The 57366-nt window shown below is 67.7% G+C and carries 47 protein-coding genes and 4 pseudogenes (1 of these 51 running past the window's edge); 27 read left to right on the top strand and 24 right to left on the bottom strand.

Annotation, left to right across the window (positions count from 1 at the left end):
• Nucleotides 1–81 carry the 3' portion of an NADP-dependent oxidoreductase gene (locus tag AWC19_RS23980; protein ID WP_085080572.1) on the top strand. The gene continues 873 nt to the left of window position 1, outside the view, so the window shows 81 of its 954 coding nt (coding positions 874–954); the start codon falls outside the window, past its left edge; the stop codon is at nt 79–81.
• A gap of 75 nt (nt 82–156) precedes the next feature.
• Nucleotides 157–816 (top strand): annotated as a pseudogene (locus tag AWC19_RS23975) (O-methyltransferase).
• Nucleotides 817–818: 2 nt separating this feature from the next.
• On the opposite strand, the gene AWC19_RS23970 reads toward AWC19_RS23975, so the two are convergent.
• Nucleotides 819–2912, bottom strand: coding sequence for an acyltransferase family protein (locus AWC19_RS23970; RefSeq protein ID WP_142281379.1), 2094 nt, complete (start codon nt 2910–2912; stop codon nt 819–821).
• A gap of 606 nt (nt 2913–3518) precedes the next feature.
• Between AWC19_RS23970 and AWC19_RS23965 the strand changes: the two genes are divergently transcribed.
• The 6 genes from AWC19_RS23965 (at nt 3519) to AWC19_RS23940 (ending at nt 9990) form a co-directional block, all read left to right on the top strand.
• Entirely contained in the window at nt 3519–4184 is a 666-nt protein-coding gene (locus AWC19_RS23965) for a helix-turn-helix domain-containing protein (RefSeq protein ID WP_245849289.1), read from the top strand.
• A 317-nt stretch (nt 4185–4501) separates the two neighbouring features.
• A complete protein-coding gene (gene glnT / locus AWC19_RS23960) occupies nt 4502–5848 on the top strand; it encodes a type III glutamate--ammonia ligase (protein WP_085080570.1) in 1347 nt (448 codons plus the stop codon).
• 33 nt (nt 5849–5881) lie between these two features.
• Nucleotides 5882–6778: a class II glutamine amidotransferase domain-containing protein gene (locus AWC19_RS23955; protein WP_085080569.1), complete on the top strand. Its 897-nt coding sequence runs from the start codon at nt 5882–5884 to the stop codon at nt 6776–6778.
• Nucleotides 6766–7452, top strand: coding sequence for a protein glxC (locus AWC19_RS23950; protein WP_085080568.1), 687 nt, complete (start codon nt 6766–6768; stop codon nt 7450–7452). The genes AWC19_RS23955 and AWC19_RS23950 overlap by 13 nt, the downstream gene beginning before the upstream one ends.
• A gap of 1 nt (nt 7453) precedes the next feature.
• Complete coding sequence (locus AWC19_RS23945; protein WP_085080567.1) at nt 7454–8806, top strand: FMN-binding glutamate synthase family protein; 1353 nt, start codon at nt 7454–7456, stop codon at nt 8804–8806.
• Nucleotides 8803–9990, top strand: coding sequence for an NAD(P)/FAD-dependent oxidoreductase (locus AWC19_RS23940; protein WP_085080566.1), 1188 nt, complete (start codon nt 8803–8805; stop codon nt 9988–9990). The genes AWC19_RS23945 and AWC19_RS23940 overlap by 4 nt, the downstream gene beginning before the upstream one ends.
• Nucleotides 9991–10118: 128 nt before the next feature.
• Here the strand turns inward: AWC19_RS23940 and AWC19_RS23935 are convergent, their stop codons facing one another.
• From AWC19_RS23935 to AWC19_RS23895, 10 genes are all read right to left on the bottom strand, one after another.
• Nucleotides 10119–10403, bottom strand: coding sequence for a WXG100 family type VII secretion target (locus tag AWC19_RS23935; protein WP_085080012.1), 285 nt, complete (start codon nt 10401–10403; stop codon nt 10119–10121).
• Nucleotides 10404–10438: 35 nt separating this feature from the next.
• Nucleotides 10439–10735, bottom strand: coding sequence for a WXG100 family type VII secretion target (locus AWC19_RS23930; protein WP_085080565.1), 297 nt, complete (start codon nt 10733–10735; stop codon nt 10439–10441).
• 65 nt (nt 10736–10800) lie between these two features.
• Nucleotides 10801–11100, bottom strand: a complete 300-nt coding sequence (locus AWC19_RS23925) for a PE family protein (RefSeq protein ID WP_085080564.1) — start codon at nt 11098–11100, stop codon at nt 10801–10803.
• A 151-nt stretch (nt 11101–11251) separates the two neighbouring features.
• The gene (locus AWC19_RS31315; protein ID WP_085080682.1) at nt 11252–12646 is read right to left on the bottom strand and encodes a PPE family protein, SVP subgroup; all 1395 of its coding nucleotides are present in this window, start codon (nt 12644–12646) and stop codon (nt 11252–11254) included.
• A 583-nt stretch (nt 12647–13229) separates the two neighbouring features.
• Nucleotides 13230–14636, bottom strand: a complete 1407-nt coding sequence (locus AWC19_RS23915; RefSeq protein ID WP_085080563.1) for an aldehyde dehydrogenase family protein — start codon at nt 14634–14636, stop codon at nt 13230–13232.
• Nucleotides 14633–16282 (bottom strand): amidohydrolase, encoded by a 1650-nt coding sequence (locus tag AWC19_RS23910; RefSeq protein ID WP_245849287.1) that lies wholly within the window; start codon nt 16280–16282, stop codon nt 14633–14635. The genes AWC19_RS23915 and AWC19_RS23910 overlap by 4 nt, the downstream gene beginning before the upstream one ends.
• The gene (locus AWC19_RS23905) at nt 16272–16571 is read right to left on the bottom strand and encodes an EthD family reductase (RefSeq protein ID WP_158090934.1); all 300 of its coding nucleotides are present in this window, start codon (nt 16569–16571) and stop codon (nt 16272–16274) included. Before AWC19_RS23905 ends, AWC19_RS23910 begins: the two co-directional genes overlap by 11 nt.
• Before the next feature lie 44 nt (nt 16572–16615).
• Nucleotides 16616–18076 carry a cytosine permease gene (locus AWC19_RS23900; protein ID WP_158090933.1) on the bottom strand — a complete coding sequence of 487 codons (1461 nt, stop codon included), beginning with the start codon at nt 18074–18076 and terminating at the stop codon, nt 16616–16618.
• A gap of 14 nt (nt 18077–18090) precedes the next feature.
• Nucleotides 18091–18249: a hypothetical protein gene (locus AWC19_RS29745; protein WP_158090932.1), complete on the bottom strand. Its 159-nt coding sequence runs from the start codon at nt 18247–18249 to the stop codon at nt 18091–18093.
• A 39-nt stretch (nt 18250–18288) separates the two neighbouring features.
• Nucleotides 18289–19353 (bottom strand): LLM class flavin-dependent oxidoreductase, encoded by a 1065-nt coding sequence (locus tag AWC19_RS23895; protein WP_085080559.1) that lies wholly within the window; start codon nt 19351–19353, stop codon nt 18289–18291.
• A gap of 83 nt (nt 19354–19436) precedes the next feature.
• On the opposite strand from AWC19_RS23895, the gene AWC19_RS23890 reads away from it, so the two are divergent.
• Entirely contained in the window at nt 19437–20465 is a 1029-nt protein-coding gene (locus AWC19_RS23890; protein WP_085080558.1) for an Lrp/AsnC family transcriptional regulator, read from the top strand.
• Here AWC19_RS23890 and AWC19_RS23885 read toward each other — a convergent pair.
• Nucleotides 20438–21898, bottom strand: coding sequence for an aldehyde dehydrogenase family protein (locus tag AWC19_RS23885; RefSeq protein ID WP_085080557.1), 1461 nt, complete (start codon nt 21896–21898; stop codon nt 20438–20440). The genes AWC19_RS23890 and AWC19_RS23885 overlap by 28 nt on opposite strands.
• 209 nt (nt 21899–22107) lie before the next feature.
• Between AWC19_RS23885 and AWC19_RS23880 the strand changes: the two genes are divergently transcribed.
• A complete protein-coding gene (locus AWC19_RS23880) occupies nt 22108–22722 on the top strand; it encodes a 3,4-dihydroxy-2-butanone-4-phosphate synthase (protein WP_085080556.1) in 615 nt (204 codons plus the stop codon).
• A gap of 134 nt (nt 22723–22856) precedes the next feature.
• Nucleotides 22857–23345 (top strand): annotated as a pseudogene (locus AWC19_RS23875) (flavin reductase family protein).
• A gap of 86 nt (nt 23346–23431) precedes the next feature.
• Here AWC19_RS23875 and AWC19_RS23870 read toward each other — a convergent pair.
• Nucleotides 23432–24004 carry a helix-turn-helix domain-containing protein gene (locus AWC19_RS23870; protein WP_085080555.1) on the bottom strand — a complete coding sequence of 191 codons (573 nt, stop codon included), beginning with the start codon at nt 24002–24004 and terminating at the stop codon, nt 23432–23434.
• A gap of 138 nt (nt 24005–24142) precedes the next feature.
• On the opposite strand from AWC19_RS23870, the gene AWC19_RS23865 reads away from it, so the two are divergent.
• Both AWC19_RS23865 and AWC19_RS23860 read left to right on the top strand, forming a co-directional pair.
• Entirely contained in the window at nt 24143–25333 is a 1191-nt protein-coding gene (locus tag AWC19_RS23865; RefSeq protein ID WP_085080554.1) for an FAD-dependent monooxygenase, read from the top strand.
• Nucleotides 25323–26759, top strand: coding sequence for a purine-cytosine permease family protein (locus AWC19_RS23860; RefSeq protein WP_085080553.1), 1437 nt, complete (start codon nt 25323–25325; stop codon nt 26757–26759). The genes AWC19_RS23865 and AWC19_RS23860 overlap by 11 nt, the downstream gene beginning before the upstream one ends.
• Nucleotides 26760–26765: 6 nt before the next feature.
• Here AWC19_RS23860 and AWC19_RS23855 read toward each other — a convergent pair whose 3' ends face one another.
• The 4 genes from AWC19_RS23855 to AWC19_RS23840 are packed head-to-tail and all read right to left on the bottom strand — an operon-like array spanning nt 26766 to nt 31515.
• Nucleotides 26766–27560 (bottom strand): SDR family NAD(P)-dependent oxidoreductase, encoded by a 795-nt coding sequence (locus AWC19_RS23855; protein WP_211284985.1) that lies wholly within the window; start codon nt 27558–27560, stop codon nt 26766–26768.
• A complete protein-coding gene (locus AWC19_RS23850; protein WP_142281378.1) occupies nt 27553–29151 on the bottom strand; it encodes an AMP-binding protein in 1599 nt (532 codons plus the stop codon). The genes AWC19_RS23855 and AWC19_RS23850 overlap by 8 nt, the downstream gene beginning before the upstream one ends.
• 13 nt (nt 29152–29164) lie before the next feature.
• Entirely contained in the window at nt 29165–29905 is a 741-nt protein-coding gene (locus AWC19_RS23845; protein WP_085080550.1) for a GntR family transcriptional regulator, read from the bottom strand.
• Nucleotides 29905–31515: an SMP-30/gluconolactonase/LRE family protein gene (locus AWC19_RS23840; RefSeq protein WP_085080549.1), complete on the bottom strand. Its 1611-nt coding sequence runs from the start codon at nt 31513–31515 to the stop codon at nt 29905–29907. Before AWC19_RS23840 ends, AWC19_RS23845 begins: the two co-directional genes overlap by 1 nt.
• Before the next feature lie 187 nt (nt 31516–31702).
• On the opposite strand from AWC19_RS23840, the gene AWC19_RS23835 reads away from it, so the two are divergent.
• The 8 genes from AWC19_RS23835 to AWC19_RS23800 are packed head-to-tail and all read left to right on the top strand — an operon-like array spanning nt 31703 to nt 42211.
• Entirely contained in the window at nt 31703–32548 is an 846-nt protein-coding gene (locus AWC19_RS23835) for an SDR family NAD(P)-dependent oxidoreductase (protein WP_085080548.1), read from the top strand.
• The gene (locus AWC19_RS23830; protein WP_085080547.1) at nt 32548–33924 is read left to right on the top strand and encodes an aromatic ring-hydroxylating oxygenase subunit alpha; all 1377 of its coding nucleotides are present in this window, start codon (nt 32548–32550) and stop codon (nt 33922–33924) included. The genes AWC19_RS23835 and AWC19_RS23830 overlap by 1 nt, the downstream gene beginning before the upstream one ends.
• Nucleotides 33921–35768 carry a flavin-containing monooxygenase gene (locus AWC19_RS23825; protein WP_085080546.1) on the top strand — a complete coding sequence of 616 codons (1848 nt, stop codon included), beginning with the start codon at nt 33921–33923 and terminating at the stop codon, nt 35766–35768. The genes AWC19_RS23830 and AWC19_RS23825 overlap by 4 nt, the downstream gene beginning before the upstream one ends.
• Nucleotides 35769–36704, top strand: a complete 936-nt coding sequence (locus tag AWC19_RS23820) for an SDR family NAD(P)-dependent oxidoreductase (protein ID WP_085080545.1) — start codon at nt 35769–35771, stop codon at nt 36702–36704.
• 19 nt (nt 36705–36723) lie between these two features.
• Nucleotides 36724–37869, top strand: coding sequence for a CaiB/BaiF CoA transferase family protein (locus AWC19_RS23815; protein ID WP_085080681.1), 1146 nt, complete (start codon nt 36724–36726; stop codon nt 37867–37869).
• A 2-nt stretch (nt 37870–37871) separates the two neighbouring features.
• Nucleotides 37872–39584: a thiamine pyrophosphate-binding protein gene (locus tag AWC19_RS23810; RefSeq protein WP_085080544.1), complete on the top strand. Its 1713-nt coding sequence runs from the start codon at nt 37872–37874 to the stop codon at nt 39582–39584.
• Between the two features lie 15 nt (nt 39585–39599).
• Nucleotides 39600–41021, top strand: a complete 1422-nt coding sequence (locus tag AWC19_RS23805) for an aldehyde dehydrogenase family protein (protein WP_085080543.1) — start codon at nt 39600–39602, stop codon at nt 41019–41021.
• Between the two features lie 47 nt (nt 41022–41068).
• Nucleotides 41069–42211, top strand: a complete 1143-nt coding sequence (locus tag AWC19_RS23800) for an NDMA-dependent alcohol dehydrogenase (protein ID WP_085080542.1) — start codon at nt 41069–41071, stop codon at nt 42209–42211.
• Nucleotides 42212–42232: 21 nt separating this feature from the next.
• Here AWC19_RS23800 and AWC19_RS23795 read toward each other — a convergent pair whose 3' ends face one another.
• Together AWC19_RS23795 and AWC19_RS23790 are read right to left on the bottom strand one after the other, a co-directional pair.
• Nucleotides 42233–42694, bottom strand: a complete 462-nt coding sequence (locus AWC19_RS23795) for an SRPBCC family protein (protein WP_085080541.1) — start codon at nt 42692–42694, stop codon at nt 42233–42235.
• Nucleotides 42691–43557, bottom strand: a complete 867-nt coding sequence (locus AWC19_RS23790; RefSeq protein WP_085080540.1) for a rhomboid family intramembrane serine protease — start codon at nt 43555–43557, stop codon at nt 42691–42693. Before AWC19_RS23790 ends, AWC19_RS23795 begins: the two co-directional genes overlap by 4 nt.
• Before the next feature lie 44 nt (nt 43558–43601).
• Here AWC19_RS23790 and AWC19_RS23785 point away from each other — a divergent pair, with 44 nt between their 5' ends.
• From AWC19_RS23785 to AWC19_RS23775, 3 genes are all read left to right on the top strand, one after another.
• Entirely contained in the window at nt 43602–44009 is a 408-nt protein-coding gene (locus tag AWC19_RS23785) for a nuclear transport factor 2 family protein (protein ID WP_245849285.1), read from the top strand.
• A gap of 52 nt (nt 44010–44061) precedes the next feature.
• On the top strand, nt 44062–44286 hold the full coding sequence (locus AWC19_RS23780) for a hypothetical protein (RefSeq protein WP_085080539.1): 225 nt from the start codon (nt 44062–44064) through the stop codon (nt 44284–44286).
• Between the two features lie 309 nt (nt 44287–44595).
• Nucleotides 44596–49422 carry a cation-translocating P-type ATPase gene (locus AWC19_RS23775; protein ID WP_085080538.1) on the top strand — a complete coding sequence of 1609 codons (4827 nt, stop codon included), beginning with the start codon at nt 44596–44598 and terminating at the stop codon, nt 49420–49422.
• A 5-nt stretch (nt 49423–49427) separates the two neighbouring features.
• On the opposite strand, the gene AWC19_RS23770 is transcribed toward AWC19_RS23775, so the two are convergent.
• Complete coding sequence (locus AWC19_RS23770) at nt 49428–51017, bottom strand: AMP-binding protein (protein WP_085080537.1); 1590 nt, start codon at nt 51015–51017, stop codon at nt 49428–49430.
• Nucleotides 51014–51862 (bottom strand): SDR family NAD(P)-dependent oxidoreductase, encoded by an 849-nt coding sequence (locus AWC19_RS23765; RefSeq protein WP_085080679.1) that lies wholly within the window; start codon nt 51860–51862, stop codon nt 51014–51016. Before AWC19_RS23765 ends, AWC19_RS23770 begins: the two co-directional genes overlap by 4 nt.
• 322 nt (nt 51863–52184) lie before the next feature.
• Between AWC19_RS23765 and AWC19_RS23760 the strand changes: the two genes are divergently transcribed.
• Nucleotides 52185–52949: a cutinase family protein gene (locus AWC19_RS23760; RefSeq protein WP_085080536.1), complete on the top strand. Its 765-nt coding sequence runs from the start codon at nt 52185–52187 to the stop codon at nt 52947–52949.
• A 36-nt stretch (nt 52950–52985) separates the two neighbouring features.
• Here the strand turns inward: AWC19_RS23760 and AWC19_RS23755 are convergent, their stop codons facing one another.
• On the bottom strand, nt 52986–54347 hold the full coding sequence (locus AWC19_RS23755; protein ID WP_169718150.1) for an aldehyde dehydrogenase family protein: 1362 nt from the start codon (nt 54345–54347) through the stop codon (nt 52986–52988).
• A gap of 35 nt (nt 54348–54382) precedes the next feature.
• A complete protein-coding gene (locus AWC19_RS23750) occupies nt 54383–55471 on the bottom strand; it encodes an AMP-binding protein (protein WP_085080534.1) in 1089 nt (362 codons plus the stop codon).
• Between AWC19_RS23750 and AWC19_RS31455 the strand changes: the two are divergent.
• Both AWC19_RS31455 and AWC19_RS30150 read left to right on the top strand, forming a co-directional pair.
• Nucleotides 55385–56053, top strand: a pseudogene (locus AWC19_RS31455) (amidohydrolase family protein); the annotation flags it as partial. The gene AWC19_RS23750 and the pseudogene AWC19_RS31455 sit on opposite strands and share 87 nt — an antisense overlap.
• Before the next feature lie 120 nt (nt 56054–56173).
• A pseudogene (locus tag AWC19_RS30150) lies at nt 56174–56345 on the top strand (amidohydrolase family protein); the annotation flags it as partial.
• Here the strand turns inward: AWC19_RS30150 and AWC19_RS23735 are convergent.
• Nucleotides 56342–57271, bottom strand: a complete 930-nt coding sequence (locus AWC19_RS23735; RefSeq protein WP_085080532.1) for an oxygenase MpaB family protein — start codon at nt 57269–57271, stop codon at nt 56342–56344. The pseudogene AWC19_RS30150 and the gene AWC19_RS23735 overlap by 4 nt on opposite strands.
• Nucleotides 57272–57366 lie beyond the last annotated feature (95 nt).

The following is a 57366-nucleotide window of genomic DNA, read 5'->3' as shown; positions in this document are numbered from 1 at the left end:
CGGGTCGCCGACGCCTTCGAAGAACTCGAAAAGCGGCACACCCGCGGCAAGATCGTGCTGCTGCCGCACGGTTCACGGTGACCGGCCGGCCCGGCTACGCGAGTCATCCTCAAACCCATTCCGACCGACTCCACGCGAGGGCCTACTCTCGAGTGCATGGCCATAACGCTGCAGGACCCCAAGGTCTCGACCGTCCTCGACCGGATGTACGACGAAGCCAAGAACCAGATGTCGCGGCTGCGCGACATGCGCGGCGACCTCGACCGCCCGATGACCGCGCAGGAGCGCGCCGACGCGATGAGCGAGTTCTACATCCCGGTTACCCCCGAGGCCGGACGCCTGCTGTATTCGCTGGTGCGCGCGACCCGACCGACCACGGTCGTGGAGTTCGGGATGTCGTTCGGCATCTCGGCCGTTTACCTCGCGGCCGCGGTGCGTGACAACGGCGCCGGTCGCGTGGTGACCACGGAACTGAACGCCACCAAGATCGCGGCGGCCAAGCAAACATTCGCCGACACCGGGCTGGCCGACGTGATCACCGTCCTGGAAGGGGACGCCTTGTCCACGCTGGCCGGCCTCGACGGACCGGTCGAGTTCGTCCTGCTCGACGGCTGGAAGGATCTGTACCTGCCGGTGATCGAGCTGCTCGAACCGCGCATGTCGACCGGGGCGCTGGTGGTCGCCGACAACACCAGCGCCGCGGACACCTAGCCCTACCTCGACCGGGTGCGCAATCCCGATAACGGCTACGTCAGCTTCAACTTCCAGGTCCGCGACAGCGACAGCATGGAAATCAGCTGTCGCACGGGCGATTAGCTTTACCTCAGCGACTCCTCGAGCCACGGCGTCAGCCACTTCACGCCCTCGGGCGTGAGGTGGACGCCGTCGCTGCGCACCTTGATGCCGTCCACCTTGGCGGTGTAAACGCCGTCCGGGCAGAGCTTTTTGTTCAGGTCGAGGATCTGTACGTTCGGGTGGTGGGCAACGGTTTTGCGCAGCATCGCGTTCCAGAGGTTGACACGGTCGGGCTGGTCCTCGGGGTATAAGCGCCCGTCCGGCTTTTCGCCGCCCCGGCTGTAGGGCACGGTGGCGACGACGACCCGAACACCGTTGGAGCCCACGATGTTTAGCGCTCGCTCGAGTTCGCCGTTGAGGTAGGCGTCGAAGGTCGGGTCGCCGATGTGGGTCCACTGGCCCTCGTTGACGCGATCCACCGTCTCCCAGCGGCCGATGATGAGCAGCGCGACGTCCGGCCGGTCCTGGTTCATCTGCGCCGACCACCTGATGGGCCAACCGTCGCATTCGGACCGCTGCTCAAGCGTTTGGCCGATGTAGCGGTACGGGGTGCCGCGGACCAGGCTGCAACCGATGACCGTGTGGTCGACGAACGCGAATCCCGGCGTCGGAGGGAGGTAGTGCATCCAGGTCCACCCGATCGAGTCGCCGAACACCGAAACGGTGAACGGCCGGTTGGGATCCCGGGGTCCGGGGTGGTTGACCTGCGGCGGTGACGCGGACACCGCGGCGACCGCCGAGACGCCGGGCGGCAGGTTCGGCTCGCGCAGGGCCGGACCGGTTCCGACGGGAACCACCAGCAGGGTCACCGCCGCGGCGGTGGCCACGGTGGCCGCGGCCAGCGGCAACAGCGGCACCCGCGCGGGCCGCCAGCGCCGGATGGGCTGTTCGATCAGCCACCATGACGCGCCGGCCGCCGCCACCGTCGCGCCGCACCGGGCGGCGAACAGCGGCAGCCCGGACCATCCCGTGCGTTCGCCGTTGAGCGCCAAGAAGATCGGCCAGTGCCACAGGTACACGCCGTAGGAGATGGTGCCGAGCCACACCAAGGGAGGCAGTGCCAGGATGCGCGCGACCGCGCCGCGCTGCTCGAGCGCCACGGGGGCCACCACGAGGACCGACGCGATCGCGACGCCGATCAGCAGGCCGTGGCGGAATTCGCTTGCGCCGCCCGTCGCATAGTGCGTCGCCGCGGCCAGCCCGGCCAGCCCGAGCAGCGGCAGCACGCGCGCGGTGCGTCGCGCCCACCGGGTCCGGATCAGGCACCAGCCGCGATTCAGCGACGGCCAATCCCGCACCAGCAGGGCGGCTGCCGCCGAGCCGGTCAACAACGCCTGCGCGCGGGTGTCGGTGCCGAAATAGATCCGGTCCCGCGTGGCCTCCGACGCGACGACGACGGCGAGCGCGGCCGACGCCAGCGCGCCGAGGGTCGCGATCACGAACGTGGCGAACCGCACATCCCCCACGGTGGCCCGCCGGAAGCAGCGCCTGGCGCGCGCGGCCAGCAGCAGGGTCACTGCGATCAGCAGCACCGGCCAGACGAAGTAATACTGCTCCTCCACCCCGAGCGACCAGGTGTGCTGGAGCGGCGACGGCGGCGCGCCCTGCGTGAAGTAATCGGTCTTTTGGGCCACGAACCGCCAGTTGGCCACCCAGAGGAACGCCGCGATCGCGTCGTTGCGCAACCCGCCGAGGGCCTGACTGGGAAGAAGTTGGCGAGCCGCGGCCACCGTGAGCACCATCAACACCAGACCCGGCAGCAGCCGTCGCGCCCGCCGGATCCAAAAGCCGGTCAGCTCAATGCGACCGGTGCGCCGCAGCTCGTCGAGCAGCAGCGACGTGATCAAAAACCCGCTGAGCACAAAGAAGACGTCGACGCCGATGAAGCCGCCGGTCACGCCCGGGATCCCGCCGTGGCCGACGAGCACCAGCGCGACGGCCACCGCGCGCAGCCCGTCGAGCGCGGGAATGCCGCTGCGGCGCTCCGGTTGGTCCCAGATCGCCAGCCGGCCGGCCCGCCGCACGGGCGCGACCCACCGCGGCCGCCGAGCCGAAGACGCCGGCGCGGGATGGCTCCCGCCCGGCTCAATGTCCGCCGTTAACGCGTCCTGGCCCATGCCGATACGTCGCTGCCCCTCCTCGTGATCGCAGCAAGCCTAATTGCGACACAGCCCGGACACCCGAAAGACACGCGCGCCCGCGGCGGGTATCAGAGCGGAAATCGGTTCGGGACACGACTCGCTCGGTTTCCGGCGGCAACGCGTGGGCGAGCACGGCGAACTCGACGAGCCTCCGCCATCGCCCTTCCAAGAACCGCAAGCACGCCAACCCGCGCTGTCCGGCGCCAGCCCGGCCAGGCGGGCGACCTGTCCGACGCAACCGAGGAATATGGTGTGTACCAACGGCTTTCGGGCGGCTTCGATCAGAACGACATCAACCCGGCCCGATGTCGGTGCTATCGGCGCCGATTGTTCGACGACTCGGATCGCATTATTCTCATAGGCGTTGCCAAGCCACCTTGCCCGCGGCACGCGGTGACGGCACGAAGATCGATCATCTGGTCACCAGCGGGCGAAGACTGGGATCGACGTCGGGACCCGACCGCGGCACCTCGGCGCCCGGCTGGGCGCACCGTGGTGGTGGCGGGACAGCGACAAGCCAAACCTCGAACGTCGCGGTAGCGGTGAGGGCGGCGAGAGCCCATCCCCCGCTAAACTTGCGACGTGAAGGCCAGCGGTCCGGAGGCCGTGCGCGACACCGGTGATCCGGCGCCCGTGCAGCGGGAGGTATTCCGTGACGCGGCGACGGGCAACGATCTCGAGGCAGCGATTGCCCGACAGGTCCGCACCCTGCGGCGCTCCGCTGGACTGTCTGTCGTCGAGCTGGCGGACAGGGTGGGGATTTCCAAGGCGATGCTGTCCAAGATCGAGAACTCCCAAACCTCGTGCAGCTTGTCCACTCTCGCGAGATTGGCTCGGGGCCTCGACGTACCGGTAACAGCGTTGTTCCGCGGCGCCGACACCAGTCATGACGCCGTCTACACCGAGAGCGGCAAGGGTTCGGAGATCGTAGGACGCGGTACCCGTGTCGGACACCACTACCAGTTACTGGGCGCTTTGCGCGGTGGGCATAAGCGCCTGGAGCCGGTGCTGGTCACACTCACCGAGGCCAGCGAGGTCTTTCCGCAGTTCCAGCATCCCGGCACCGAGGTGCTCTACATGCTCGAAGGCGTCATGGTCTACGGCCACGGTGACGCCGAGTACACGCTGCGCCCCGGGGACACGCTGCTGTTCGACGGGGAGACGATGCATGGCCCGCATCAACTGGTGCGGTTACCCATTCGCTTCCTGGCGATCACCGCCTATCCGGACGCCCGCGGCGACAGCTAGCGCGAGCCCGCGCGGATGTCATATCGCGCAACAGCCCGGCAATCGGCATGTAACCGCTGTTTGGTTTCATACCAGTAGACATAGTCATCTGCTAGAAGAACGCGCTCTTGCCGGTCGCCGCGCCGGACGACGCCGACAGCCGAGATGATCTCGACGCGCCCGCGTCGTATGCGCTCGGGGATCTCGAGGCCCAAGCCCGTGACGAGGCACGGGTTTTCTGCAGGTCAAAAAGAGCTGCGCCACCTTCGAGCGACCGGCTACTGTTTCCACAGAGATGAAACTATAATCACTGACAGTGAACACAAGGAGCGACTGCCATGACGGTATCCAGGGACCTGGAGAACTTGTGCGAAGACACGAACACGACGTTTGTGCTGGCTTTGTTCGTGGATCTGCTCGGCAAACCCTGCGCCAAGCTGGTTCCCGCATCGGCCGTGCGTCGACTGACCACCGAGGGCGCCGGTTTCGCCGGCTACGCGGTCGGCGCCATGGGTCAAACTCCGAAAGATCCCGACTTGATCGCGATTCCGGATCCGGCGTCTTTTACCCCCATCCCTTTTGCCAAGCCGGGGTTGGCGCTGGTGCACTGCGACCTCTACGTCGCCGGCAAGCCGTGGCCGTTTGCACCCCGCAACATTCTCAGGGTGGTCCTCGATCAGGCGGCGGAAGCCGGATTCGAAGCGTCTGTGGGCGCCGAGGTCGAGTACTTCCTGCTCACCCGCAACCCGGACGGCAGCCTGGCCCCCGCCGATCGCGCCGATACCGCCTCGCGGCCGTGTTATGACGCGCGCGGGGTAACACGGATGTATGACCATCTGACGGCGATCTCGACCGCGATGAACACCCTCGGCTGGTCGAATTACGCCAACGACCACGAGGATGGTAACGGTCAGTTCGAGCAGAACTTCGAACACGCCGACGCGATCACCACCGCCGACCGCGTCATCACACTGCGGTACCTGCTGTCCGTCATCGCCGCCGAGCGCGGCATGATCGCCACGTTCATGCCCAAGCCGTTCACCGATCGCACCGGCAGCGGGTTGCACCTGCATCTCTCACTGACCCGCGGCGGTGCACCGGTTTTTCCCGCTGTCGACAACGACGATCGGGGACTCGGCTTATCGCCGACGGCATATTCGTTCATCGCCGGCATCCTCGATCATGCCTGCGCGTTGCAGGCCATAATCGCGCCAACTGTCAACTCCTACAAACGAACCGGCGCCCACACGACCGCGTCGGGTGCCACGTGGGCGCCCCGGACGCCGACCTATGGCGGCAACGACCGGACCCATTACATCCGCGTTCCGGACGAGCAACGGATCGAACTTCGCGGCGCCGACGGATCGGCCAATCCCTACCTGGCGATCGCCGCGGCCCTGGGCGCCGGGCTCGACGGCATCAAGCACAGCTCCGACCCGGGAGAAATCGCCGCCCTGAGCCCCGACCGGCCGACATTCCCGGTGACCCTGCTGCACGCGGTCGAACACTTCCAAAGCGATCCCGTGGTCACATCAGTTCTCGATGCCGCCAGCCTCGAGACACAAGACCCGGCGACGACCTCACGCGTGTCGGCGTACTACGCGCACCTCAAGCGCGAGGAATTCTTCGCCTGGCACTCGACGGTGAGTCCGTGGGAAGTCGACTCGTACCTGACCGCCTTCTGAACCCGCCCGAGCCCCGAACAGGAGTACATGTATATGTGCGGAATCGTCGGGTTGCACCTGCGCAGCCCCAAACTCGTACCACACCTGGGTCGGTTACTGACCGGCATGCTCTGCGAGATGGCCGATCGCGGCGCCGATTCTGCCGGTGTCGCAATCTATGGTGACCCGACCTGGTCGCCCGTCGGGTACGGATGCATCTCCTTGTTGGCGACCGCAATGTCGAAGGATCAAGTGGCCTCGAAAGTCAGCTCCCGGTTGGGCAGCGCCGTCACCGTCACGCAGATCGGCGAGACCTACCAGCTCTGCGCGCCGGTGGCCAGCCACATCCTGCTGGCCGGCGTACGCGAAGCGTGCCCCGATGCGCTGGTGGCCGGATTCGGCGCGGACCTCACGGTGCTCAAAGGCGTCGGCCACCCACGGCAGCTTACCGAGGCGTGGGGGTTGTCCGGTGTGACCGGTTGGCAGGGCGTCGGCCACACTCGGATGGCCACCGAATCAGCGGTCAGCCCGGCCGGTGCCCACCCCTACGCCGTCGGACCGGCACAGTGCATGGTGCACAACGGATCTTTCGCCAATCACGCCACAATCCGCCGCGAGTTGATCGCGCATGGCGTCCGGTTCGACAGCGACAACGACACCGAGGTCGGCGCACGCTTCGTCGCACAGCAATTGGCACAAGGCCACGGCGTCGAAACAGCGTTGAAGGAGCTCTGCGCCAGGTTCGACGGCTTTTACACGCTGCTGGTGTCCGACCATGACTCTTTCGCCGTGGTGCGTGACGCCATCGCATGCAAACCCGCGGTCCTCGCCGAGACGCCCAAGTGGGTCGCCATCGCCAGCGAGTACCGCGCACTGACGGGTCTGCCGGGCGTCGAGCGCGCCGAGATCTGGGAACCCGAACCCGAGGTGGTGTACGCGTGGACACGATAACGATTTTTGATCTGAAAACCCTTCCCCTGCGCGAGGTCAACTCGGCGCTGCACTCTCCGGATCTGTCGAATGACTGCGTGATTCGCCACCCCGATGGAGCGCACAATGTCGCGGTAGGCATCAACGCGCCGGTGAAGGTGACCGTCGAGGGACACGTCGGCTATTACGCCGCGGGAATGAATCAACTCGCCGAAGTGGTCATCAATGGCAACGCCGGCACCGGAGTCGCAGAGAACATGATGAGCGGCAGCGTGTGGGTCAAGGGCAACGCGTCGCAGTCGGCCGGCGCCACCGCCCACGGTGGCCTGCTCGTCATCGAAGGCAACGCCGCCGCGCGGTGCGGTATCTCGATGAAGGGCGTCGACATCGTCGTGGGCGGCAACGTCGGGCACATGAGTGCGTTCATGGCCCAGAGCGGCAGACTCGTGGTGCGCGGTGACGCAGGCGAAGCGCTCGGCGACTCGATCTATGAGGCCCGAATCTACGTGCGCGGCAACGTCGCATCCCTTGGCGCCGACTGTGTGGCCAAGGAGATGCGCGACGAGCACCATCAAGAACTCGCCACGCTGCTCAAAGCCGCCGGGTTCGAGGACGACGATCCCGGTGCCTATACCCGATACGGCTCGGCTCGCTCTCTCTACCACTTTCGTGTCGACAATGCGGGTGCGTACTGAGATGAACGATTCTTTCTTGGATGCCGATGCGCGGGCCACGCTCGGCCTGCGCGAGTCCGCCACTTTCGACCGGCCGACCATCGCGGCCATTCAGCGTGCGGCCAGGACCGGGATCTATGACATCCGCGGCTGGGGCGCCAAGCGTCCACTGCCACACTTCGACGACCTATTGTTCCTCGGCGCCTCGATGTCGCGGTATCCGTTGGAGGGCTACCGCGAACGCTGCGGCACCGACGTGGTGCTCGGCGACCGCCATGCCAAACATCCGCTGCACCTCGCTATTCCGGTCACGATCGCCGGCATGAGCTTCGGCGCCCTGTCCGGCCAGGCCAAGGAAGCACTCGGGCGCGGGGCCAGCGAGGTCGGCACCTCGACCACCACCGGTGACGGCGGCATGACGCCCGAAGAACGCACTCAGAGCAAGCACCTGGTTTATCAGTATCTTCCCTCGCGCTATGGCATGAATCCCGACGACCTGCGCAGGGCCGACGCCATCGAGGTGGTGCTGGGTCAAGGCGCCAAACCAGGCGGGGGCGGAATGCTGTTGGGCCAGAAGATTTCCGAGCGTGTCGCACGCATGCGCACGCTGCCCCAGGGCATCGACCAACGCAGCGCATGCCGGCACCCGGATTGGACCGGGCCCGACGACCTGACCATCAAGATCAACGAATTGCGCGAAATCACGGACTGGGAAAAGCCCATCTACGTCAAGGTCGGCGCCACACGCACCTACTACGACGTGAAGCTCGCCGTCCACGCCGGGGCCGACGTCGTCGTCGTCGACGGGATGCAGGGCGGTACCGCAGCCACTCAGGAGGTGTTCATCGAACATGTCGGCATTCCCACGCTTGCCGCCATCCCGCAAGCCGTGCAAGCACTGCGTGAACTCGGTTTGCACCGCAAGGTTCAACTGATCGTTTCCGGCGGTATCCGCAGTGGCGCCGACGTGGCGAAGGCGTTGGCGCTCGGGGCCGACGCCGTGGCCATTGGCACTGCCGCGCTGATCGCCCTTGGCGATAACGATCCGCGTTACGCGCGCGAATACGAGGAGCTGGGCAGCGCGGCGGGTTTCTACGACGACTTCCAGGACGGCCGCGATCCCGCCGGCATCAACACTCAAGTTCCGGAGCTGGCCGCACGGCTCGATCCTGTGCTGGCAGGCCGACGGCTGGCAAACTATCTGAGGGTGCTGACCATGGAAACCCAGATCATCGCCCGCGCCTGCGGCAAAGCGCATGTGCTGCACCTGGAACCGGAAGATCTGGTCGCGGTCACTATTGAAGCCGCGGCCATGGCCCGGGTTCCCCTGGCCGGTACCGATTGGATCCCCGGGCAGCACGGGGCGGCGTTATGAGTGAGACGGCCGACGTCGTGATTGTCGGCGGTGGGCTGGAGGGCGCCGCCGCGGCGTGGTGCCTATCTCAGCGCGATGTCACCAATGTCGTTGTGGCCGAGCGCAACACCGTTGGATCCGGGATGACGGGCAAGTCCAGCGGCATCGTGCGATGCCACTATGGTGTCAGTTCGCTGGCAGCAATGGCGGCGGACGGCCTGGAGGTGTTCGAGAATGCCGAGGAGATCTTCGGAACCGATATCGGATTCCGCCAGACCGGCTACGTCGTGGGCGTCGGTCACGACAATGCCGAAAATTTGCGGAAATCGCTGGCCGCCCAACGTGCCGTCGGTGTGCAGACCGAGGAGGTCGATAGCTCCGAGGTGGCCAAACTGTGGCCCTGGGCAGACCTAGAGCCGTTCGGCGCGTTCGGCTGGGAGGCGCGAGGTGGTTACGGCGACGCGTACCAAACGGCCCAAGCCTTCGCCACGGCGGCGCGATCGGCGGGCGTACGTCTTAGGCAGCGCACCCTGGTGACCGCCTTGCTTCTCGACGGTGACCGGGTGACGGGTGTGCGGACCGCCGACGGCACCGAAATCTCCGCGGGAACCGTCGTGGTGGCCACCGGAGTGTGGACCCGCCCCTTCCTGTCGCCGTACGGGATTGACGTTCCGATCAGTGTGCACCGTGAACAGATCGTGATGATCTCACCTGGATTGGAAGTCGGGCCGGTGCCGGTCTTCTCCGACCTCGTCTCCCTGCAATACGTTCGCCCGGACGTCAATTCCGAGATTCTCTTCGGCAATTCCGACCTTGCGGAGTTGGAGATCGTCGACGCCGATCACTACCTCAACCGGGCTGACGAGGCATTCATCGATCTGACCGCCGAGAAGATCGGCACCCGGTTCCCGGGTTTCACCGATGCCGCGATCGTCTCCAGTTATGCCGGGTGCTACGACGTGACGCCCGATTGGAATCCCGTGATTTCGCGGACGGGTATCGACGGCCTGGTGGTGGCGGCGGGGTTCAGCGGCCACGGCTTCAAAATCGCGCCGGCAGTCGGGCGGCTGATCGCCGAATTGGTGGTCGACGGCCGCAGTGGTGACCCGCGTATTCCGGAGGCGGACTTCCGCTTGTCCCGCTTCGCCGACGGCGAACTGCTGACCACCCGGTTCCCCTACATCGGTGCCGGCCAGATGCGCTGAGCGCAAGCGCCTTTCGGTCGGCGTTGCTGGTGGTATCAGGCCACTCTCGGCGGTGGCCGGGTGGCGCGGCCGGACAAGACGAGGGGCCGCACACCCAACGGTGTGCGGCCCCGGTTGGCAGCTGCGTGTCAGGCCCAGCTGGAGCCGACGGCGCTGTCGGTGCTGGCCATGTTGCTGCCGGCCGTCTGCACCTTCTGGCCGTGGGCGTTGGCCTGCTCGTAGATCACCTGAAAGTTGCGACCCAACTGGGTGATGAACTCCTGGCAGGCCACCGAACCGGCGCCACCCCAAAAGTCACCAGCGGCCAGCACATCGCGAACGATGGCCTGGTGCTCGGCCTCCAGCGCCGCAGCCTGAGCGCGAATCGTGGCGCCATGGGCGTCCACATCGCCAAAGGAGTAATTGATCGTCATCGTGATGTCCTTTCGAATCGAAAGCGTTGCGTCGGCTAGCTGCCGAGGATCTGCTGGGAAGCCTGCTCTTGCTGCTCGTAGTTGTTGGCGTCGCGGATCAGCCCGTCACGCACCCCGTGCAGCATGTTCACGATGTTGGCGAACGCCTGATTCATCTGACCCATGGTGTCGTAGGAGGTCGCCTGCGCCTGGCCGCTCCAGCCCGCACCGGCAATGTTCATCGACGACGCCCACATCTTGCGGGCCTCGTCCTCAACAGTCTGAGCGTGGACCTCAAAACGGCCCGCCATCGCCCGCATCTCGTGCGGGTCAGTCATAAAACGTGTTGCCATGTCGCCTTTCTCCTTACTCAGTCAGTCGAAATACGTTGTTGCCAGCTTGGACGTTCGGAGCCGATTCACCTCGCGGCGATCGCATTGGCCGCCTCGGTGGCCGCGTACGAGCCTGAGCTGGTCGCCAGAGTGTTCACGAATTGCTCGTGAATCGAGGCAGCCTGGGCACTAACCGTCTGGTACATCTGTGCGTACGCGGCGAATTGGGCCGCCGTCAGCACCGAAACTTCATCGGCGGCCGCGGGTAGCACCCCTGTCGTAGGGCCCGCCGACGCGGCGTTTTGCGCGCCCATAGCCAAGCCGACGCCCGCAAGGCTTGCGGCGGCCGTGGCCAATGCCTCTGGCTGCGTGGTTACGAACGACATACTCAGTCCTCCTGTTCTCGCTCAATCTTTGCGGTAACCCAGCTCGGCGCTGGTGACCTGAAAATAGTGGTGGCTCTTGCCGTTATGACATTTGTTCGCGCTCGAAGCCGCGTGCTTGTGCGCGCGTGAGAGCCCGCCTGGTGATCGGGTTCTAGGATTTGCCGTTCATCGCCTCCTTGACCAACAGCGCCGCCGAGCGCTTGAGCACATCGCGCTCGCGGGCCATCGCCGCGATGCCCTTGCGTAGTCTGTTGAGTTCCTCGCGCTCGCTCCAGGAGTCCCGGTCATCTGGCGCGTTCGGATCGGGCTGCGCCCACTCGGACAGGGTGTCGCCATAGAGGCGCGAACTGCCCGCCTGTGGTGTCGCCTCCTCGGCGGCGACCACGCGGGATCGCGTCTCGCCGCGGCGCGGGGCGTTAACGACACTGGCCACTGGCGCCATGCCACCGAACCAACCGGGCGATCCAGCCATCGCCGCCGCCGGCAACGCGTCGACACCCGCAGCGGATAACGGCAATGCCGTTGAGGCGAGCCGAATTTGGGGTGCTGCCGAGGCCCAGGACTGCGGCACCGAAAGATCGCCGACCAGGCCCGCTTCGCCCAGTCCCGCCGACACCGCACCGCCACTCAGCCCACCGGCGGTCGACGCACCCGAACCCGCCAGCGCGGCTGCCGCCTCCTCCGGCGCCGCCACCGCATCCGCTGCCGCCGGCGCGGCTGGCAATGCCAGCGCCATCAATGGGCTGGTGAGGAAAGGAGGGACGCTACCGGCGTAGGCAACCCCGCTTAGCGTGCTCACTTGCCCGCCGACGTCCAGGAGGAAAGTGTTCAAGGCGGAAGATGTGGGAGAACTTAACAGCTCCTCCAGCCACTGGAACGGGTCGGCGGACGCTCCCGAGGAGAGTTGTTGTAGCGCGTTGGGCACGGTGGCCAGGACGTCTGAGACCGTATTGGAGGCTTGGCCCGCCGACGTGCCGGTCGCCTGGCTGACGGCGTCGGCTTGAGAACTCGTACCGGCCGCATTGGTGGTTTGCGGTGCCGAGCTAAACGGACTCAATTGCGTCGCGGCCGCAGAAGAGCCGGCATAGCCATACATCGCCGCGGCATCCTGGGCCCACATCTCCGAATACTGAGCCTCGGTCGCCGCGATCGCCGGCGTGTTTTGGCCAAGAACATTCGTGGCAACCAATAGCGCCAACAACGCCCGGTTCTCGGCGATCAGCGGCGGCGGCACCGTCGCGATAAACGCCGCCTCATAAGCTGCCGCGGCCGCCCGGGCCTGGGTTGCGGCCATCGCGGCCTGAGCCGCGGTGTCACTCATCCAGGTGATGTACGGGCTAACCGCCGCGGCCATCGTCATCGACGCCGGACCCAGCCACGACCCGCCGGTGAGCTCTGAAACCACTCCCTGGTATTCAGTGGCCGTCGAACTCAACTGCGCGGACAACCCGTCCCACGCCGCCGCAGCCGCCAACAACGGCCCCGCACCCGCACCCGCATACATCCGACCGGAATTGACCTCCGGCGGCAACGCCGCAAAATCGATCATTATCGTGTCCTACTTAGCCGGCCGCGACTCTTTTGAAGCCACAGATTGTCTTGTTTCATTGACCACCATTTACTTCCCCGTCCCGAGTCCGTCTTCACCGCCAACACTGGCCTGGAGCGAATTGATGCAGAACACAACTCCACGACGCTGTCGAGCATGCCGATAATCAACTCGATCCACTTGCCGGGTCGGGATACGTTCCGCTCCGTATACCATTCTCGCTTCTATCTGGTCGTCCATTTACTTTGATCTGCAGGGCTCGGTGAAGTCAAGGTGAACGAGTTAGTTTTACCCACACGTAATAATTTTCGCTGGTTCATTTTTGCTGCACGCACGGCGAATCTCCTGCATAACAATTGGAGTACTACAGCGACTTTATGATGCTTACATCGACTGTTCAGATCGCACAGCGCAAAGGCCCGCAGCCAGGCTGTGTGCCTGCGGTAGCTTATCGGCGCCGGGTTTCCGGCATTATTGCGAAGCCGTCAGCTACGGCACCCCTCGTATTTCTCCATGGGAAGTTTCCTAGCAAATCGTATTTTCCGCTTAATGCCTCCCACTTGATTCGCTCGTTATGGCTTCACGGGCGGTCATGCACTGGTAAATAATCGTCGCTCCACACCGTTTTGATATTGGTGAATTCGTGCACTCCGAAATGTGACAGCTCGCGCCCGTACCCACTTTTCTTTACTCCTCCAATCGGGGCCCGAGGATCCGACACCGATATCTTGTTGATGAACACCCCGCCGACCACGAGCTGCCTGGCGATCTCGCGGGCGCGATCCATGTCGCCCGTCCAGATGGAAGCGCTCAGGCCGAAAGTCGAATCGTTGGCGAGTCGGACCGCGCCGTCGACGTCGGGCGCGGTGGACAGCGCGGCGACCGGACCGAAGATCTCCTCGGTATAGGCGGCCATACCTGGGCGGGCTCCCGCCAAAACCGTCGGTTGGTAGAAGTTGCCGGGCCGATCGAGCGCGCAACCGCCCGCTAGGAGGGTGGCGCCCTGTGACAGCGACCGCCGCACCTGGGCGGCGACCTCTTCGCGGATATCAGGCCGTGCCAACGGCCCGACATCGGTCGACGCATCCGCCGGATCGCCCACGTGCAGCGCGGCGACCTTGGCCACGAACCGCTCGGTGAACTCCTCCGCGACGGACCTGTCGACGATGATGCGCTTGGCCGCGATGCAGACCTGGCCGTTGTTTTGGAACCGGCCCGTCACGGCCGCGTCCACGGCCGCGTCCAGGTCGGCATCCGCGAGCACGATGAACGGGTCGCTGCCGCCGAGCTCCAGCACGCTCTTCTTCACATGCTTGCCCGCCAGGGAAGCCACCGCGGCACCCGCGCCAACGCTGCCGGTCACGGTGACCGCGGCGACGGCGGGGTCCGCGACCGCCAAGGCCACCTGCGCGGGCTCGGCGTTGAGCACGGTGAACACACCAGTCGGCAGCCCCGCTTCGTCCCACAACCGCTCCAGCGCCAGGGCACACCCCACCACATTGGGTGCCGGCTTGAGGATGTAGCTGTTGCCGGCCAGCAGAATCGCCATCGCCGCGCGCATCGGTTGCCAGATGGGGAAATTCCACGGCTGCACCGACAGGACCGGGCCCAGCGGCTCGTACCGCACGACGGTTCCCGGACCCACGCTGGTTGGCTCCTCGGCCAGCATCGCCGGACCGTGCTGTGCATACCACCGCAGCGCCGCTGCGGTCTTGGTGACCTCGGTGCGGGCCTGGACGATCGGCTTGCCCATCTCCCGAGTGGCAAGCGCCGCGAGCGCGTCGCAGTCGCGCTCCAGCAGCGCCGCCACGCGTTCCAGCGCGCCGCACCGTTCGGGCAGCGTGCTGGATCGCCAAAAACCGTATCCCGTAACCGATCTGGCGAGCAGGTCCGCCACCTCGCCGTCGTCGACGAAGGGATACGTCGCTATCAGCTCACCCGTTGACGGGTTCACAGACCGCGCGCAGGGCACGGTGGGCGCACTCACCGCGCCGCCTTGCTGTGCACCAGGTTGCCTGCGACGAACACGTCTTCCACCGTGATGTCGAGCAATTCGGCGGCCGGCACGGCAAGTGGGTTGCGGTCAAGCGCAACGATGTCGGCGAATTTGCCGGGTTCCAGCGTGCCGCGTGTGCTCTCCTCGCCGAGCGCGTAGGCGCCACCGATCGTGTGCATCCGCAATGCCTCGTAGACACTGACCCGCTGATCGGTGTCGAGCACATGCTGGTGGAAGGTGCGGCGGTTGACCGCACTTGCGATGCTCAAGAATGGGTTCGTTTGCCCGATCTCGGACCCCACCCACACGTCGGAGCTGCCAGACACGGACCACCCGTCGTCGATCATGCGGCGCAGCGGGAATTGGCAGTCGCGGGCATACTCACCGACGTAGCCCGGGATGAACTCCGCGAAGTTGTAAATAAACACCGGCTGGGGAACAGGTACGATGCCGGCCGCGCGCCATGCTCCGCTCAGCTTGGGGTAGTCGGGAACGAAGTTTCCCGCGTGCTCGATCCGAATGCGCGGCGCCCCTGGGCCGTTTCGGGGCACCGTAGCGAGCGCCTCGCAGACTTCCAGCTGTGCACGGTCGCCGTTGGCGTGAACCGCCAGCTGAAGACCGGCCTTTTGGGTGCGCTCCGCGAGTTGGACGATCTCTTCGGCCGAGAGCGCGACTTCGCCGCAGTTGTGACCGTCCCCATGAACGTAGGGCCGCGTCAACGCGGCTCGCGCAGCCGAGTAGCCGCCGTCGGCAAATGCCTTGACGCCCTGGATTTTCAACATCGAGGGCGGGCTCGACAGTTTCGCCCACTCGCGGTGATGGCAGGCCCGATCGAGGGTCACGGTGCCCGGTGTCCACAGATACACGTGTATCCGCGCGGCGATACGCCCCGACGCGACTGCCGCATCGTAAGCCAGCAGTCCCTCGAGCGACTCGGAGATCTCGCCGATCGTGGTCACCCCGTTCGCGGTGAAAAGCGCAGGGATTTCGGTCTCCAGGGCGGTCTGGGCGATCCCGTTGTCCGGTTGCGGCAACGGCAACAGCTTGTCCATCTCGGTGACCACACCCGTCGGGGCACCCGCTGTGTCCCGGTGCACCAGCGGTTTGCCTGTCACGCTGTAGTCGACCGCGTGGTAGCGCTCATCGATGCCCGCCAGGGATAGCGCCCGGCTGTTCAAAATGCTCAGGTGGCCGCCGGCGCGGATGGCGATCGCGACATCGGTGCTGACCGTGTCGAGTTCAGCTCGCGTCGGGAAGCGCCGGTCCACCAGTTTCTGGTCGAAGAACAGATTGGCCTGGGCGACCAGCCAGCCGCGGCAGGTCTGGTCCAGGTTGGCCCGCAGCCGATCCAGAACTGCGGCCACGGTGGGACATCCCGGGGCCCGCACGTCGACCATCGTGTAGGAGGCCTTGGCGGCGACTTCGGCGTGCGCGTGCGGATCGACGAATCCGGGCATCAGGGTGCGGTCGCCGAGGTCGATGGTCTTCGATCGTTCGACCGTATCCAGTCGGGCGTCCGGCAGAACAGCACGGATGATGCCACCGCTCACGACGACACCACCTGGGCCGTCAAAGGCGTTGTCGCCCAACGTCAGGACGGTTCCGGCACGAATGACGGTCACATCGTTATCGGGCATCATCGCGCCTGACCTGTAGGATCTTGACACCGGCCCCCGCGAAATTTTCAAGGTCGGCGACGGCGGCCCTGCCCTGCGGTGAGGCCATCGACTCGGCTGCCGCGTCAGCGTCGACGTATGTCATTCGGGCCACCACGTAGCAGTCCTCGGTACCGTCGACCGCATGGCCCCAGCAAAACTCTTGCAGCGATGGGAGCTTTTCCACGAGCCCGATGTGGGTGTTGCGGTAGTGCGCATCGAACTGCTGCGGATCATCCGGCCGCGAATACAACACGATGATGTCGTGCATGCGATCCATCCTTGAAGTCAGTGATGTACAGACGAATTGCGTTCTCAGGCAATGGAAGCGGCATCATCCTGGTGGATTGCGGACTCCTCTTGCCGAGCAACCGCGGCGCCGTATCCGCCGATTCCCCTCCCGCGATAGCAGGCCAGCACACCGGCGACGTAGCAGACAGCCGCAACGATCGCCGCGGGGAAGGACGCACCCACGTATTCAAACGGCGATCGATACACGTAGCTCCTGGGATCCAATAGGTAAATGTATGTGGCCACGCCGGCGACGAAGGCGAGGAAACCAACCGGATTGAAGCCGGCGACGTAGAAGTACCGAGACTCCCTGCCCGGCAGGTACAGCGACACCACGTCGTATCGCTGGCGGCGCAGCAAATACCAATCGGCAACCTGGATCCCGCACAATGGCGCGAACGCGACACCGAGGAAGGCGAGGAAGGCCGAGAAGAACGACTCGGCCGAACCGGCGAACAGCCCGACGACCGCCATCGCCGGCAGTGAAACCACGAAGATGGTCCACCTCCAGGAAAGCTTCTCGGCTTTGGGCAGTTGACGGAGCGCCAGGCTGGCGGCGTAGATGCCCATCATCGCCGTGCCCACGTTGGCGACCAGCAGGAAACCCAGCATGATCAGGCCCACCACGACACCGCCTTGGTCGACCAGAAATGCGGTCGGGTCGCCCGCGGAGTTGGGCACCACCAGGCCGGTGTAGAGGCCTACCAGTGAGCCGATCCCCACACCAAGCCCGAACCCAATGACGACCGGCCACAACGACTGTCGCGCGCTGGGACTCGTGCGGACGATCGTGCCGATGTAGGCCCACCAGGACAGGTTGACCGCCACCATCACTTCGATCGAACTCGACCAGTTGCCAAATGCCTTGGCGTAGGGCGTGACTGCGGCGGCATGGAGCAAACCGGTCACGCCGACGCGCTGGACGAGCAGAACCAGCACCACCAGGCTCATGACCGCGACGACCACTGCGATCAAGGGTCCGCGGCTGCGCACGTACTCCGGTCCTTTGCGGATCAGCTCGAGCACGATGAAGATCGCGAGCACGCCGACGATGGACACGCAGAGATTCCAATATTTGCGGTCCATGACGCCGAACACGACTAGCAGTTCGGCGATCGCACGCCCCTTGTAGATGAAGAGGATGATGTTCCAGCCCATCGTCGAGCAGTAGACCAGCAGCAGCGACAGATAGGAGCCGCGGATGCCCAGCTGCGCACGGCTGCCCACTACCGAGTCGATGCCGTATTTCGAGCACATCGGTACGGTCGCCAACGTGACCATCAGGATGCCGACAAGTGAGCCGGCCAACACCGCGAAGGTGCCCGAAACCGCGTTCAGGTAGTAGGCGACGAAGCCGCCGATGGTGAAGCACCAGGTAGCCATCGCCGCCGAGAAGGCGGCGAGGAAGATCGCCATCTTGCCAAACCCGCGCTCGCCGCGCATCAGCGGCCAGCCGTTCTCTTCGGCGAGCTTCGTACTGCCCAAACGACTTACGTAGTTCATAACAGCACCCCCAGGATCACGAGCATGATGGGCACCGCGACCGTGGCCACCCAAAACCACGCGTAGTCGGCCTTCGTCAGAGCAACGCCCTGGGCGTCGGGTTGGTCAATCGTCGCGCAGCGATTGAGCAGTTCGGGGGGAAGAAGATGTGACATGAAATTCGCTCCTTCTTTTACTTCCAAGCCGGGATGCGGTCAGGCGGCGCTTGGATCGACGACGGGAATAACTTCGTGCCCGATGAGCTCCAAAGCCTTGCAGATGTTTTGGTGGCCGACGCCGTCGATGCGCAAGAGCACCTCGTCGACGCCCATCGCCTCCAAGCGCCGGATCCGTTCGATGAAGTCATCCGGGGTGCCGATCATCACCGACGGGGTGTATTCGCACAGCCAGTCCAGGTCGTCCCGATGCTCGATGAGCTGTTCGATGGTGTCGAGGTAGGTGTAGCCCGGGTTCTTCGACAGCGGGGCGTAGAGATTCAGAATGAACTGGAAATAGTCCATCGCGACACCGCGGGCCACCGATCTCGCTTCGTCACGGTCCTCGGCGCAGTAGGCGGTCGCGACATAGAGGCCGCGGTAGTCGTTGGGTGAGACGACTGCCGAGTGGTCGGTCTCGTCGAATGCGCTCCGGTAGGCGTCGAGGCACTCCTGCAGGTAGTCAAACCCGAAGTAGTTGTCGAAGGTGATGGAGCCGATACCGCGAGTGCCGGCGTTGACGTGCGTTTGGGCGCTGGAGGCCGCGACCGTCACCTTCGGGTGGGGCTTGGTGTACGGCTTGGGCACCACCTCGACCGACGGGATCTGCCAGATGGGCCCGTTGTGTTCGAGCTTCTCGGCGGTCATCGCCTTCATCAGGACGTCCATACCGTCTTCCCATTGGTCGCGGGTCTCGGAGGGATCGACGTCGAAGGCAGCCAGGGTGGTCAGGTTATTCGACCGCGCAGTGCACACCTCAGCGCGTCCGCGCGACACGATGTCGAGGGTGGCCAGCCGCTCGGCCACCAGGATGGGGTGATTCCACTTGAGCATCACCGAAGCCATCGTGCGCAGTTTGATTTTGTTGGTGCGCATCGCGATGGCCGCGTAGAGGACTTCGGGTGCCGCGATCGAGAAGCTGGGCGGGCTGAAGTGCTGCTCGGACGTCCCCCAGGTGGAAAATCCGAGACTGTCAGCCAGCACGACTTCGTCGATCAGCTGGTGGTAGCGCTCGTAGGGGGTGGTGCCCGTCAGGTCGCCTTCTTGCAGTAGTCCTACGCGCATAGTGAATGCTCCTTTAGATCACATTTGCCGGCAGTGAAGAGATTCCTGAATTGGCTAGTGCCCGGGAGCGGTAGCCTCTGGGCATGCCCCCAGCCGATTCGAACCGCGAGGTTGCCCGAACGCTGCAGTCCGGCCTCGGTCCCGCGGACCTTGACGCACTGGATCTGCAGCTGATTGACGAACTGCAAGTCGACGGACGTATCCCCTACACCGAGTTGGCGCGTCGGGTCGACGTGACCGAAAAGACTGTGCGGCGTCGGGTTTCGCGGCTGCTCGAAGAGCGCTACATAACCCTCACCGCCGTCACCGATCCAAGCGCGCTCGGATTCGCCTCCATGGCATTGGCTTTGATCACGTTGGACGGAACACGAACGCCGATCGAAACCGCCGACGAGCTGGCGCTGCTGCCTTCCACCGATTACGTCACGGTGACCACCGGACCATTCGCGGTCCAGGTGGAGCTGGTGTGCACCGACGCCCGCGAGCTGCACGACGTCGCATTCAACGTGATCCGGCGCGTCGCCGGCGTCCGCTCCGTCGAGCTGCTGCCCTACCTGCGACTGCATTACCAGCAAGCCAGGTTCTCCGGCGTGCGTACCGAGAAGGACGGGATCCGGCCACGCCAGCTCGATGAGCTCGACCGCGACATCATCTCCTATCTGGCTGCCGACGGGCGGGCGGCGTTCCGGGATTTCGCTTCCGCACTGGGTGTTTCGGAGACCACGATCCGGTTCCGCTACGCCAGGCTGGTGGAGTCCGGCGCGGTGCGGGTGATGTGCATCGTCAATCCCCTGCGGCTCGGATACCGCGCTACCAGCTGGGTTGCCATCCGGGTGGGCCGGCATGGCCGCGCGCAGGACGTGGGCGAGGCACTGACTCGGCTGACGCCGGTGTCCTATGTGGCGTTGACGGCGGGCCGCTTCGATGTGATAGCCGAAGTCGCCACTGCCAGCGGCGAGAGCCTGCTCGGTGTGCTCGACAACGACATCCGCGGTATCGCTGGTGTGGCGAGCATCGAATCGTGGCTCTACGTCGCCTTGCATTACAAGGCCATTCGCCCCAAGGGCTTCAATGGGTTGCGGCTTCACGAAAGCGACATCCAAATGGTTTGAGTCTGTAGGTATTTGTCGATGCCTTCGGGGCCGCAGTCCTTCCCGAGGCCGGAATTCTTGAATCCGCCGAATGGGGCGGCCGCGTTGTAGTCCGCATAGGTGTTGACCCATACCAATCCCGCCTGCAGACGCTGCGCGACCGCATGCGCCTTGCGCACATCGCTGGTCCACACCCCGCCGGTCAGCCCGTACCGACTGTCGTTGGCCCGCCTGATGACCTCTTCCATCGAGTCGAATGGCTGGACCACGAGCACCGGGCCGAAGATCTCGTCGGTGACCACCGCGTCGCTGTCCCCAGGATCGACCACGGCGGCCGGCTCGAGGAAATAGCCGTTGCCGGGGATGCGCGAACCGCCGAAAGCGACCCGCCCACCCGTGCCGGTCACGGTGTCCAAATATCGCTCAACCTTGTCCCGGTGCGATTCAGACGCCAGGGGACCCATAGTCGACGCCCGATCAAGACCGTGGCCGATAACCAGCGTTCGAGCGTGCCGCTGGACCACCTCGAGGACTTCGTCGACGGCCGGACGTTCAACGAGCAGCCGGGAACCGCTGAAACAAACCTGACCCGAATAGAAGTAGGCCGTCGTGGCGGCCGCCGCAGCGGCCTTGGGGATGTCCGCGTCGGCGAACACGACGTTGGGGTTCTTGCCGCCAAGTTCCAAAGAGACGTGCTTGAGCGCCGCGCCTGCCAGGGCACCGAGATCGCGGCCCACCCGCTCCGAGCCGGTGAACGAGATCTTCGCGACCTGCGGGTGAGAGACGAGGGCGTGGCCGCTGGTGGCGCCGGTTCCCGTGACGACATTGACGGTGCCAGGCGGCAGTCCGGCTTCGATCGCCAGTTCGGCGAGGCGCAGTGTCGATAGCGACGTGAGTTCGGACGGTTTGAGCACCACCGTGTTGCCGGCGGCCAGCGCGGGCGCCATCTTGATCGCGGCCTGGCACAGCGGAAAGTTCCACGGCGTCACGGCGGCGACCACGCCGAGCGGGATGCGACGCGTATATACGTGAGAGTCCGGAGTGTCGACGGGCACCACCGCGCCGGCTAGTTTCGTCGGCCAACCGGCGAAATACCGAAACTGCTCGATCGCCAGGGGCAGGTCAACCGCTTCGACGAAGCTGACCGGCTTACCGCCTTCCAGCGCGTCATATTGCGCGAGTTCGCCGGCGTGGGACTCGATCAGATCGGCAAATCGGTGCAGCGCGGCTTCCCGCTCCCCCGGTAGCAGCCGCCCCCAGCTCGTCTCGAATGCGTCGGCTGCGGAGCCGACGGCCGCATCGACGGTGCGGTCGTCGCTGTCGGCGATGTGTCCGATCTGCGCGCCCGTGGACGGGTCGATGTTGGCCACGACGTCGGCGCCGGGGGGGACGTGCGCCCCGGAGATGTACGCGCCGTGGTCGACCGCGGCGAAGGCGCGCGCGGGCGCGGTCATCAACGTAGCTACGGCATCTGTGACTGCCGTCATAACGGATGCTCCCTTGTGGAGTAGGCGACAAGCCCTGCGGCGTGGCATACACTATGCGTGATAAATCGGCTCGTCAATACTGTATATCGCAAAATCTGCGGCTTAGATGACCGCATTACGCGGAATTAACAATTTCGGTGCAGTCCGCGTAACTCGCCAGGAAGGGGATCGAGCCCATGAAGAGCGCCCTCGCCACCGCAGCGCTTGGACGGCGTCGCCAGGAGCACACTCGCGCCGCCGACCACCTTCGCGACGCATTCGCACGCGGCGGGGCGGGCCTGCTTGTCGACCGACTGGGGGCCGTCCTGGCCTTCCCTGCTGCCACCGCGACCACGGCTCAATTGCACTTCGCGACCCGGCATTCGGCGGGGCTCATCCACGTCGCCATGCCCAGCGCCCGGCTCGACGAGTTGCGCATCCCAGACCAGTCGGTGCTGCCGGCCGAGGACAGCGGATTGAGCTACACCGTCGCCGTCGATGCGGCCACCGGCATCGGCACCGGGATATCCGCATCCGATCGAGCCCGCACGGTCCGGGTGCTGGCCGACCCGCGCAGCGCGGCGCACGACCTCGTCCGTCCCGGTCACATTCTGCCCATTCGGTGCGCCGACGGGGGTTTCGCCGAACGCGACAGAATCTGGGAACTGGCCTGCGACCTGGTCCGCGACAGCGGCCTCGCCCCGGTTGCGGTCGTCTGCAGGTTGACCAACGACGAAGGAGATCTGGTCGACGGGGCGGCGGAGGCTTTCGCGGGTGCGCACCGCCTGCCGGTGTTGCGAGTACTGCCATGACCCGACACCGACCGCTGGCACTACGTGCAAGAGCACGGGTGCGGCCGCAACGCCCGGAAGAGCAGATTGCGGCTCGTCCGGATGTGGCCGCGGCGCAGCAATATTCGGCAAAACGCCTAGGAAGCGGATAAGGGGTGGCCGTGCACAACAAGCTGACAGCGTCGTCACTGCGTGAGGCCTTCGGTCATTTCCCGTCCAAAGTGGTAGCCATCGCCGCCGAGGTGAAAGGAACCCGGGAAGGTCTGGCGGCAAGTACCTTTGTCCCCGTCTCGCTGGACCCGCCGCCGGTGTCGTTCTGCGTGCAGAACACTTCGACGACATGACCCAAGCTCAAGGACCTGCCGATGCTGGGCATCAGCGTGCTCGGCGAGGCCCACGACGAGGCCGCGCGCAAGCTGGCCGCCAAGACCGGCGACCGGTTCGCCAGATTGCAGACGGTTTCCCGCTCCACGGGTGCGGTGTTCATCGAGGGCACCGCCCTCTGGCTGGAAAGCCCGATCGAGCAGCTGATTCCGGCCGGCGATCACACCATCGTGGTGCTGCGGGTCAACGAGGTAACGGTGGACGCCGACGTGGCGCCCATCGTGTTCCATCGGAGCGCTCTTCGCCGGCTCGGCGCGTAAACCCGCCGCCAGTTTCATGATTCAAGGAGGAGGTAGGCGTTGGTCGCTGGCATGCCGATCGGGCCGGGGCCCGACCGGGGGTCCGCTCAGTACACGGGCGGCGCGGTCACCCACAGGGAGGTCGTGGTGCCCGGGCCCGGATTGCGGTAGGAGTGCGGTGATTTGGGATCGAAGGTCAGCGCGTCGCCAGTATGAAGCAGGTGCAGCTGGTCATCGACGCCGACTTCGAGCTGTCCGCTGATGACGACCACGCATTCTTCCTCGGCGCCGTGCGCGTAAGGTTCGCTTCCCGATCCTTCTCCTTCGGCGACGACGGAGTAGATGATCTGCATCGTCTTGGCGCTCTCCGGTGTGAGCAGATAGTCCTCGACCGTACCCGCTGGATGAGCCATGCGTTTGCGTGCTCCGGCGCGTACGACGCCGCCGGTGGATTCCACTCCCACAAACAACGACGACAGGCTTGTGTTCAACGCTTCGGCGATACGACTCAAAGTCGCCATCGAAGGGTTGGCCACACCTCTTTCGACTTGCGAGACAAAGCTTTCCGACACTCCGGCCGCGGCCGCGAGCTCACGCAGCGTGACATTGCGGCGCCGGCGCAATTGCTTGATCCGCCCACCCATACCGCCCGGCTGCGCAGGGCGCGCTTGTTCGACCATGACGACGACCTCCGCATCACAACCTATAGCCCGCTCCCTCCACGAGTTGCCCCGACCGCCATCATGGCCTACATTTCTCCATGCTGAAGTATCACTTCAGTTTCTGTACCTACAGTGGCTACAACTCCGGGAGGTCTAATGCCAGCCAAAGGTCATGTCGAGATCGCCGGTGCCGGCCTTGCCGGTTTGACCGCAGCCGCCGCATTGGCCAGTCGGGGGTGGTCGGTTCGCGTGCACGAGCGGGGTCGGGAGCTACGCGAGATCGGGGCGGGCATCTACCTCTGGGAGAACGCACTTCGAGCCCTCGAAGCGGTGGGCGCCTACGACGAAGTCCTCAGCGGTGGCGAACGCATCAGCAGTCCCGAACTGCGCGATCATCGGCACCGGTTGTTACAGCGGGAATGGTTGCGACACGGTCGACTGATCACCATTCCGCGGCGAGCCCTCCACGCGGCCCTGGTAAACGCCGCTCGCCGCGCCGGCGCGCACATCGAGACGAATTCGCCAGTGGCGGGGGCACATCCGTTCGGTGCCCTCGAGCTGACCGACGGAACGCTGCTGCCCGCCGACGTGGTGATCGGGGCCGACGGTGTGCACTCCCGCGTCCGCGAGAGCCTGGGCCTCACCCGGAAGATCGTGAACCTGGGGGACGGGTGCGGGCGGCACCTGATTCCCCGTACGCCCGAAGATCCCGTCAACGTGGTCATGGAGCAATGGAACGGAGCTCGGCGCATCGGTGTGGTGCCTTCGTCTCCGGAGTGGACCTACGTCTTCCTGTGCGGCCCCGAACGCGACACCGCCTGCACCGAACAACAGCCATTCAATCGCGAGACCTGGATTCGGTCCTTCCCCCACTTTCGATCTCAGCTCGAGCGGATCCCCGACGTGCCCGAGGGCCGGTGGGCCGCGTTCTACGACGTGACGACGACCGGCTGGCGGAAGGGGCGCGCGGTGATCATCGGCGATGCGGCACACGCGATGTCACCGAACATCGGGCAGGCGGCGTGCATGGCGATGGTCAACAGCGTCGCACTCGCACAGGCGCTGGATCGTTACGAACCCGACGACGCTCTCGCGCTGTGGGAGCGCGTGGAGCGACCGGTGACCGCGCGGGTGCAGCGTTACTCGCGACTCTACGGCAGGGTCGGTACGCAATGGCCCGACCGACTGTTGGACCTTCGGTCGGCGCTGATCTGGTCGCTGGGCAAGGCCAGGCCCGTTCAGCGTCGAATTCAGTTCGCGGCTGGCTACTTTCCTGCGCTCGACACCGGGCCCCGGCTCGATGCACTTTCCGGACAGGAAGTTGAGGTGCAATGCCATGAGCTCTGAGCCCGTGCGCGCAGATGCCATCGTCGGCATCGAGACCCGATCCATCGATTGGGTCCCTCTCGACGAGCGCCACGGACGCGCTTGGCACCAGGGCCCCTTCTGGTTCAACGGGGGCTTCATCCTGCCCTCCATGCTCATCGGTTTCATCGGGCCCGGCTTAGGACTGAGCCTGGGCTGGACGCTGTTGGCCGTCGTCACCGGCATGGCGTTCGGCACCACCTTCATGGCGTTGCACGCCAACCAGGGTCCCCGGCTGGGGCTGCCGCAGATGATCCAGTCGCGCGCACAATTCGGCGCTCGGGGAGCCATCTTCCCAATGCTCGTGGCGCTGCTCATCTACATCGGCTACAACGTTTTTCAGTTCATTCTCGCCGGGGAGGCGATCGCGGTAGTCGCCCCGGGACACACGGTCTGGTACGTGGTGTGTGCGGTGCTCTCGACCGTGATCGCCATCGTGGGCCACGACTTGCTGCACACGGTGCAAAGGTGGTCAAGCTATGTGATTTTCGCGGTGTTCACCGTCTTCACCATCGTTGCCAGCATTCACCTGCCGCACACCGGCCAAGCGCATGGGAACTTCACGTTCACCGCGTTTCTCGCCCAGTTCGCCGCCGCCGGCGGTTACCAGATCAGTTACGCGATCTATGTCTCGGACTACTCGAGATACCTGCCCCAGAGCATTTCCGACCGCGGTCTCATCGGATGGACGTTTGTCGGCGGTACGGCCGGCGCGGCGTGGCTGGGTTGCCTTGGCGCTCTGCTGAGCTCGTACATACCGAACGCGGACCCGATCGCGGCTATTCACAGTACCGGCAACGAATGGTTCGCCGGATTCGGTGCCGTGTGCGCTCTGCTCACCCTGCCCCCGCTGATCGGCACCAGTGCGGTCAATGCGTACGGGGCCATGCTCACCGGCGCCACGATTGTCGACGGGATCCGCCATGTGCAACCCGGTAAGCGCTTGCGCATCATCGGCGTCCTCATCGTGGGCGCGGCGGCTCTCGCCCTGGCCGTCTTGATGCCGGCTGACTACCTCGACGCCTTCACCCAATTCATCAACGTGATGGTGTACTGCCTGGTGCCATGGACGGCGGTGAACCTGATGGACTTCTACGTCGTGCGCCGCGGCCACTACAGCATCTCGGACATCCTGGATCCCGCGGGCCGTTACGGGCAGTGGGCGTCGCGGGGCCTGATCGCCTACTTCGCCGGTTTCGCGGCCATGGTCCCGTTCTTCTCCCTGAGCTTCTACCAAGGCCCTGTTACCAGAGCGCTCGGTGGCGCAGACTTGTCATTCGTTGTCGGACTTGTGGTTTCAGGACTGACGTACTATTTCCTGAATGCCCCGGCGCGCAATTCGGCCGCAGCGGAGCCAATACCATCCGCACCCCGTCAAGCGTCGCGCGCGGGAACGCGGCGGGGGTAACGCGCATCAACGATCCGCGCCCCGCGCGATCCACTGCGACGTCAGCGCGAAGTCCGACATGTACCTGGTCGAGCTCCAGCCGCCGTCGACCACGATCGTCTGCCCGTTGATGAAACTGGCGCCCGGCGAGCACAGGAACGCGACGGTGCTCGCGACGTCGTCGACGGTGCCCAGCCGCTGGTGCGGCGTCAGCTCGGTGTTGATCTTGCGGAACCGCTCGTCCTCCAAGCGCTTTTCGACCATCGGGGTTACCGTGACGCCGGGCGCGACGGCGTTGCAGCGGATGCCCGAGGCGCCGTATTGGCAGGCGATGTGGGTGGTCAGCGCGCTCAGCCCGCCCTTGGCCGCGGAGTAGGCGCCGCCGCGCAGCCCGCCGACGACGGCGAACGTCGACGTGATGTTGATGATCGCCGAGCCGGGCCGCATGTGCGGCAGCGCCTCGCGCGCGAGCCGAAACGGCGCCCGCAGCATCAAACCCAGAAAGTAGTCCAGCGTTTCGTCGTCCGTTTCGTGCAGCGGCTTGGGGTTGCCGACGCCGGCGTTGTTGACCAGGAAATCGACGCGGCCCCAGCGGTTTACGGCGCGGTCCACGATGCGTCGCGGCGCATCGTCATCGGTCAGGTCGACGGCCACCGTCGCCACCCGCTCGGGGTCGTCGATAAGGCGTTGCAGCTCGGCCAGCCGGTCCTCGTCGCGGGCGGCGCCCAAAACGGCCATGCCCGCCGCGGCGAGTTTCTTTGCGCATCCCAGGCCGATGCCGCTGCTTGCGCCCGTGACGATTGCGACCTGCATGTCAGCCATCCTCTGTCAAAACCGCTCTGATCCGATGTTTGAGGATCTTGCCCGCGTCGTTCTTGGGCAGGGCATCCCAGAGCACCACCTGTTCGGGCGCCTTGAATTTCGCGACGCCCTTGCTTTCCAGCAGCGCCAGCAGGCTGGCGACGTCGGGCGCTGGTACGTCCGGCCCGCCCGCGGGCACGATCACCGCACACGCCCGCTCTCCGGTGCGGTCGTCGGGCAGCCCGACGACCGCGATTTCGGCGACGCCGGGGTGGTCGGCCAGCAGGTCCTCGACTTCCTTGGCGGAGATGTTCTCGCCGTTGCGGATGATGACGTCCTTGGCCCGGCCGGTCACGACGAGGTACCGGTCCTGGGGGTATTGGACCCAGCGCCCAAGATCCCCGGTGCGGAAGAACCCGTCGGCGTCGAAGGAATCGGCGTCGTCGCCGAAGTGTCGATAGCCCAGCAGCATCTGCGGGCCGCGGACGCAGATCTCGCCGTCGCCGTCGGGGGCGGCCGGGTGGGCGACGAGCTTGATCTCGGCGATCGCGGGCCGTCCGTCGGTGCAGGCGGCGGCGTCGGCTTCGTCCGGCTGGGGTGCGCCGACCGTGGCGACGGGCACCTCCGTGCAGCCGTACACGCGGGTGACGATCGCCCGGTCGAAATACCCGGCGGCGCGCCGGATCAGCGACGGCGCCACCGAGGCCCCGCCGCAGATGAAGACCTTCAGGTCGGGCAGGCGACTGCCGGCGCGTTCGGCCGCGGCCAGCAGTTGTTGCAGAAACGGTGTCGCCCCGGCCATGTGGGTGCACCGTTCGGTGTTCATCAAAGCCACCGCCGTCGACGGATCCCACCGGTCCATGAGGATCGCGGTGGTGCCCAGCAGCAGTGGGCATTCGAACGCGTAGATCGACCCGCCGATGTGGGCGATGGGCGAGGGAACCAGGAAGGTGTCGCCCGGCTCGACGTTCCACTGGTCGCGGACCTGGCAGATCAGGGCGTGCAGCGAATTGTGGCTGTGCAGCACGCCTTTCGGCCGGCCGGTGGTGCCCGACGTGTACAGCACCATCCGCACCGCGTCGGGGTCCAGTGCGGGCAGCTTCGTGGGCCGCGGCCGATCTTCTAGCAGCGCGGGGTACGGCGTGTGTGCGCCGGCCTCGCCGCGCACCACCACCACTTCGGGGGCGCGGCGCACCGCGGCGGTCACCCGGTCGAGCATCGCCGCGTAGTCGTGGCCGCCGAACCGATGCGGGATGAAGATGGCCGCGGTCTCGGCGTCGTCGAGGATGAAGCGCAGGTCGTGGTCGCGCAGCGACGGCAGGATCGGGTTCACCACCATCCCGGCCAGCGTCGCAGCGAGGTAGATGACGGCGGCCTCGTGCCAGTTCGGCAGCATGAACGACACGACGCTGCCGGTGGGCATGCGCGCCAGCAGGGCGTTCGCCAGCCCGGTGGCCTGGGCATCGAGCGTGGCGCAGTCCAGCCGAGTTTCCTTGTCCACCAACACGATTCGCCGCGGTGAGTCCTTCGCGGCCGAGCGCAGCGCGTCGGCCAGCGTGGTGGGGACCCACAACCCGCGCCGGTAGGCGTCGGCCGCGCATGCCGTGTCCATGGCTGCGCTCGGCCTATTCATTCACGCGGCGCATCGTCATCGCATACCGAAAGCTCGACGACAGGTGGGTGTTGACCGTCACCTGCGCGATCTCGCCATCGGAGGTTTTGTAGGTGCGCCGCATCTGCAACGCCGCCGTGCCCGCCGCGACCCCGAGGCCGTCGGCCAGCTGGGGCGGCAGCAGCACCGCGGCGATCTCCTGGCGCAACTCGGCGATGCTCACCCCGAACAGGTCCTCGATCAACGGAAAGATCGGGCCGGTGTGGCGTTGCAGCAGCCGGCCGACCGCGGCGAAATCGCGGTTTATGTAGTACTCCGTTTGGCACAGCGGCACCGACGCGCCCTCGGCCTGCCGATAGCCGCGCACCGAGAGCCACTGCCCGCCGACCTGCAGCCCGGTGCGCGCGGCGAGGTCGTCGTCGATGGCCACCATCTCGTTGGACTCGATGGTCAGCCGCGCGCCGGCCGCGAACGCGAGCAGATCCTCGATCGACATCGTCTCCTGCGCATAGGAACTCGACGCCGGCCGGGGCACCACGCGGGTGCCCGCCCGGGGGCGTGACGCGACGAGGTTGTCCTCGCGCAGCCGGCGCAGCGCTTCGCGGACGGTGTAGCGGCTGACCGCGAATCGCTCGCACAGTTGGTGTTCGGTCGGAAGCTGCGAGCCCACCGGGTACACGCCGTCGACGATCTCCTTGCGCAGCGTGCGCGCGATCTGCAGGTACCGGTGCTCGCTCGAGATGGCCTGAGACATCAATGGCCGTCCCGCGATTGGCGCAATGCCAGGACGCTGCCGTCGCCGTCGGCCGAGACGTAGAGCGTTCCGTCGGACGCGGCGGCGATGCCGGCGAACGGGCCCTGCGGACCCGAAAACGGCGGCATGCCTTTCAGCGGCTTGGGCACCACGCCGGGCGGGGGGCCGACCGGTAATCCGGATGCGATGGTCCGCCGAACCTTGGTGTCCATGTCGAAGGCTATCAACTCCTTGGCGCCGGCGTCGACGATGTAGAGCACCCCGTCGTGCACGCAAACGCCCTGCGGGCGTTGCAGATCGGCGACCACGGTGTCCATCCGCGACCCGCGCAGCTCGACCACCCGCCCGGCGCCGGCCAGCGCCACCAGCCACGCCCCGGCCGCGGCCGCCGCGACGCCGACCGGCTCGCGCAGGCCGGTGGCCAGCACGTCGACGCCGCCCGACCGCACCGACAGCAGCCGCCCGGTGCCCAATTCGGCAACGACGATTCCGGTGGGCCCTACCGCGACGCCGTAGAGCTGGTCGAATCCGTCCGCCAGCACCTCGGTTTCGCACGCGGCCGGGCGGTACCGGCTGACCTGTCCGCCCGAGGTCGTCACGACGAATTCGCCGGGTCCGGTCGACGCGACCCCGCGCAAAAATCCGGGATACCCGGGGCTGAACAACATCCCCACGGTTTGCAAAGACCCGTCGGCCAGCGCGACATAGAAATACGTGCCGTCGGCGACGTAGAGCCGCCCGTCATGGCCGACGGCCAGGTCCAGCGGCCAGTTCAGGCCGCCGGGCAGCGCCGTGCGCGTCGCGCCGTCCGGCGCGATCTCGGTGATCTCGCCGGTGAAGTTGGACACCAGCACCCGGTCGCCGACGAAGGTGCAGTTGTCCAGCCCCGGGCTCAGCTGGGCCAGCAGCCACCGCTCGCCGCCGCGCGGGTCGATGCGCAGCACCTGCCCGCTCGCCACCTGCGTCGAGACCAGGCGGCCCTGCCGGTCGAACTTGACCGAGTCGGGCACACCGAGATCGCGCGCCACGCACTGTGGTTCGCCGCCGTCGGGATCGACGCGCCAAATCTCGTTGGCGCCCATCACCGGGAAATACAGCAGGCCGTCCGGGCCCACTTCCATCGCATTCGGTGACGGCACGTTCTCCAAGATCACCCGCGGCGGCCCACCGGCCAGGTCGAGCTCGAGCAGGCGCCCGCCCTCACGGCATTCGCCGACGAACAGCCGGCCCCGATGGAAGGTGATGCCGTTGGCGGACGGAACGTCGTCGCGCAGCACTCTGGTCCGGCCGGCGGCGTCGCGGACGCTGACCCGGCCGTCCATCACCTCCGTCGCGTACAGGTTGCCGCTCGCGTCGAACGCGACGTCGTCGGGCGCCACGATCTCACCCCCCTTGGGGCTGAACGTGTCCAGGCGCCCGGTACCGGGATCCAGCGCGCTGATCTGACTGCCGGTGACCTGTGCGATGTACACGCGCCCGTCCGGGCCGGTGCGCAGGCCGTTCGCGCCGAACAGGCGGCTGGGAGCGGTGACCCGCTCCAGTCGCCAGCCGGTCGCGACCTCGACCGGGTGCGGTGATGCGTATCGCGATGGCTGCGCCGCGAGCGTCATGGTCTCGCCGAGATCCTTCCGTCGGCCGTCAGGGCTGGACGTTATCAACTCGATCTAGTCCAGACAATAGCCGTTCAAAACCACGCGACCGACCTTGACAGCCCAGTCGCCAAATGGGAATAGTGTTCTCCAATAGATAGAACGTGATAGCTTGTCCGGACAATGGTGCCGGCGGGGAAAGCAGGTCATGGCGGATCTTCTCGGGCTCGGCGGTCGCGTCGTGGTTGTCTCCGGTGCAGGCGGAGGCGGCATTGGCACAACCGTCACCGCGATGGCCGCTCGGGCCGGTGCCACCGTGATCGCGGTGAGCCGATCGAAGGAAAACCTCGACGAACACATCGCGCCGCTCGCGCAACGGGGCCTGGCGGTGCTCCCCGTCGCGGCCGACGCGTCGACCGACGAGGGCATCGCCACCGTGATCGACCACGCGCGGCGCGCCGAGGGGCGCCTCTATGGCCTGGTCAACGTCGCGGGCGGCGCCGAACCCTCGACATGGATGCCGTCGACCCGGGTGACACGCGCCGATTGGCGCAAGATCTTCACGGACAACCTCGAGACGGCGTTTTTCATGAGCCGGGCCGTGGCGGCCGAACTCGTCGCCCGGCAACAACCGGGGTCGATCGTGTCCATCTCCTCGATCAGCGGCATGAACAGCGCGCCGTTTCACATCGCCTACGGGACCGCCAAGGCCGCGATCGCGGCGATGACCCGCACCATGGCGCTGGAGTTGGCGCTCGCGGGGGTTCGGGTGAATGCCGTGGCGCCCGGCGTCACCGAGACGGCGGCCTCGCGCACCTATGTCGACGAGGACCCGGATCGGGATCGGCGGGCGATCGCGATGGGCCGGCGCGGGCGGCCCGAGGAACAGGCCGGCGCCATCCTTTTCTTGCTTTCGGACCTGTCGAGCTACATCACGGGCCAGACGCTGCTGGTCGACGGCGGGCTCGACCTGAAGTGGAGCCATCTGGGCGACGACAACACCCCATTGTTCCTCAAAGACGAATCCTTCCGCGCCGAGATGAGGAGGATGTGATGACGGATCTGGCCCCTGACGTGAATACCGCGGCGCCCGAGGAGCTTTCGAAGCCGATGACGATCGGCGTCGAGGCTTACATCAGCGAACAGTACGCCCGCGCCGAGCGCGACAGGCTGTGGCGCAAAGTCTGGCAACAGGTCGGCCGCGTCGAAGAGCTGCCCGAGGTCGGCAGTTACCTGACCTACGACATCCTCGACGACTCGATCATCGTGGTGCGCACCGGGCACAACGACTTTCGCGCGCACCACAACGTCTGCATGCATCGCGGCCGCCGCCTGATCGACACCCCCGAGGGTGCGAAGAACGCGCGCGGGCGGGCCCGGAAGTCGTTCGTCTGTGGCTTCCACGGCTGGGCCTACGGCCTGGACGGCGCGTGCACGCACATCCGCGAGCAACAGGACTGGCAGGGCGCGTTGACGCCGCAGAACACCAGCCTGCGGCCGGTCAAGGTCGACACGTGGGGCGGTTGGTTGTGGATCAACATGGACCCGGACTGCGAGCCGCTGGCCGACTACCTGTTTCCCGCCGCGAAGATCCTCGAACCGTTCGGCCTGGAGAACATGCGCTACAAGTGGCGCAAGTGGTTGTACTTCGACTGCAACTGGAAGGTCGCGCTGGAGGCCTTCAACGAGACCTATCACGTCTACACCACCCATCCCGAGTTCAACAAGTTCGGCGAGTTCAAGGGCTGGGCCAAGGCGCAGGGCAAGCACAGCAACATCGGCTACGACGCGCCCGACGACATGGCGGCCACCAAGTCCAAGATCCGGCTGGGCACCGGCGACCCGCGAATTTCCACCGCGGAGATGCAGGTGTACACGATGGAGGAGACCAACACCTCCACCACCGAGACGCTGGTGAACGCCGCCAAACGGTTGGTGGACGAACTGCCCGAGGGCACGCCTCCCGACAAGGTGCTCGAGCACTGGCTGTCCTCGGCGCGCCGCGACGACGCGGCCCGCGGCGTGATCTGGCCGACGATTCCGGCCGACATTCTCGGGCAGGCGGGTACGGCCTGGCAGATCTTCCCGAACTTCCAGATCGGCCAGGGCCTGACCGTCGCGCTGTGCTACAGCGCGCGCCCCCATCCCAGCTACGACCCGAACAAGTGCATCTTCGAGGTGTCGGTCTTCGAGTTGTACCCGAAGGGCCAAGAGCCGCAAACCGAATGGGAGTACACACCGGTGGGCGATCCGCGCTGGCTTTCGGTCCTGCCCCAGGACTTCTCCAACATGGCCGCCGTGCAACAGGGCATGAAATCGCTCGGTTTCCCCGGCACCAAACCCAACCCGTACCGCGAGCGCAGCACCGTCAACCTGCACTACCAATTGTCGAAGTACATGGGCACCGGAGAGCCGAAAGACCTTCAATGACGAATTCCGACGGCTGCGGGCCGACCGACGTCCCCGAAGACATCGACATCGAGGCGCTTCGCGAGAAGTATCTGCAAGAGCGCGACAAGCGGTTGCGCCCCGAAGGATCCAAGCAATACCTGGAACTCGCGGGCGATTTCGCCGAGTTCGCCGAGGTCGATCCCCACACGCCGGTGACCCCGCGCGCGCCGATCGCCGAGGACATCGAGGTCGCGGTCCTCGGCGGCGGCATCGCCGGCCTGCTGGCGGGCGTTTACCTGAAGAAGTCCGGCGTCGACGACGTGCACATCATCGAGATGGGCGGCGACGTCGGCGGCGTCTGGTATTGGAACCGCTTTCCCGGAATCCAGTGCGACAACGACGCGTACTGCTACATCCCGCTGCTCGAAGAGCTCGACTTCATGCCCAGCAAGAAGTACGCCGACGGGGCGGAGATCTACGAGCATTGCCGCCGCATCGCCAAGCATTTCGGGCTTTACGACGGCGCGATCTTCTCCACCCAGGTGCGCACGGTGCGCTGGGACGACTCGATCAGCCGCTGGCGGCTGCAGACCAATCGCGGCGACGACATCCGCTCGCGCTTCGTGGTGATGACGCAGGGCTCGTACAACCGGCCGAAGCTGCCCAACATCCCCGGGCTCAAGGACTTCAAGGGTCACGTCTTTCACTCGGCGCGCTGGGACTACGACTACACCGGCGGCGACGCCAGCGGTGGGCTGCACAAGCTCGCCGACAAGCGGGTCGCCCTCGTCGGCACCGGGGCGACGGGTGTCCAGCTGGTTCCCCACCTGGGTCGGGACGCTCAGCACCTCTACGTGTTCCAGCGGACGCCGTCGTCGGTGGACGAGCGCGGGAACGAGCCCACGGATCCGGACTGGGCGAAGTCGTTGCAGCCCGGGTGGCAGGCGGAACGCAAGCGCAATTTCCATCGGTGGTCGCCGTTCGAGGGCGTGGTGTTCGATGCGGCGGACCAGGTTTGCGACTTCTGGACGGAGCTGGGACGCAACATGACCGCCCGGATCGCCGCCAGCGGCGACCCGGCGTCGCTTAGCATCGAGCAGATCATGGCGATTCGCGAGGAGGAAGACTACAAGATCATGGAGCGGCTGCGGCGCCGTATCGCCGACATCGTCAAGGACCCCGAAACCGCCGAAGCGCTCAAGCCGTACTATCGGTTCCTCTGCAAGCGGCCCTGCTCGAGTGACGACTACCTGCCGACCTTCAACAACCCGAATGTCACGCTGGTCGACGTGTCGCAGTCCAAGGGGGTCGAAAGGCTCACGGAGAACGGCATAGTCGCCAACGGCGTCGAGTACGAGGTCGATTGCGTGATCTTCGCGAGCGGCTTCGAGATCTCCACCGAGATCAGCCGCCGCTACGCGATCGAAGCGATCCAGGGCCGCGACGGCCTTTCGCTCTTCGATCACTGGCGCGACAGCTACAAGACGCTGCACGGCATGACCACCCGCGGCTTTCCCAACCAGTTCCACACCGGTTTCCTGCAGGGCGGCGTCTCGGCCAACACCACCGCGATGTTCGAGCAGCAGGCCGAGCACATCGCCTACATCATTTCCGAAGCCATCAAGCGCGGCGCCACCACCGTCGAACCCAGTCAAGAGGCTCAGGACAACTGGGTCGCCACGATCCGGGAACTCGCCGTCGACAACTCGGCATTCGAAGTCACCTGCACGCCCGGCTATTACAACAACGAGGGCGGCGGCGGCGGGGAGGGCATCCGCTCGTTTCTGGGGGAGCCCTACTCGCCCGGTTTCTACGCGTTCGACGACCTGCTGAGGCAATGGCGCGCCGCGGGTGATCTGAACGGCCTGGTGCTCGGAACTTAGATGGCGGAGCTCAGATTCGACGGGCGCGTCGCCGTCATCACCGGAGCCGCCAGGGGACTCGGTCGCTGCTACGCCCTGCTGCTGGCGTCCCGGGGCGCCAACGTGGTCGTCAACGATCCAGGCGGTGACCTCGAGGGCGAGGGCAGCGACGCCGGCCCGGCCGAGGCGGTGGTTCGTGAGATCGCCGCCGCCGGTGGCCAGGCCGTCGCCAGCACCGACTCGGTGGCCACCGCGGAAGGCGGCAAGGCGATCATCGACATGGCGCTCGAAACCTACGGCCGCGTCGACGTTCTCATCCACAACGCCGGGATCGTCCGCCGAGCGCCCCTGAGAAAGATGAGCTACGAGGACTTCGACGCGGTGCTGGATGTGCACCTGCGCGGCGCATTCCATGTGGTGCGGCCCGCGTTCCCGGTCATGTGCGACGCCGGCTACGGCCGCATCGTGTTGACGTCGTCGATCGGCGGACTGTACGGCAACCACGGCGTCGCCAACTATGCGGCCGCCAAGGCCGGCGTGATCGGGCTGGCCAACGTGGCGGCCCTCGAGGGCGCCGCCGACGGCGTGGCCTGCAACGTGATCGTGCCGGCCGCGGTGACGCGGATGGCCGCCGGGATCGACACCTCGGCCTACCCCCCGATGGACCCGGAACTGGTTGCGCCCGTGGTGGGTTGGCTCTCGCACGAAACCTGTTCGGTGACCGGCGAGGTGTTCATCGCGCTCGCGGGCCGGGTGGCCCGGGCGGTCGTCGCCGAAGGCCCCGGCGTGCATCGGCCGGTGTGGACGGTCGAGGGCGTCGGCGAGCACCTCGACGCGATTCGAAACGTCGACGCTCCGCTGGTGTTCCCGGTGGTACCCGACGGTCACGGCGAGCACCTCCGCTACAGCTTCGAACTCGCGCACCGTTCCAACGACCGGGGCGTACTCCATGGCTAGCCGGGCGCGGACGGGACCGATGGCCGGGGTGCGCGTGATCGACCTCACCGGAATGGTCATGGGGCCGTATTGCACGCAAATCATGGCCGACATGGGTGCCGACGTGATCAAAGTCGAACCGCCACAGGGTGATACCACCCGCTACGTCTCGGTGGGGCCGGCGCCGGGCATGAGCGGGGTGTTCGTCAACGTCAACCGCGGCAAGCGCAGCGTGGTGCTCGACCTGCACACCGACGCCGGCACGCACGCATTGCGCGCGCTGGTCGAGACGGCCGACGTGTTCATCCACTCGATGCGCGCCAAGGCAATCGCCAAGCTCGGCTTCGCCTACGACGACGTCGCCGCGATCAACCCGGCGATCGTCTACACGAATTGCTACGGGTACGGGCGACGCGGACCCGATCACGACCGGCCCGCCTACGACGACACCATCCAGGCCGAATGCGGCCTGCCCGCGGTGCAACAGCAATTGACCGGCGAATTCGATTACGTCGGAAGCATCATGGCCGACAAGGTCGCCGGGCTGACCGCACTCTACGCGACGATGATGGCGCTGTTTCACCGCGAACGGACCGGCGAGGGCCAGGAAGTCGAGGTCGCCATGTTCGAAACGATGGCGTCGTTCATGCTCGTCGAGCACGCCAACGGCGCAATGTTCGACCCGCCCCTGGGTCCCGCGGTGTATCCGCGCACCGTGGCGCGCAACCGACGGCCGTACCGCACCAGCGACGGCTACATCGCCGCGCTGATCTACAACGACAAGCACTGGAACGCCTTCATGAATGCCGTGCGGCCACCGTGGGCCAGCGAGCTGTATTCGACGTTGGAACAGCGCGTCGGCCAGATCGACACCATCTACGGGCTGGTGGCCGAGACGATGAAAGAGCGCTCCACCGCCGAATGGCTAGCGCTGCTGCGAGAACTCGAGATCCCGGCGGCGCCGCTGAACACGCCTGACGCGCTCTTCGACGATCCGCATCTCAACGCCGTCGGCATGTTCGAGACGGTGGACACCCCGCACGGACCGGTGCGCTTCCCGGGCGTACCCACCTGGTTCTCCCGCACCCCCGGTCGGGTTGCCGGGCCGGCACCGGAGCTCGGCGCAGACACCGAAGACGTGCTGGCCGAACTCGGCGTGTCCGTTCGCGACGGAAAGGAATTCTGACCATGGCCGTGCCCGTCTACAAACGCATCCTCGACCTGTTCGAGGCCGAGGGCGTCAACACGTTGTTCGGCATCCCCGACCCGAACTTCGTGCACATGTTCCTCGAGGCGGAATCGCGTGGCTGGTCGGTGGTCGCGCCGCACCACGAGCTGAGCGCGGGCTTCATGGCCGAGGCGGCGTCGCGCATGACGGGCAGACCGGGGCTGTGCATCGGCACGCTCGGCCCGGGCATGGCCAACATCGCCGGGGCGATCCAGTGCGCGCTCGTGGAGAACTCGCCGGTGATCTTCCTCGGCGGGCAGCGCGCCCGCATCACCGAGCGCAGGGTCCGGCGAGGACGCATCCAATTCGTCCGCCAGGAGCCACTTTTCGCGTCGTCGGTCAAGTACAGCGCGTCCATCGAGTACGCCGACCAGACCGACGAGATCGTCCACGAGGCGATCCGGCAGGCGATGTCGGGCCGGCCCGGCCCGGCCTATGTCGAGTACCCGTCGCACGTCATCCTCGCCGAGCTCGACGCCGCCGATCCGCTGCCGCCGCACCGGTATCGGCTGGTCAACCAGGGCGCGGGCACCCGCGAGGTGGCCGAGGCCGTCACGCTGATCCGCGAGGCCGAGAACCCGATCCTGCTGGTCGGCCACGCCGTGCACACCTCCCGCACCCAACAGCCGGTCCGGGAGCTGGCCGAGCTGATGGCCTGCCCGGTGATCCAGACATCCGGCGGCACCTCGTACATCCCGGGGCTGCAGGAGCGGACGTTCCCCTACCTGTTCTCCCCGGCCGCCAACGAGGCCGTCGAACAATCCGACCTGTGCGTCGCGCTGGGCACCGAACTCGGCGAGCCGATGCACTACGGCCGGACCCAGCACTGGGCCGGCAACGACGCGAACCGCAAATGGGTGGTCGTGGAGCAGGACCCGACCGCCATCGGCGTCAACCGCCAGGTCGACGTGGCGCTGGTCGGCGACCTGCGCGGCGTGGTCCCGCAGCTGGTCGAGGCGCTCAGGGACGCGCCGCGGAAACCGGCGCCGGCGCTGCAGACCCTGATCGACAAAGATGCGAAAGAGCTTGCGGACATGGCGGAATCGGCGCCATCCGGACGTTCGCCGATCCACCCGGCGCGCTTTGTCGTCGAGGCCACCAAGGCATTCAACGAACTCAACGACGGCATCCTGGTGCGCGACGGCGGCGCGACCGTGATCTTTCAGTGGACCTACTCGCAGTCCAAACCGCGCGACGTCATCTGGAACCAGAACTTCGGCCACCTCGGCACCGGCCTGCCGTACGCGATCGGAGCGTCCGTCGCCGAGGGCGGTAACCGGCCGGTGATGCTGCTGACCAGCGATTCGGCATTCCTGTTCCATATCGCCGAGCTGGAAACCGCTGCGCGCCAGCATGTTCCGTTGGTGTGCGTGGTGGGCGTCGACCATCAGTGGGGCCTGGAGGTCGGCGTGTACAAGCGCACCTTCTCTCAGCCCTCGCCGCAGCCCGGGGTGCACTGGAGCAAGGACGTGCGGCTGGACAAGGTGGCCGAGGGCTTCGGTTGCCACGGTGAGTACGTCGAGAAGGAAGAGGAAATCGGCCCGGCGATCGCACGCGCCTACGCCAGTGGCAAAGTCGGTGTCGTGCACGTGTGCATCGATCCGAAGGCCAATTCCGAGGAGATGCCCAAGTACGACCGATTCCGCACCTGGTACGCAGAAGGCACCCAGTGAGAGAAGGATGATGTCATGCGCGAATACCTCAAGTTCTACATCGACGGCCGCTGGGTCGACCCGGTGCGACCCAACACCTTCGACGTCGAAAACCCGGCGACCGAGCAGGCCTCCGGGCGGATCTCGCTCGGATCGGCCGCCGACGTCGACGTGGCGGTCAACGCCGCCCGGCGCGCTTTCGCGGCGTGGTCGCAAACCAGTCGCGAGCAACGCCTCGATCTGCTGGAGGCGATTCTGACCGAATACGGCAAGCGCGCAGACGATCTCGCGGCGGCGGTGACCGAGGAGATCGGCGCGCCGCCCTCGCTGTCCGCCGGCCCGCAGGTGCAACTCGGGCTAGGTCACCTGGTGACGGCGATCGACGTGCTGAAGAACTTCCCCTTCGAAGAACAGCACGGGTCCACGCTGATCGCCAAGGAGCCCATCGGCGTCTGCGGGCTGATCACACCGTGGAACTGGCCGCTGAATCAGATCGCGGTCAAGGTGTACCCGGCGCTGGCGACCGGGTGCACGATGATCCTGAAACCGTCCGAGGTGGCGCCGTTTTCGGCCTACATCTTCACCGAAATCCTCGACGCGGCGGGCGTTCCGGCCGGGGTGTACAACCTCGTCAACGGCGACGGCCCCGGGGTCGGGGTGGCCTTCGCGAGCCACCCCGACGTCGACATGGTGTCGTTCACCGGGTCCACGCGCGCCGGCGTCGAGGTGGCCAAGAACGCCGCCCCCACGGTGAAGCGGGTGACCCAGGAGCTCGGCGGCAAGAGCCCCAACATCGTCCTCGACGACGCGGGCTTCGCCGACAGCGTCCGCGCCGGCGTGGCCAACATGATGCCCAATTCCGGGCAGAGTTGTAACGCGCCGTCGCGCATGCTGGTCCCGAATTCGCGGATGGCCGAGGCGATCAGCATCGCCCGGGAGGTCGCCGAAAACGTGAAGGTGGGCCGCCCTGAGGACAAGACCGCGATCGGGCCGGTGGCCTCGAAGGCGCAATTCGAGAAGGTCCAGCGCCTGATTCAGAAGGGTATCGAGGAGGGCGCGACCGTCGTCGCCGGCGGCCCGGGCCGGCCGGCGGGCCTGGACAAGGGTTACTACGTCAAGCCGACGGTCTTCGCCGACGTCACCAACGACATGACGATCGCCCGCGAGGAAATCTTCGGGCCGGTGCTGTGCATCCTCGGCTACGACGACATCGATCAGGCCGTCGAGATCGCCAACGACACCAATTACGGCCTGGCCGGTTATGTTTCGGGCGCCGACATCGACAAGGCGCGGCAGGTCGCCCGCAAGATCCGTGCCGGCTGGGTGACGATCAACCACGCCTTCGACATGAACGCGGCGTTCGGCGGCTACAAGCACAGCGGCAACGGCCGGGAGTGGAGCGAGTTCGGGTTCCACGAATACCTGGAGGTCAAAAGCACGCTGGGCTACGCGTCTTAACGGGCCATTTCACCACGAGGGAGGCCGCGATGAGATGTCGTGCCGCCGTGATCCGCGGGGTCGGCGAGGACTGGGAGATCCGCGAGATCGATCTGGACCCGCCCCGCGGCGGGGAGGTCCTGGTGCGGATGGCCGTCGCCGGGATCTGTCATTCCGATGACCATCTGTTCACCGGCGACGTGGTGCCGACGCCCGAGTCGCTGGCCGCAAGCGGTGCGCCCGCGCCGGATTGGTTCCCGCTGCTGGGCGGTCACGAGGGCGCCGGAGTCGTCGCGGAAGTCGGGCCGGGCGTGACGACGGTGCGGCCGGGGGACCACGTGGCGCTGTCGTTCATCCCCGCGTGCGGCAGTTGCCGGTTCTGCGTGAACGGACAGAGTTATATCTGCGACATCGGTGCGAGCCTGTTCGTGCGGGAGATGCCCACCGATGGAACGTGCCGCCGGCATCTCGGCGACGAAAACCTGTTGGCCTATGGCCAACTCGGCACGTTCGCCGAATACGCGGTGCTGTCGGAAAGGTCGGTCATCAAGATCGACGACGCGATCCCCTTCCATGCCGCCTCGCTGGTGTCGTGCGGTGTCAGCACCGGCTGGGGGTCGGCGACGGTGTCGGCGGGCACCGAACCCGGCGACACCGTCGTCGTCATCGGGGCCGGCGGCGTCGGGATGAACGCCCTGCAGGGGGCACGCGCCGTCGGCGCGAAATACGTCGTCGCGGTGGATCCGGTTGATTCCAAGCGGGATTCGGCCAAGATCTTCGGCGCCACGCACACCGCCGCCTCCGCCACCGAAGCGGTGCCGCTGGTCAGGGACATCACCGACGGGTTGATGGCGGACCGCGTCGTCGTCTGTCCGGGCGTGGTCCGCGTGGACCTGCTGCCGTTGGCGATGACGCTGCTCCGTAAAGGCGGGGTGTGCGTGCTCACCGGCATCACCCCGTTCACCGAGCCGCCGGTCCCGCTGGTGCTGCAGGAGATGACGCTGTCGGCCAAACAGCTCAGGGGAGCGCTGTACGGCGGGATGAATCCGCGCACCAGCGTGCCGATGCTGTTGTCGCTGTATCAGGCGGGCGCATTGAAGCTCGACGAGCTGGTCACCCGGCACTACCGGCTGGAGCAGATCAACGAGGCGTTCGCGGACCTGCGCGAGGGCCGCAACATTCGCGGCATCATCGACTTCGCCGGCGCGTAGCGCCCGAAAGCCCCCGCCGGGTCACGCGGGTTCAAAGTGGCGGCGGATTCCGGCCAGCATCGCCGCGTGCGCCTTGACCGCCTCGCGCGTCGTGATCGCCGCCAGCGGCCGGGGCGCCGCGATCCGGATGCGCTCGGTGATCCGGGTGCCGCCCTCGATCGGTGTGAAGCTCACCCTCCCGCGCAGCCGCACGCCCGGTGACTGATCGGCCTCCGTGAGCACGTCGCCGTCGGCGAAAACGCGCAGCCGCGCCCGATACGTGATTCGAATGCTGAAGGGCCCCAACGGGACCCGGTCCACCACCCGATAGCTTTGCAGGTACCCGCCCGGCGTTTGGGTGCGCGAGGTGGCGCGCACGGACACGATCAGCGGATGCACCAGCCCGATGTTGTCGAGGTCGGCGTAGAAGTCGCGCACGGCGTCCGGCGGCGCCGGAACGTCCTCGGACAGCGCCCGCTCGGCGTGGGCGACCCACCAGCTCATCCGAACAGCTCCGCTGCGAGATCGGCTGTGCGCCACCAGACCAGGGCGGCGAACGCCGCCAACGCCAGGACCGTCGCCGCGGCCTGGACCGGGGTGCGGCGTCGTCGCGGCGGGTAGACGTAGGCCGCGGCGACCAGGCCGCCGGTGACCAGCCCGCCCACGTGTCCCTGCCAGCTGATCCGCTGGGAGCTGATCGCCGGGACCACGAACGTGAAGGCCAGGTTGACCGCGATGACCGCGACCACCCAGCGGACGTCAAGGGTGAGCCGCTTGGCCACCACCAGGGCGGCACCGAAAAGGCCGAAGATCGCGCCCGAGGCGCCCGCCGTCGCCGTGTTCAGCGGCGAGATCAGGTAGACCAGCACCGATCCGCCGAGGCCGCTCAAGGCGTACAGCACGCCGAAACGCAGCCGCCCCAACCACGTCTCGAGCGGGGGACCGATGACGTACAGCGCCCACATGTTGAACAGCAAATGCGTTGGGCCGTAATGCAAAAACGCCGCGGTCGCCAGCCGGTAGAGCTGGCCGTCGGCGACGGCCGGCGGCCACAGGCTCAGCCGCTTCTCCAGGTTTCCCGACGCCATCTGGGCGATGAATACCGCGACATTGATCGCGATCAGCACATAGGTTACGACCGGTGTGGCCGACCGCTGCACACCGCCGAAGCGGGTCCGCGGCCGCGGCACCGAGCGGGCGCCGGCCTCGACACACTCGACGCACTGGTGACCGACGGCGGCGGCGCGCATGCAGTCCCCGCAGGCGTAGCGTTCGCACCGGTTGCAGCGCACGTAGGTCGGGCGCCCGGGATGCCGGTAACAGGTCGGGGCCTCGGCCGGCGACCCCGGTGCGCTGGGAGCACTCACCGGACCATTCTCGCCCGCGGCGAGCTGTTTTGCGGACCGTCGCGGTGCCCTACGCTGTGTTGCGTGGAGTCACCGAGGTGACCGGGATCGGCGGCGGGGTCGTCGAGCGCTACCTTCAATGCCTGGCCGCGCACGACTGGGACGGCCTGGCCACCACGATCGCCGACGAAGGCCTGACGCGGGAGGGCCCGTTCTGCGACGTCGTCGAGGGCAAGCAACACTACGTCGCCTACCTCCGCAAGGTGCTCACCAATCTCGAGGGCCACCGGCTGCAGGTGCAGCGGGTCTCGCACGTAAACGACCGGTTGTCCTACGTCGAATTGACGGAGGCGTTTCAGATCGATGGGGCGCCGGCCGCGTGGCCCGAATGCATTCTCTTCGAGCAGGGCGACGACGGACTGATCTGTCGCGTCAGCGTGTTCTTCAAACAGCCCCCGGCCGGCACCGCTTAGCGGTCCATGCGGTCTATTCCCTCGCCCGTGGAATTGACCTAACGTGTGATAGATGGAGCCAGACGGAACGCCGGAGACGGTGCCGGTCGAGAAATTGCACTCGGGCGACCCGATCACCGATTGTGGTCAACGGTACATAGTCCTCGAATCGAAAGCGCTCGGCGACAGCTGCGTGGTCCTCGAACTCGAGTCCCGGGTGGACCATCAGCTGCAGGTCATCGAAAAGTCCTATCCGGCCGGGTATCACGTCGGCCGTGCGAACCACCATATCTTGTAGCCGTTTTCCGCCGGCAACACCGCGATGCGTAGCCCTTCGACGGCTACCGCGTCTTCACGTCATTGCAGGCGACGCCTGGCCCACATTCCAAACGCCTTGTGGCGCAACGCAACTAATTTGGCGCGTTTGGCCCCACCGTAAACCGGTAATCTTGTGCCCGGGGACGCGACTGCACCCCTGATAACTGAGCTATTCGACCCGCCAAGTCGTCGGTGTCATCGCGTGGCCGTCCCGGCGGGCGGAGCTGTGGACAGGCCTTCGACGCGCCGGGATCATTGGGCGCGGTAGACGAAATCGAAGGGTGACGGAATGAAGATTCCGGGTGTGGCGAGCGTCGTGGCCGGCGTGGCCGGGGGGGCCGCGCAGGTGATGCGGGTCGGCGTGTCGACCGCGGCCGGCGCCGCCGGCGCCGTGCAGACGCTGGCCAGCCCGGTGGCCGAGCTGGCCGGCCCGGTGGTCCAGTCGATGGCCCAGACGACCGGGCGGGCGGTCGGGATAGGCGTTGCGGCCAAGCGCCCCGACCGGGTCGCGCCGCCGGTGCGCTGGCGGAGCGGGCGGCGCGTGCACCTCGACCTCGACCCGCTGCTGCCGTTCCCCGCGTGGCACGAACACGCGCCGGTGGTCGAGGAGCCGGTTCGCCGGATTGCCGGGGTGGCCTCGGCGCACGTCGAGGGCGCGCTCGGGCGGCTGGTGATCGAAATGGACAGCGCCGCCGACGTCGACCGCGTCCTGGACGAGGTGCGCGAGACGGTCTGCGACGTGGCCGCAGACCTCGCCGCGACCGGGCCCAAGGCGGTCACCCGGACGGCGCCCTTCGCCGACCCGGGTAACCCGTTGGCGATCCTGGTGCCGGTGACCGCCGCGGCCATGGACGTCGCGGCGATCGGCGCCGCGGTCACCGGCTGGCTGGGCCGGCTGCCCATGGCGCCGCGAAGCGCGCGGGCCGCGGCGGCCCTGCTCAATCATCAGCCGCGCGTGGTCGCCGTTTTGGAATCGCGGTTGGGTCGGGTCGGCACCGACATCGCGCTCAGCGCCTCGACGGCGTTGGCCAACGGGCTGACCCAGGCGGTCGGCACCCCCCTGCTCGACCTTGCCCAACGCAGCCTTCAGGTCTCCGAGGCGTCGGCGCACCGGCAGCGCTGGCGCGAGCGGGAGCCGGAACTCGCCTCACCGAATCGGCCACAGGCCCCGGTGGTCCCCGTCATCTCGTCGGCCGGACCCAAGTCGCACCAGCCACGACACAACTCGGCCGCCGCGGCCGCGGGCGAGGTCTCGCACGTCATGGTCGGCGGGGCCATCGACGCCGCCATCGACACCGCGAAGGGCTCGATGGCCGGTCCGGTGGAGGAGTACGCCGATCAGGCCGCCAACGCCTCGCTGGTCGCCGCCGCGGGCGCGCTGCTGGCCGGCGGCGGCACCGAGGACGCGGCGGGGGCGCTGCTGGCCGGCGTGCCGAGGGCCGCCCACGTGGGCCGCCAGACGTTCGCCGCGGTGCTGGGCCGCGGCCTCGCCAACGCCGGGCAGCTGATCCTCGACCCGGGCGCCCTGCGCCGCCTGGACCGGGTGAAGGTCGTCGTCATCGACGGGGCGGCGCTGCGCGGCGACCACCGCGCCGTGCTGCAGGCCCGCGGCGACCTGCCCGGCTGGGACGAGGACCGCGTCTACGAGGTGGCCGACGCGCTGCTGCACGGCGAGGAGGCCCCCGACCCCGACCCCGACGAGCTGCCGGCCACCGGAGCCCGCCTGCGCTGGGTGCGGGCGCAGGAACCGTCGACCGCACCCGCGCAAGGCCTCGAACACGCCGACCTCGTGGTCGACGGCGAGCGCGTCGGCAGCGTGGACGTCGGGTGGGAGGTCGACCCGTTCGCGATCCCGCTGCTGCAGACCGCGCACCGCGCCGGCGCCCGGGTGGTGCTGCGCCACGTCGCGGGCACCGAGGACCTGACCGCCAGCGTCGCGGTGAGTCATCCGGCGGGAACGCCGCTGCTGGGGTTGGTGCGCGACCTGCGGACCGACCGTGGCCCGGTGCTGCTGATCACCGCGCTGCACCGCGACTTCGCCTCGACCGACACGCTGGCGGCGCTGGCCGTCGCCGACGTCGGCGTGGCCCTCGACGACCCCCAGGCGGCCACGCCGTGGACCGCGGACATCATCACCGGCACCGACCTGGCCGCGGCGGTGCGCATCCTGTCCGCGCTGCCCGTGGCCCGGGAGGCCACCGAGGCCTCGGTGCGCCTCGCCAAGGGCGGCAGCACCCTGGCCGGGCTGCTGCTGGTCACCGGCAGCGAACCCCGCACGGTCAACCCGCTGGCCCTGCGGCGCTGGCTCAACCCGGTCAACGCGGCCGCCGGGGCCGCGCTGATCTCGGGCGCGTTCTCGGCCACCCGGGCGCTGCGGCAGCCCGACCCCACGCCCCAGCCGCTGACCGCCTGGCACGCGCTGGATCCCGAGATCGTGTACTCGCGGCTGGCCAGCCGGACCCGGCCCCTGGCCGTCGAGCCCGGCACCGCACCGTGGCGACAATTTTTCGACGACCTGTCCTACAACCCGGTCATCGCGCCGCTGCGCGGCCCGGCCACCCGGGTCGGGCGGCTGCTGTCGGCGACGCGCGCCGAGCTCGCCGATCCGCTGACCCCGATCCTGGCGGTCGGGGCGGCGGCCTCGGCGATCGTCGGCAGCAACGTCGACGCGCTCCTGGTGGCCGGCGTGATGACGGCCAACGCGATCGCCGGCGGAGCGCAGCGGCTGCGGGCCGAAGCGGCGGTGGCCGAGCTGTTCGCCGAGCAGGACCAGCACGCGCGCCGCGTCGTGCTGCCGACGGTCGCCACGGCGCACCGCCGCCTGGAGGCGGCCCGGTCCAGCGAGCGGACCGTCACGGTGAGCGCGAAATCGCTGCGCCCGGGCGACATCATCGACCTGGCCGCCCCCGAGGTGGTGCCGGCGGACGCGCGGCTGCTGGTGGCCGAGGACCTCGAGGTCGACGAGTCGTTCCTAACCGGCGAGTCGCTGCCGGTGGACAAGCAGGTCGAGCCCGTCGCCGTCGCCGACACCGACCGGGCCAGCATGCTGTTCGAGGGCAGCACCATCGTCGCCGGGCGCGCGCGGGCGATCGTCGTGGCCACCGGCGCCGGGACCGCGGCGCAACGCGCGATCTCGGCGATCGCCGACGTCGAGTCGGCCGCCGGGGTGCAGGCGCGGCTGCGGGAGCTCACCAGCAAGGTGCTGCCGCTGACGCTCGCCGGCGGCGCGGCGGTGACGGGTTTGGCCCTGGCACACCGGGGTTCGCTGCGCCAAGCCGTCGCCGACGGCGTCGCGATCGCCGTGGCGGCCGTCCCCGAGGGACTGCCGCTGGTGGCCACCCTGTCCCAGCTCGCCGCCGCCCAGCGCCTGTCGCGGCGCGGGGCGCTGGTCCGCACGCCGCGGGCCGTCGAGGCGCTGGGCCGGGTGCAGACCATCTGTTTCGACAAGACCGGCACTCTCACCGAAAACCACCTGCGCGTCGTATGCAGCGTGCCGCACGGCAGCAGCGTCGACGGCCCGTTCCCCGCCGCCGGCGACCCGGCTGCGGCCGAGGTGCTGCTGGCCGCCGCGCGCAGCTGCGGCGAGCCCCAGAACGGGCAGGGCCACGCGCACGCCACCGACGAGGCCATCCTCACCGCCGCGGAATCCCTTGACGGCCAGGGGGACCCGGACTGGAACGTGCTGGCCGAGGTGCCGTTCGAGTCCAGCCGCGGCTACTCCGCCTCGATCGGCACCCTCGGCGACGACGCCCGGCCGATGCTGCTTGCCAAGGGCGCCCCCGAGGAAATCCTGCCGCGCTGCCGGTTCGCCGATGCTAACGGCGAGCTCGACCACGCCGAGGCCCTGGTGTTGCGCATGGCCGAGCAGGGGCTGCGGGTGCTGGCGGTGGCGCGGCGAGTTTGGGAGCGCGGGACCACCGAGGAGGACACCGACGCCGACAGCGTCGACGCCGCCGCGCGCGACCTCGAACTGATCGGCTATGTCGGATTGGCCGACACCGCACGGGAATCGGCGCGGCCACTGATCGAGGCGCTGGTCGAGTCCGGTCGCAGGGTGGTGCTGATCACCGGCGACCACCCGGTGACCGCGCGAGCGATCGCCCGCCAGCTTGGCCTGCCGTCGGATGCGCGGGAGGTGAGCGGCGCCGAGTTGGCCGCCCTCGACGAGGACGCCCGGGCCAAACTGGCCGCCGACGCCCAGGTCTTCGCCCGCGTCAGCCCGGAGCAAAAGGTGCAGATCGTCGCCGCGCTGCAGCACAGCGGGCAGGCCGTCGCGATGGTCGGCGACGGCGCCAACGACGCCGCGGCGATCCGGATGGCCGACGTGGGCATCGGGGTGAGCGGCCGCGGTTCGTCCGCCGCGCGCGGGGCCGCCGACATCGTCTTGACCGACAACGACCTCGGCGTGCTGCTCGACGCGCTGGTGGAGGGCCGCGGCATGTGGGGCGGGGTGCGCGACGCGGTGAGCCTCCTGGTCGGCGGCAACGTCGGCGAGGTGCTCTTCACGATCATCGGGACCGCGCTGGGCACCGGCCGCGCGCCGGTGGGCACGCGCCAGCTGCTGCTGGTGAACCTGCTGACCGACATGTTTCCCGCGCTGGCGGTCGCGGTCACCCCGCAGTACCCCCAGCCCGAGGAGGCCGAGGACGGGACCGACCGCGACGCCGACGAGCTGCAGCGCGCGTTCCAGCGCGCGGCGCTGGCCGAACCGGCGCCGTCGCTCGACGCCCCGCTCATGCGCCAGATCGTCACCCGCGGCGCCGTCACGGCGGCCGGCGCGACCGCGGCGTGGGCCATCGGCCGCTGGACCCCGGGCACCGAACGCCGCACGTCCACAATGGGACTCACCGCGCTGGTGACCACGCAGCTCGCCCAGACGCTGCTGACCCGCCGGCACAGCCCGCTGGTGCTGGGCACGGCGCTGGGCAGCGCCGGTGTGCTGGTCGCCATCGTCCAAACCCCGGGCGTGAGCCAGTTCTTCGGGTGCACGCCGCTGGGGCCGGTCGCCTGGTCGGGGGTGATCGGCGCGACCGCCGGCGCCACCGCCGTCTCGGTGCTGGCGCCCAACTGGCTGGCCAAAAGGGTCGAAGCCCTGGAGCCCAAACAGGGGTCATAGCGGGCTCAGCCCGCCGACAGCTCCTTGCGCACCACCTTGCCCGCGGGGTTGCGCGGGATGGCGTCGACGAGGTGGATGTCCCTGGGCTGTTCGAAGCGAGAGACCTTGCCCTTCAAGTATTCCCGGAGCGCCGTCGGGTCGATGCCGCTGTCCGGCTTGGCCACGACGAAGGCGGCCAGCCGCTGGCCGAACCGCTCGTCGGGCACCCCGATCACCGCGTTGTCGGCGACGTCGGGGTGTTCGGCGAGCGCGTTTTCGACCGCGCGCGGATAGACGTTCTCCCCGCCGGAGATGATCATGTCGTCTTCGCGACCGACGATGAACAGCCGGCCCGCGTTGTCGAAATAGCCCATGTCCCCGGTGCTGGTCATGTTCTCAACGACGGCCTTGGCTTTCTCCGCGCCCGAGCCGCCGGTGTAGCCCTCGCCGGCCAGCTCGCCGCCGACAAAAATGCGGCCCGTCACGCGCGGGCCGACGGGCCGGTCGTTCCTGTCGAAGATGCGCACCGGGCAGCCCGCGACCGGCCTTCCGACCGTCTCGGGGGCGTCCCGCAGGTCCGCCGGCGTGGCGAGGGCGCCGATGCCCACCTCGGTGGAGCCGTAGCCGTTGTAGAGGATGTCGCCGTAGGCGTCCATGAAGCGCTGCCCCAGCGTGGGGTCGAGCCGATCCCCGCTGGACAGCACGACGCGCAGGTAGGGCACCGGGTTTCGGGCCCGCACCCGCTGCGGCAGCTCCAGGATGCGGGCCAGCACCACCGGGACCGCCGTGAACGCGTCGGCGCGATGCAGCGACGCCTGGGCCAGCGCGGCCTCGGCGTCGAAGTGGCGATGGGTCAGCACCGTGCCGCCCAGGGCCACCGTCAGCATCAGCATGCCCAGGCCCAGCCCGTGAAACATCGGCATCGCCACCGAGATCCGCGACCCGGTGCGCAACCCGGTGCGGTCCAGGATCGTCACCCACACGCCGACCGCCGACCGCAGCTGCGGGCTGCGCGGCACGCCCTTGGGCTTGCCGGTGGTGCCCGACGTGAGCAGGACGATCCGGCCAGGCGGGGACACCGAGGGCCGCGAACCTCCGTCGCGCGCAGCGACGGCCGCCGGGTCGACGACCGTGAGCGACGGCTCGGGTCTGGAGGCGGCCCGGGCCCGTTCGGCGAATTCGTCGTCGGCGACGATCGTCGTGATCGCGTGCGCGCCCACGGCGGCCGCCAGCGCGTCCACTTGGAATTCGGTGTTGACGAGCACCACGTCGGCGCCCAGCAGTGCCACCGCGAAGAACGCCTCGACGAAGCCGCGCCCGTTGCGGCACATGACCCCCACCGCCTGGCCGGGCCCGACTCCGGCGCCGGACAGCTCGGAGGCCAGCGAATCCGTCCCACGCCGGAGCTCGCCGTAGGTCAGGGCGCCGTCGTCGTCGACGATCGCGGTCCGGTTCGGCCAGCGCGCCGCCGTGACCGCCAGCAGCGTGTAGGGGTTGGTGCCGCCGCGGCGGGCCTCGAGCAGCAGGCGGAACCCCGCGGCCGGGGAAGGCGGGCTCAGCAATCCCGACCGCAGCAGCGCCCGGGCCGCGGTGGCGAGCACGCCGTCGGCGATCATCGACGGGCCTCGGGGGCAGCGGGATCGGCGAGGAAGCGGCGGTGCCACAGCCGCGCGGCGCGCTCGGCGGGGCCGGCCAGCAGCACCGAGGCCAGCTCGGCCGGCCACACCCACGGCGGCTCGTTGGTGCGGGGCCGCTCGATCACCGCCTTGGCGATCGCGTCGGCGGCCTCGTCCGGGGACAGGCCCGGCAGCCGGCCCAGGATCGGCGTGGGCTCGATCATCCGGGTGCGGACCAGCGCGAAGTAGACCGACGTGACGTCCACGCCGTCGGCGTGCAGCTCCGGCGCCACGCTGCGCAGCCACCGGTCGAACGCCCCCTTGGACGCCTGGTACGCCCCCCACTGCGGGCCCGGCGCGACACGCACGCCGACGCTCGACACGTTCACGATGTGCCCGCCGCCGCGCTCGCGCATGGCCGGTAACAGCCCGAGCAGCAACCAGATCGGCCCGAGGTAGTTGATGGCGATGGTGCGCTGGAAGTCGTGCGGGCGGTCGTACTGGTCGTGCAGCGAGCGGCGCAACGACTTTCCGGCGTTGCTCACCACGATGTCCAGCGCGCCGTGGTTTTCGTTGATCCGCTTGGTCAGCTCGCCGACCGCGGCCTCGTCGCTCAGATCGGTCGGGTACGCGACGGCGCGACCGCCGCCGGCATTGATCGCCGCGGTGAGGTCGTCCAGCCGTTCGGCCGACCGTGCGACGACGAGGACGGTCGCGCCCGCGGCGGCCATGCGGCGGGCCGTCGCCTCGCCGATGCCATAGGACGCGCCCGTCACCAGCACCGTCTTGCCAAAGACGGCGCGGCGCAGCTTGTCCGGATCGGAGACCCGCGCCGGATTGGCCATTCGGTCGGCGGCGCCCGCGATCACCCTTGGCAAGGCGTTTTTCGCGTTCTTCAAGGGCTGCGGTATCACGTTCACGTTCACTGCCGTGTCCACTCGGAAATTGCGCGCCGAGGGCGCGGCTGTGGCTTCACCGGTCCCTCGACTCGGGCTCTAGCTAGCAGACCACACAGGCAACGGGCCCCGCGCTTCGGCCCGGCCTAACACCGCGTCGACGGGCGAACGGAAAACCCAAGTCCGACAGCGCGCGTGGTAGTCACACACCTGCGATAATTGCCAGGGAACTCACTGTTTAGGCACACGTACAGATGGGCACCTTTGCGGCATGATTGCACGTCACATCCCTCGTCACCTTGGTTCCGCGGTAGTTGCGGCCACGGGCCTTAGCGCCTCGGTTTTCGCCGCTACCCTCCCCTCCGCCTCCGCCCAGCCGTGTCCGGACGTCCAGGTGGTGTTCGCCCGGGGTACCGGTGAACCTCCTGGCGTCGGACCAACCGGGCAGGCCTTCGTCGACAACCTGCGCTCGCGGGTGGGCGGGAAGTCGTTGGACGTGTACCCGGTGAACTACCCCGCCAGCAACGAGTGGGACACCGGCCTCGACGGCATCCGTGACGCCGGCGCGCACGTGGTCTCGACGGCCCACGACTGCCCCAACACCAAGATGGTGCTCGGCGGCTACTCCCAGGGCGCGGCCGTGATGGGCTTCGTCACCTCGGCCGCCGTCCCGGACGGCATCGACCCCGCCGCCGTGCCGAAACCGATGGACCCGGAGGTGGCCAACCACGTGTCGTCGGTGGTGCTGTTCGGCATGCCCAACGTCCGCGCGATGAACTTCCTCAACGAGCCGCCGGTCGCGATCGGCCCGCTGTATCAGCCGAAGACCATCAAGGTGTGCGCCCCCGAGGACCCGGTCTGCTCTGACGGGATGAACTTCGCCGCGCACGACACCTACGCCTCCGACGGGGCGATGATCGACAAGGGCGCGATTTTCGCGGCCAACCGTCTCGGCGAGGGTCCCGCGCCGGCGGGCGGGGGTTCCCCCGCGCCGACGGCCGTCGTCGCCTCCCCGGGCGGGGGCTTCGGCAGCTGAGTCTGGTTTGCATCGGGGACTGGCCCGTGTCCGGGGCTAGTCCCCGATGAACCCCTTGTTGCGCATCAGGGCGTCCGCCAAAAACCCGTCGTGCGGGATCTGCGGCGCCGCGGAGAATGTCGGGCGGCCGAGGTAGACGTTGGCGACCGTCGGTTCGGCCAGCAGGTCGTCGATCAGGTCCCCGTCACCGGTGATCGCGGTGACGACCAGCGAGTGCCGCAGCGGCTCCACCCCGGCGCCGCGCGGCCACGGGGCCACCCACACGCAGGGGAACGGCAATTCGATGTTGAGCTTGCCGACGTCGGGTTCGGCCATCAGGTGCACCGCCGGGCGCAGGGCGGCGCGGCCGTCGCCCAGCGCCGCGACCACCTGGCCCGCACCGAGAAGCGGCGTGGTGCCCGCCGCCTTGGCCGCCAGGTAGTTGGCCAGCGCCCGCGCCTTCTCGACGGGCTGGGTGGGCAGGATCGCTCGCTCGTCCTCGGTGGGGAGCGCCTCGATCGTCGCCAACCGTTCGGCGATCGCCGCGGCCAGCGGGGCGGGGTCTCCCTCGTAGAGCACCGCCGTGGCGTTCACGCACGCCATTCCGCCCAGGTTGGCGATCGAGTCGACGACCAGGTCGAGATATTCGCGCCAGTCCCGGTCGGCGGTGATGAGTATCTTGGCGCGTCCGGGGCCGTTCACGATCACCGAGGGATCGCCGGCGTATTTGTCGACGACGTCCTGTCCGCCGTACACCATGGCGAGGTCGGCCGAGCGGATGATGCCGTCGGCGCCGCCGTGGTCGGTGGGCAGGTAGACCGCATCCTCGGCCCGAAACCCCGCCTGGCGCAACGCATTCACCAGCCGGTGGCCCGTCAGCGGCTCCCGGCGTGACGGGCGCAGCGCCACCCGGTAGCCCAGCGCCAGCGCCTGCGGCCACAGGCCGTGCACGCCGGGCCCGTTGCCGGCCGCGTGCACGGCGAACACCTCGCCCCGGCGCGCCCACACCGCGCCGCCGGCCCGGGTGCGCCCGTCGCGCCAGTCGAAGCCGGCCCCGGTGGGGCGGGCCGGCCGCACCGCATCGAACGCCGCGGCGACGGCGGCGGCCACGCCGCGCGCGCCGGCGCGGGTCACCGCGATGGGCAGCCCCGAAATCCGGCTCGCCAGCCCGACATAACCCTCGAAGCTCAGGCCGCCGATCTCGGCCGTCGCGAAGGCTTCGGCCGCGTCGGCCAGCGCCGCCTCCCGCCGCGCCAGCGGCAACGGCCGCACCGCACGCTGGGCGCCGATGGTGCGCGAGACATACAGCGGCGGAACGATGCTCAGCTCGGCGACCGCGACGCCGGCGGTGCTCACGATCACCTCGCGGTTGCGGGTGCGGTATCGGCCGCTTGGCCCGAGCGCGTCCAGGGGCGCCAATTCCGTTGTGGCAGCCGCCGCTTCGGGCCCCATGCTCAATACACGCCCTCGATGACGTCCTCGCCCTCGAAGGTGCGCACCGGCCGCACCTCGCTGACGGAGTCGCTGAGCTGTCCGGCCGGCCCGGGCATCCGGATCGCCAGGTCGCGCTCCAGGTTGTTCGGGATGAACATGCCCTTGCTGACGTGGTGCATCACCACCTGGCCGCGCTGCCCGTACGGCACTCGCTCGCCGGTTTCGGGGTCGACCACCCAGAACACGACGTACGGCGTCCGCGGTTCGAAGACGAACGAGCCGCCGTCGGCGATCCGGGTGACCGCTTGGGAAAGCACCATGGTGCTGCCGAAGGCCATGGTGATGGTGGTGGCCGGGAAGATCTCGCGCAGCAGGTCGAGCGTGTCGAGGTCGACGTGCGCCCCGCTGAGCAACAGGTAGCGGATCTTGGCGTTCACCAGCTCCACCACCCGGTCGTTGCGGGCGATGGCCTCGAGCAGCGGCGGGGTGGTGTGCAGGTTGGCGACGTCCTGCGTCTGCAGGACGAACACGGCCTGCTCGACCACGTGCTCGACGTAGGCGCTCACCTCGGCGGCCGCGTTGCGGGCGGCGAGCTTTTTCACCCAGCGCGGGTCGATGTCGATCGGGTGGAATATCGCGCCGAGCCGCCCCGCCACCAGGCGGGAGAAGTAGCCGACGCCGTGCGGGCCGCTCGGCATCAGGCACAAAAAACCGCGGCCGGGCACGAAGCCGCCCGCCGCGAAGTCCTGCGTCTGCCATTCGACGACCTGGTCGATCCAATCCGGCAGCTGCACAGTGCGTTTCGGGGCGCCGGTGGTTCCGCCGGATTCGAATATCTGGGGCACCGGCGGGGCCGACCCGTAGCCGCGCGGGATGAGGTCCTCCACCGGCACCGCGCGCAGCTCGTTGACGAGGTTGGGAAACAACCGCAGATCCGCGAAGGTGTTGACGTCGGTCACCGGGTCGAAGTCGAGCGTCCGCGCGGCTCGCAGCCAGAACGGCGAGCCGGTGTCCTCGCCGAAGTGCCAGGCGATCGCCGCGCGCAGGTAGGCCTCGGAATCTTGCACCGGTGCCGACCTCGGGACGTCCAACAGCGAAAAATCGCCCATGCCGTCGATCCTGTCGCATCCCCCAAGGGCCGACAACCGTGCGGGCCGGCCGCGGGCATACGCGCGTTGAACGTTGGACGATGGCCGGGGAAACTCTTCGGTGCGACGGGGGTTCGGCGGCCGTGGCGTCAGGAATGTGCCAGGGTGGCCAAAGCCGTAGGGCCGCGCACCGGGCGCCGGCCGCGAACCGGCGAGACGAGGAAGACGAATGCGCTACATCGCATTGGAGGAAGCGTTTTCCATCCCGGAGCTGACCGGGCTGCGGCCGGCCCACCAACAACTGATGTATCTTGCGAAAGTCATTGCGCGCCAGCCCGACCGGTTCCGGGATTCGCCGCGTTGCCGATGCAGGAACCGGCGGCCGCGGCGCGGGAACTCGAACGCGCCGTCACCCAGCATGGGCTGTGCGGCGCGCTGGTCAACGATTGCATCAGCGGGCCGGGCGGGCGCTACCTGGATGCCCCGGCATACGACGAGCTCTGGTCGGCCCTGGAATCGCTTGGCGTGCCGCTCTATTTGCACCCCGGCGCGACGTTGATCCTGGGGCACATGGGCGAGTTCTTGCCGTTCCAGCGCAGCCGGCTGGATTCGCGCTACGCCACCCTGAGCGCCGAGGCGACGACGACCCCGTTGCGGCGCCCGCCCTCGGCATACCTCGGCACCAACGTCGTCTTTCACCAACAGCGGCGTCTTCTCCGTTGCGGTGATGCTCGGGGCCATGCTCGAGGTGGGGGCCGACGCGGTGCTGTTCTCCGTCGACTACCCCTACGAGTCGTCGTCCGAGGCGGTCGAGGGATTCGAGCGGACGACGCTGTCCGCCGCGGACCGGGCAAAGATCGCGCACGGCAACGCCGAACGGCTGCTGCGCATCTAGGCCGGGTGGTTGTGCAGCTTGCGGGGGTCGACGCCGGCGCGCCGCCATGCCTGGGCGGCCCACGGCAGGTAGATCAACGGCAGGGGCAGCCGGTTGATCAGCGGGTTCAGCGCCCGCATCGTGGCGGCGAACCGCTGAAAACGCCTCTCCTTGTCGGCATCCCACTGCAGCCCGCAGACCTTGCGCATCTGCGGCGGCAGGGTGCCCACCAGCACCAGCCGGGTGTAGGCGTTGAGCGGGGCGGACAAGATCTTCCAGACCGGCTTGGGAATCCGGCGCGGACCCGGGATGCCCTTGCGGATGTAGCCGGTGCCATACAGGACGGTTTTGTGCGGCACGAACCGCTCGAGCATCTGGTCCCAGTAGGCCAGGAAGTCGTCATAGGTCTGCGGCTGGCCGCGATCGCTGACCCCGTAGAGGCCGTACCACACCTTGCTTTCGTTGAAGATCCGCTCCTTTTCCGCGCGGGACAGCCGGCGGATGAAGGTGTCGGTCGTGTAGATGACCTGGTCGACGAACGTCGCGTGCGCCCAGTAGAACAACTCGGGGTTCAGCGCGTGATACCGCGAGCCGTCGCTGATGGTTCCCTTGATCGCTTTGTGGAAGTCGCGCACCCTGCGGCCCCACTCGTGCGGGTCGTCGGAGTACACCGTCTTCATCAGCGGCGGCGCGGTGCGCTTGGCCCGGCCCAACGTGTCGCTGAAGATCACCGAGTGATCCAGCACGCCCTGGGCGAGCTGCTCGATGCAGTTCTCGGTGCCGGCCGTGCGCTGGAAGCCGAAGAACTGCGTGCGGTGGTCCCCGTAAAACTTCCAGATCAACGAGTCGGGCCCCAGGCGCGGGGCGTCGGCCGGCCCGTCGACGGGCATCGGGACCGCTTCGCGCACTCCGGTGTCGAAATCCTGGCGAGCCGATTGCACCGTCATCTCGCACCCCCTGGCGCCGCGCCCCAGCCCGAAGCAGAGAAACAAATACGTATCTTTGTGTCACGATAGCATCGTAGGCGCCGAGGCCGCGGTGG

Origin of the sequence: Mycobacterium palustre (assembly GCF_002101785.1) — a bacterium.
In the GTDB taxonomy this organism is placed as follows: domain Bacteria; phylum Actinomycetota; class Actinomycetes; order Mycobacteriales; family Mycobacteriaceae; genus Mycobacterium; species Mycobacterium palustre.
The sequence above is the reverse complement of the archived record's forward strand: the minus strand, read 5'-3'. Positions and strand labels throughout refer to the sequence as shown.

What these genes read in the sequence shown, in the direction of transcription:
- AWC19_RS23970 (WP_142281379.1), bottom strand. Translation starts at nt 2,912, where the DNA reads ATGGGCCAGGACGCGTTAACGGCGGACATTGAGCCGGGCGGGAGCCAT.
- glnT (WP_085080570.1), top strand. Translation starts at nt 4,502, where the DNA reads ATGACGGTATCCAGGGACCTGGAGAACTTGTGCGAAGACACGAACACG.
- AWC19_RS23955 (WP_085080569.1), top strand. Translation starts at nt 5,882, where the DNA reads ATGTGCGGAATCGTCGGGTTGCACCTGCGCAGCCCCAAACTCGTACCA.
- AWC19_RS23945 (WP_085080567.1), top strand. Translation starts at nt 7,454, where the DNA reads ATGAACGATTCTTTCTTGGATGCCGATGCGCGGGCCACGCTCGGCCTG.
- AWC19_RS23940 (WP_085080566.1), top strand. Translation starts at nt 8,803, where the DNA reads ATGAGTGAGACGGCCGACGTCGTGATTGTCGGCGGTGGGCTGGAGGGC.
- AWC19_RS23935 (WP_085080012.1), bottom strand. Translation starts at nt 10,403, where the DNA reads ATGACGATCAATTACTCCTTTGGCGATGTGGACGCCCATGGCGCCACG.
- AWC19_RS23930 (WP_085080565.1), bottom strand. Translation starts at nt 10,735, where the DNA reads ATGGCAACACGTTTTATGACTGACCCGCACGAGATGCGGGCGATGGCG.
- AWC19_RS23925 (WP_085080564.1), bottom strand. Translation starts at nt 11,100, where the DNA reads ATGTCGTTCGTAACCACGCAGCCAGAGGCATTGGCCACGGCCGCCGCA.
- AWC19_RS23910 (WP_245849287.1), bottom strand. Translation starts at nt 16,282, where the DNA reads ATGCCCGATAACGATGTGACCGTCATTCGTGCCGGAACCGTCCTGACG.
- AWC19_RS23905 (WP_158090934.1), bottom strand. Translation starts at nt 16,571, where the DNA reads ATGCACGACATCATCGTGTTGTATTCGCGGCCGGATGATCCGCAGCAG.
- AWC19_RS29745 (WP_158090932.1), bottom strand. Translation starts at nt 18,249, where the DNA reads ATGTCACATCTTCTTCCCCCCGAACTGCTCAATCGCTGCGCGACGATT.
- AWC19_RS23895 (WP_085080559.1), bottom strand. Translation starts at nt 19,353, where the DNA reads ATGCGCGTAGGACTACTGCAAGAAGGCGACCTGACGGGCACCACCCCC.
- AWC19_RS23890 (WP_085080558.1), top strand. Translation starts at nt 19,437, where the DNA reads ATGCCCCCAGCCGATTCGAACCGCGAGGTTGCCCGAACGCTGCAGTCC.
- AWC19_RS23885 (WP_085080557.1), bottom strand. Translation starts at nt 21,898, where the DNA reads ATGACCGCGCCCGCGCGCGCCTTCGCCGCGGTCGACCACGGCGCGTAC.
- AWC19_RS23880 (WP_085080556.1), top strand. Translation starts at nt 22,108, where the DNA reads ATGAAGAGCGCCCTCGCCACCGCAGCGCTTGGACGGCGTCGCCAGGAG.
- AWC19_RS23870 (WP_085080555.1), bottom strand. Translation starts at nt 24,004, where the DNA reads ATGGTCGAACAAGCGCGCCCTGCGCAGCCGGGCGGTATGGGTGGGCGG.
- AWC19_RS23865 (WP_085080554.1), top strand. Translation starts at nt 24,143, where the DNA reads ATGCCAGCCAAAGGTCATGTCGAGATCGCCGGTGCCGGCCTTGCCGGT.
- AWC19_RS23860 (WP_085080553.1), top strand. Translation starts at nt 25,323, where the DNA reads ATGAGCTCTGAGCCCGTGCGCGCAGATGCCATCGTCGGCATCGAGACC.
- AWC19_RS23855 (WP_211284985.1), bottom strand. Translation starts at nt 27,560, where the DNA reads ATGGCTGACATGCAGGTCGCAATCGTCACGGGCGCAAGCAGCGGCATC.
- AWC19_RS23850 (WP_142281378.1), bottom strand. Translation starts at nt 29,151, where the DNA reads ATGGACACGGCATGCGCGGCCGACGCCTACCGGCGCGGGTTGTGGGTC.
- AWC19_RS23845 (WP_085080550.1), bottom strand. Translation starts at nt 29,905, where the DNA reads ATGTCTCAGGCCATCTCGAGCGAGCACCGGTACCTGCAGATCGCGCGC.
- AWC19_RS23840 (WP_085080549.1), bottom strand. Translation starts at nt 31,515, where the DNA reads ATGACGCTCGCGGCGCAGCCATCGCGATACGCATCACCGCACCCGGTC.
- AWC19_RS23835 (WP_085080548.1), top strand. Translation starts at nt 31,703, where the DNA reads ATGGCGGATCTTCTCGGGCTCGGCGGTCGCGTCGTGGTTGTCTCCGGT.
- AWC19_RS23830 (WP_085080547.1), top strand. Translation starts at nt 32,548, where the DNA reads ATGACGGATCTGGCCCCTGACGTGAATACCGCGGCGCCCGAGGAGCTT.
- AWC19_RS23825 (WP_085080546.1), top strand. Translation starts at nt 33,921, where the DNA reads ATGACGAATTCCGACGGCTGCGGGCCGACCGACGTCCCCGAAGACATC.
- AWC19_RS23820 (WP_085080545.1), top strand. Translation starts at nt 35,769, where the DNA reads ATGGCGGAGCTCAGATTCGACGGGCGCGTCGCCGTCATCACCGGAGCC.
- AWC19_RS23815 (WP_085080681.1), top strand. Translation starts at nt 36,724, where the DNA reads ATGGCCGGGGTGCGCGTGATCGACCTCACCGGAATGGTCATGGGGCCG.
- AWC19_RS23810 (WP_085080544.1), top strand. Translation starts at nt 37,872, where the DNA reads ATGGCCGTGCCCGTCTACAAACGCATCCTCGACCTGTTCGAGGCCGAG.
- AWC19_RS23805 (WP_085080543.1), top strand. Translation starts at nt 39,600, where the DNA reads ATGCGCGAATACCTCAAGTTCTACATCGACGGCCGCTGGGTCGACCCG.
- AWC19_RS23795 (WP_085080541.1), bottom strand. Translation starts at nt 42,694, where the DNA reads ATGAGCTGGTGGGTCGCCCACGCCGAGCGGGCGCTGTCCGAGGACGTT.
- AWC19_RS23780 (WP_085080539.1), top strand. Translation starts at nt 44,062, where the DNA reads ATGGAGCCAGACGGAACGCCGGAGACGGTGCCGGTCGAGAAATTGCAC.
- AWC19_RS23775 (WP_085080538.1), top strand. Translation starts at nt 44,596, where the DNA reads ATGAAGATTCCGGGTGTGGCGAGCGTCGTGGCCGGCGTGGCCGGGGGG.
- AWC19_RS23770 (WP_085080537.1), bottom strand. Translation starts at nt 51,017, where the DNA reads ATGATCGCCGACGGCGTGCTCGCCACCGCGGCCCGGGCGCTGCTGCGG.
- AWC19_RS23765 (WP_085080679.1), bottom strand. Translation starts at nt 51,862, where the DNA reads ATGGCCAATCCGGCGCGGGTCTCCGATCCGGACAAGCTGCGCCGCGCC.
- AWC19_RS23760 (WP_085080536.1), top strand. Translation starts at nt 52,185, where the DNA reads ATGATTGCACGTCACATCCCTCGTCACCTTGGTTCCGCGGTAGTTGCG.
- AWC19_RS23750 (WP_085080534.1), bottom strand. Translation starts at nt 55,471, where the DNA reads ATGGGCGATTTTTCGCTGTTGGACGTCCCGAGGTCGGCACCGGTGCAA.
- AWC19_RS23735 (WP_085080532.1), bottom strand. Translation starts at nt 57,271, where the DNA reads ATGACGGTGCAATCGGCTCGCCAGGATTTCGACACCGGAGTGCGCGAA.